General features: G+C 60.5%; 51 protein-coding genes (1 of these 51 only partly in view). 21 read left to right on the top strand and 30 right to left on the bottom strand.

Annotated elements, in window-relative coordinates; translation table 11 throughout:
• Positions 1 to 578 carry the 5' portion of an FAD binding domain-containing protein gene (locus tag C1J04_RS17230; RefSeq protein ID WP_009824285.1) on the bottom strand. Its footprint begins 259 nt before the window's first position, so the window shows 578 of its 837 coding nt (coding positions 1-578); it begins with the start codon at positions 576 to 578; its stop codon lies off the left edge, out of view.
• A gap of 89 nt (positions 579 to 667) precedes the next feature.
• Positions 668 to 1,474: a ferredoxin--NADP reductase gene (locus C1J04_RS17225; protein WP_009824286.1), complete on the bottom strand. Its 807-nt coding sequence runs from the start codon at positions 1,472 to 1,474 to the stop codon at positions 668 to 670.
• A 133-nt stretch (positions 1,475 to 1,607) separates the two neighbouring features.
• Here C1J04_RS17225 and C1J04_RS17220 point away from each other — a divergent pair, with 133 nt between their 5' ends.
• From C1J04_RS17220 to C1J04_RS17185, 8 genes are all read left to right on the top strand, one after another.
• Positions 1,608 to 2,798 carry an amidohydrolase family protein gene (locus tag C1J04_RS17220; protein ID WP_009824287.1) on the top strand — a complete coding sequence of 397 codons (1,191 nt, stop codon included), beginning with the start codon at positions 1,608 to 1,610 and terminating at the stop codon, positions 2,796 to 2,798.
• Between the two features lie 377 nt (positions 2,799 to 3,175).
• Positions 3,176 to 4,867 (top strand): class I adenylate-forming enzyme family protein, encoded by a 1,692-nt coding sequence (locus tag C1J04_RS17215; RefSeq protein ID WP_009824288.1) that lies wholly within the window; start codon positions 3,176 to 3,178, stop codon positions 4,865 to 4,867.
• A 33-nt stretch (positions 4,868 to 4,900) separates the two neighbouring features.
• Positions 4,901 to 6,193 carry a 3-hydroxyacyl-CoA dehydrogenase gene (locus C1J04_RS17210; protein WP_009824289.1) on the top strand — a complete coding sequence of 431 codons (1,293 nt, stop codon included), beginning with the start codon at positions 4,901 to 4,903 and terminating at the stop codon, positions 6,191 to 6,193.
• Positions 6,190 to 6,969: an enoyl-CoA hydratase-related protein gene (locus C1J04_RS17205; protein WP_009824290.1), complete on the top strand. Its 780-nt coding sequence runs from the start codon at positions 6,190 to 6,192 to the stop codon at positions 6,967 to 6,969. The genes C1J04_RS17210 and C1J04_RS17205 overlap by 4 nt, the downstream gene beginning before the upstream one ends.
• 53 nt (positions 6,970 to 7,022) lie before the next feature.
• Entirely contained in the window at positions 7,023 to 8,309 is a 1,287-nt protein-coding gene (locus C1J04_RS17200; RefSeq protein WP_009824291.1) for an acyl-CoA dehydrogenase family protein, read from the top strand.
• The gene (locus tag C1J04_RS17195) at positions 8,306 to 9,073 is read left to right on the top strand and encodes an SDR family NAD(P)-dependent oxidoreductase (RefSeq protein ID WP_005848869.1); all 768 of its coding nucleotides are present in this window, start codon (positions 8,306 to 8,308) and stop codon (positions 9,071 to 9,073) included. Before C1J04_RS17200 ends, C1J04_RS17195 begins: the two co-directional genes overlap by 4 nt.
• Positions 9,074 to 9,082: 9 nt before the next feature.
• Positions 9,083 to 9,874: an SDR family oxidoreductase gene (locus tag C1J04_RS17190; RefSeq protein WP_009824292.1), complete on the top strand. Its 792-nt coding sequence runs from the start codon at positions 9,083 to 9,085 to the stop codon at positions 9,872 to 9,874.
• Positions 9,871 to 10,242, top strand: coding sequence for a VOC family protein (locus C1J04_RS17185; protein ID WP_009824293.1), 372 nt, complete (start codon positions 9,871 to 9,873; stop codon positions 10,240 to 10,242). The genes C1J04_RS17190 and C1J04_RS17185 overlap by 4 nt, the downstream gene beginning before the upstream one ends.
• A gap of 21 nt (positions 10,243 to 10,263) precedes the next feature.
• Here C1J04_RS17185 and C1J04_RS17180 read toward each other — a convergent pair whose 3' ends face one another.
• The 17 genes from C1J04_RS17180 to C1J04_RS17100 all read right to left on the bottom strand — a co-directional run bounded on the left by C1J04_RS17180 (position 10,264) and on the right by C1J04_RS17100 (position 28,783).
• The gene (locus C1J04_RS17180; protein WP_114865669.1) at positions 10,264 to 11,319 is read right to left on the bottom strand and encodes an amidohydrolase family protein; all 1,056 of its coding nucleotides are present in this window, start codon (positions 11,317 to 11,319) and stop codon (positions 10,264 to 10,266) included.
• Positions 11,316 to 12,194, bottom strand: coding sequence for an acyl-CoA thioesterase (locus C1J04_RS17175; RefSeq protein WP_005848859.1), 879 nt, complete (start codon positions 12,192 to 12,194; stop codon positions 11,316 to 11,318). The genes C1J04_RS17180 and C1J04_RS17175 overlap by 4 nt, the downstream gene beginning before the upstream one ends.
• A 6-nt stretch (positions 12,195 to 12,200) precedes the next feature.
• Complete coding sequence (locus C1J04_RS17170) at positions 12,201 to 14,159, bottom strand: acetoacetate--CoA ligase (RefSeq protein WP_009824295.1); 1,959 nt, start codon at positions 14,157 to 14,159, stop codon at positions 12,201 to 12,203.
• Positions 14,156 to 15,358 (bottom strand): serine hydrolase domain-containing protein, encoded by a 1,203-nt coding sequence (locus C1J04_RS17165; protein WP_037953457.1) that lies wholly within the window; start codon positions 15,356 to 15,358, stop codon positions 14,156 to 14,158. Before C1J04_RS17165 ends, C1J04_RS17170 begins: the two co-directional genes overlap by 4 nt.
• Before the next feature lie 101 nt (positions 15,359 to 15,459).
• On the bottom strand, positions 15,460 to 16,161 hold the full coding sequence (locus tag C1J04_RS17160; RefSeq protein WP_174226639.1) for an ABC transporter ATP-binding protein: 702 nt from the start codon (positions 16,159 to 16,161) through the stop codon (positions 15,460 to 15,462).
• A 2-nt stretch (positions 16,162 to 16,163) separates the two neighbouring features.
• The gene (locus tag C1J04_RS17155; RefSeq protein WP_009824297.1) at positions 16,164 to 16,925 is read right to left on the bottom strand and encodes an ABC transporter ATP-binding protein; all 762 of its coding nucleotides are present in this window, start codon (positions 16,923 to 16,925) and stop codon (positions 16,164 to 16,166) included.
• A complete protein-coding gene (locus C1J04_RS17150) occupies positions 16,922 to 18,262 on the bottom strand; it encodes a branched-chain amino acid ABC transporter permease (RefSeq protein WP_009824298.1) in 1,341 nt (446 codons plus the stop codon). Before C1J04_RS17150 ends, C1J04_RS17155 begins: the two co-directional genes overlap by 4 nt.
• Positions 18,259 to 19,215, bottom strand: a complete 957-nt coding sequence (locus C1J04_RS17145; protein ID WP_005848848.1) for a branched-chain amino acid ABC transporter permease — start codon at positions 19,213 to 19,215, stop codon at positions 18,259 to 18,261. Before C1J04_RS17145 ends, C1J04_RS17150 begins: the two co-directional genes overlap by 4 nt.
• Before the next feature lie 78 nt (positions 19,216 to 19,293).
• On the bottom strand, positions 19,294 to 20,541 hold the full coding sequence (locus tag C1J04_RS17140) for a branched-chain amino acid ABC transporter substrate-binding protein (protein ID WP_009824299.1): 1,248 nt from the start codon (positions 20,539 to 20,541) through the stop codon (positions 19,294 to 19,296).
• 464 nt (positions 20,542 to 21,005) lie between these two features.
• A complete protein-coding gene (locus C1J04_RS17135; RefSeq protein WP_009824300.1) occupies positions 21,006 to 21,803 on the bottom strand; it encodes an IclR family transcriptional regulator in 798 nt (265 codons plus the stop codon).
• A 1-nt stretch (position 21,804) separates the two neighbouring features.
• On the bottom strand, positions 21,805 to 22,836 hold the full coding sequence (locus C1J04_RS17130) for a phosphotransferase family protein (RefSeq protein WP_009824301.1): 1,032 nt from the start codon (positions 22,834 to 22,836) through the stop codon (positions 21,805 to 21,807).
• Positions 22,837 to 22,848: 12 nt separating this feature from the next.
• Complete coding sequence (locus C1J04_RS17125) at positions 22,849 to 23,496, bottom strand: histidine phosphatase family protein (RefSeq protein WP_009824302.1); 648 nt, start codon at positions 23,494 to 23,496, stop codon at positions 22,849 to 22,851.
• A gap of 6 nt (positions 23,497 to 23,502) precedes the next feature.
• Entirely contained in the window at positions 23,503 to 24,699 is a 1,197-nt protein-coding gene (locus C1J04_RS17120; protein WP_005848837.1) for an acetyl-CoA C-acyltransferase, read from the bottom strand.
• A 27-nt stretch (positions 24,700 to 24,726) separates the two neighbouring features.
• Positions 24,727 to 25,653, bottom strand: coding sequence for an SDR family NAD(P)-dependent oxidoreductase (locus tag C1J04_RS17115; protein WP_009824303.1), 927 nt, complete (start codon positions 25,651 to 25,653; stop codon positions 24,727 to 24,729).
• 9 nt (positions 25,654 to 25,662) lie between these two features.
• Positions 25,663 to 26,484, bottom strand: a complete 822-nt coding sequence (locus C1J04_RS17110) for an SDR family oxidoreductase (protein ID WP_009824304.1) — start codon at positions 26,482 to 26,484, stop codon at positions 25,663 to 25,665.
• Between the two features lie 3 nt (positions 26,485 to 26,487).
• Complete coding sequence (locus C1J04_RS17105) at positions 26,488 to 27,603, bottom strand: acyl-CoA dehydrogenase family protein (RefSeq protein ID WP_254655091.1); 1,116 nt, start codon at positions 27,601 to 27,603, stop codon at positions 26,488 to 26,490.
• A 4-nt stretch (positions 27,604 to 27,607) separates the two neighbouring features.
• Complete coding sequence (locus C1J04_RS17100) at positions 27,608 to 28,783, bottom strand: acyl-CoA dehydrogenase family protein (RefSeq protein ID WP_005849108.1); 1,176 nt, start codon at positions 28,781 to 28,783, stop codon at positions 27,608 to 27,610.
• 124 nt (positions 28,784 to 28,907) lie between these two features.
• Here C1J04_RS17100 and C1J04_RS17095 point away from each other — a divergent pair, with 124 nt between their 5' ends.
• Genes C1J04_RS17095 through C1J04_RS17085 form a run of 3 tightly spaced genes read left to right on the top strand, consistent with a single transcriptional unit; the run spans position 28,908 to position 31,411 of the window.
• Positions 28,908 to 29,906 (top strand): NADPH:quinone oxidoreductase family protein, encoded by a 999-nt coding sequence (locus C1J04_RS17095; RefSeq protein WP_009824306.1) that lies wholly within the window; start codon positions 28,908 to 28,910, stop codon positions 29,904 to 29,906.
• Positions 29,907 to 29,924: 18 nt separating this feature from the next.
• Positions 29,925 to 30,929 (top strand): NADP-dependent oxidoreductase, encoded by a 1,005-nt coding sequence (locus C1J04_RS17090; protein WP_009824307.1) that lies wholly within the window; start codon positions 29,925 to 29,927, stop codon positions 30,927 to 30,929.
• Between the two features lie 11 nt (positions 30,930 to 30,940).
• Positions 30,941 to 31,411: a MaoC family dehydratase gene (locus C1J04_RS17085; RefSeq protein WP_005849103.1), complete on the top strand. Its 471-nt coding sequence runs from the start codon at positions 30,941 to 30,943 to the stop codon at positions 31,409 to 31,411.
• A gap of 75 nt (positions 31,412 to 31,486) precedes the next feature.
• Here the strand turns inward: C1J04_RS17085 and C1J04_RS17080 are convergent, their stop codons facing one another.
• From C1J04_RS17080 to C1J04_RS17045, 8 genes are all read right to left on the bottom strand, one after another.
• The gene (locus C1J04_RS17080) at positions 31,487 to 32,092 is read right to left on the bottom strand and encodes a hypothetical protein (protein ID WP_005849102.1); all 606 of its coding nucleotides are present in this window, start codon (positions 32,090 to 32,092) and stop codon (positions 31,487 to 31,489) included.
• 3 nt (positions 32,093 to 32,095) lie between these two features.
• Positions 32,096 to 34,273, bottom strand: a complete 2,178-nt coding sequence (locus C1J04_RS17075; RefSeq protein WP_037953459.1) for a xanthine dehydrogenase family protein molybdopterin-binding subunit — start codon at positions 34,271 to 34,273, stop codon at positions 32,096 to 32,098.
• Positions 34,274 to 34,276: 3 nt separating this feature from the next.
• The gene (locus tag C1J04_RS17070) at positions 34,277 to 34,735 is read right to left on the bottom strand and encodes a (2Fe-2S)-binding protein (RefSeq protein WP_009824309.1); all 459 of its coding nucleotides are present in this window, start codon (positions 34,733 to 34,735) and stop codon (positions 34,277 to 34,279) included.
• Between the two features lie 163 nt (positions 34,736 to 34,898).
• A complete protein-coding gene (locus C1J04_RS17065; protein ID WP_009824310.1) occupies positions 34,899 to 38,012 on the bottom strand; it encodes an efflux RND transporter permease subunit in 3,114 nt (1,037 codons plus the stop codon).
• A gap of 21 nt (positions 38,013 to 38,033) precedes the next feature.
• Positions 38,034 to 39,200 carry an efflux RND transporter periplasmic adaptor subunit gene (locus C1J04_RS17060; protein WP_009824311.1) on the bottom strand — a complete coding sequence of 389 codons (1,167 nt, stop codon included), beginning with the start codon at positions 39,198 to 39,200 and terminating at the stop codon, positions 38,034 to 38,036.
• 74 nt (positions 39,201 to 39,274) lie between these two features.
• A complete protein-coding gene (locus tag C1J04_RS17055) occupies positions 39,275 to 40,543 on the bottom strand; it encodes a multidrug effflux MFS transporter (RefSeq protein ID WP_009824312.1) in 1,269 nt (422 codons plus the stop codon).
• Positions 40,540 to 41,013: a MarR family winged helix-turn-helix transcriptional regulator gene (locus C1J04_RS17050; protein ID WP_009824313.1), complete on the bottom strand. Its 474-nt coding sequence runs from the start codon at positions 41,011 to 41,013 to the stop codon at positions 40,540 to 40,542. Before C1J04_RS17050 ends, C1J04_RS17055 begins: the two co-directional genes overlap by 4 nt.
• 113 nt (positions 41,014 to 41,126) lie before the next feature.
• Positions 41,127 to 42,143, bottom strand: a complete 1,017-nt coding sequence (locus tag C1J04_RS17045; RefSeq protein WP_009824314.1) for an aldose epimerase family protein — start codon at positions 42,141 to 42,143, stop codon at positions 41,127 to 41,129.
• 166 nt (positions 42,144 to 42,309) lie between these two features.
• On the opposite strand from C1J04_RS17045, the gene C1J04_RS17040 reads away from it, so the two are divergent.
• From C1J04_RS17040 to C1J04_RS17005, 9 genes are all read left to right on the top strand, one after another.
• Entirely contained in the window at positions 42,310 to 43,293 is a 984-nt protein-coding gene (locus C1J04_RS17040) for a response regulator (RefSeq protein WP_009824315.1), read from the top strand.
• Positions 43,293 to 43,664, top strand: coding sequence for an Hpt domain-containing protein (locus C1J04_RS17035; RefSeq protein WP_005849092.1), 372 nt, complete (start codon positions 43,293 to 43,295; stop codon positions 43,662 to 43,664). Before C1J04_RS17040 ends, C1J04_RS17035 begins: the two co-directional genes overlap by 1 nt.
• A gap of 169 nt (positions 43,665 to 43,833) precedes the next feature.
• A complete protein-coding gene (locus C1J04_RS17030) occupies positions 43,834 to 45,111 on the top strand; it encodes a flavin-dependent oxidoreductase (protein ID WP_009824316.1) in 1,278 nt (425 codons plus the stop codon).
• A 204-nt stretch (positions 45,112 to 45,315) separates the two neighbouring features.
• Complete coding sequence (locus tag C1J04_RS17025) at positions 45,316 to 46,575, top strand: imelysin family protein (RefSeq protein WP_009824317.1); 1,260 nt, start codon at positions 45,316 to 45,318, stop codon at positions 46,573 to 46,575.
• Positions 46,576 to 46,620: 45 nt separating this feature from the next.
• Complete coding sequence (locus C1J04_RS19630) at positions 46,621 to 47,202, top strand: hypothetical protein (RefSeq protein ID WP_254655092.1); 582 nt, start codon at positions 46,621 to 46,623, stop codon at positions 47,200 to 47,202.
• Positions 47,203 to 47,207: 5 nt separating this feature from the next.
• A complete protein-coding gene (locus C1J04_RS19625; protein ID WP_009824319.1) occupies positions 47,208 to 47,624 on the top strand; it encodes a porin in 417 nt (138 codons plus the stop codon).
• A gap of 58 nt (positions 47,625 to 47,682) precedes the next feature.
• Positions 47,683 to 49,179, top strand: coding sequence for a di-heme oxidoreductase family protein (locus C1J04_RS17015; RefSeq protein WP_009824320.1), 1,497 nt, complete (start codon positions 47,683 to 47,685; stop codon positions 49,177 to 49,179).
• A gap of 1 nt (position 49,180) precedes the next feature.
• Entirely contained in the window at positions 49,181 to 50,197 is a 1,017-nt protein-coding gene (locus tag C1J04_RS17010; RefSeq protein ID WP_009824321.1) for an imelysin family protein, read from the top strand.
• A gap of 4 nt (positions 50,198 to 50,201) precedes the next feature.
• Positions 50,202 to 51,251: a DUF1513 domain-containing protein gene (locus C1J04_RS17005; protein ID WP_009824322.1), complete on the top strand. Its 1,050-nt coding sequence runs from the start codon at positions 50,202 to 50,204 to the stop codon at positions 51,249 to 51,251.
• Positions 51,252 to 51,553: 302 nt separating this feature from the next.
• Here the strand turns inward: C1J04_RS17005 and C1J04_RS16995 are convergent, their stop codons facing one another.
• Positions 51,554 to 52,519 (bottom strand): hypothetical protein, encoded by a 966-nt coding sequence (locus tag C1J04_RS16995; RefSeq protein WP_037953462.1) that lies wholly within the window; start codon positions 52,517 to 52,519, stop codon positions 51,554 to 51,556.
• 458 nt (positions 52,520 to 52,977) lie between these two features.
• On the opposite strand from C1J04_RS16995, the gene C1J04_RS16990 reads away from it, so the two are divergent.
• Complete coding sequence (locus tag C1J04_RS16990; protein ID WP_009824324.1) at positions 52,978 to 56,244, top strand: ATP-binding protein; 3,267 nt, start codon at positions 52,978 to 52,980, stop codon at positions 56,242 to 56,244.
• Between the two features lie 11 nt (positions 56,245 to 56,255).
• Here the strand turns inward: C1J04_RS16990 and C1J04_RS16985 are convergent, their stop codons facing one another.
• Both C1J04_RS16985 and motA read right to left on the bottom strand, forming a co-directional pair.
• Complete coding sequence (locus tag C1J04_RS16985; protein ID WP_009824325.1) at positions 56,256 to 56,684, bottom strand: flagellar motor protein; 429 nt, start codon at positions 56,682 to 56,684, stop codon at positions 56,256 to 56,258.
• Between the two features lie 3 nt (positions 56,685 to 56,687).
• Positions 56,688 to 57,557 carry a flagellar motor stator protein MotA gene (motA, locus tag C1J04_RS16980; RefSeq protein ID WP_005849072.1) on the bottom strand — a complete coding sequence of 290 codons (870 nt, stop codon included), beginning with the start codon at positions 57,555 to 57,557 and terminating at the stop codon, positions 56,688 to 56,690.
• Between the last annotated feature and the right edge of the window lie 114 nt (positions 57,558 to 57,671).

Genomic DNA, 57,671 nt, shown 5'->3' with positions numbered 1-57,671 from the left:
AGCACCGCGACCATGCAGATCGAGATCACCAGATACTTCCGCGCACCGAGTTTGACAAAGCTGCTGTGACTATCAGCCGGGGGTGCGGGGATATGGATGGCGGTGACAAGCTCGTTCTGGGCGCGGACGGTCTGGCGCACGCCTTGCAGGAACTGCGACAAGGGCAGCACCCGCGACCCGTTTGCGCTGCAAAGCTCTACCTCGGCATTCAGGGTCAGTAGCGGCGGCACCCCGTCGGCGGCAGGAGAAGCGTTGCACAGATTACCCGCGATGGTGCCTGCGTTCTGGATCTGGATCGACCCGACCTCGCGCGCCGCCAGCTTGAGCCCGTCGAAAGCGGCGGGCAGATCAGCGCGGATGATGTCTGTCCATGTGGTGGCCGCCCCGATACGCCAGCCTTGGTCTGTTTGGCTGATGCCGCGCAGCTCTGGCAAGCGGGTGATATCCAACAGGTCGCCCGTCACAGGACGGTCGCCGCGTGCGGGGAACCAATCGGTCCCCCCCGCGATGATCGACACCGGCCCCGCGGCCAATGTGGTTAGCGCTTGATCCAATGTCGTCGCGGTCAGGTAGCTCATCCGGTCACCTTTTGCTGCGGGCGTAAAACTTGTTGGTATACGAATAGAAGTGCGTCGGGTGCCTTCGTGTCAAATCAATTCGCATGTCGTCAGCCGACAAAGGCTTTTTCGACCACAAAACTGGCAGGGCGATTATTTGCCCCCTCCACCAGCCCAAAGGATTCGAGCGCGGCTTTGGTGTCGTTCAACATGGCCATCGACCCGCAGATCATCGCACGGTCGCGATCAGGAGAGATCGGCGGCACGTCCAAATCGCGGAACATCTTGCCCGACGCCATCAGGTCGGTTTGCCGCCCTTCGCGTGGCCACGGCGCGCGGGTCAGCGTGTCGTATAGGGACAGCCTTTGCGCCAATTCCCCCACCAGCGGATCGGCCTTGAGGCTGGCGACCAGATCACGGCCATAGGTCAGCTCTTTGGCGGTGCGACAGGTGTGGCACAGAATCAGATCATCGAACTTCTCATACGTCTCGGGGTCACGGATGACCGACGCGAAAGGCGCGATGCCGGTCCCCGTGGCGAACATCCACAACCGTTTTCCGGGCAGCAAGGCGTCATTCACCAACGTCCCCGTCGGCTTGCGGCGCATCAGCACGGTATCACCGACCTTGAGCTTTTGCAGGTGCTGCGTCAGCGGCCCGTCCGGCACCTTGATAGAATAGAACTCGACCCCCTCGTCCCACGACGGCGACGCGATGGAATAGGCACGAAACACCGGCTTTTCGGCATTGGGCAGCCCGATCATCACGAACTCCCCCGACCGGAAGCGGAAGGACGGGTCGCGGGTGATGCGGAAGCGGAACAGACTGTCGGTATAATGCTGCACCTCCGTCACCGTTTCGGCAAAGACACCTGCGGGGATCGGGAAGCTGGGGCGAGAGAGAGAAGCGGCGTCCATGGAAAGTCCTTATCGACTGCGGATGTATTATTGTTTGTACGCGAATGATTATCTGTCAAGTGTTTCATCTTGATTGGCCGCATTTTTCTGTTAGCGTTCAAATGAAACTGATGCTGCTTGAAAGGCGTGCCCCATGTCAGACACCTCTGCAAAACTCGTGATCCGGAACATCGGGATGATCCTGACCGGAAAGATGGAAGACCCCATTGCCGACGGGGATTGCCTGATCGCGATGGACGGAAAGATAACGGAATGGGGCTATGCCAAGGATATGGATTGCGACGGGGCCACGACAGAAGTCGACGCCCATGGCGCGACGCTGGCACCGGGGTTGATCGACAGCCATGTGCACCCGGTGGTGGGCGACTATACCCCGCGCCAGCAGCAGTTGGGGTGGATCGATTCAACGCTGCACGGCGGGGTGACCACACTGATCTCTGCCGGTGAAGTGCATATGCCGGGCCGCCCGAAGGATATCGTCGGCCTCAAGGCGATGGCGATCGCGTCGCAGCGGTGGTACGAGAACTTCCGCCCCTCGGGCGTCAAGGTTCACGCGGGTGCGCCGGTGATCGAACAGGGCATGGTCGAAGAAGACTTTGCCGAGATGGCCAAGGCCGGCGTGACTCTGCTGGGCGAGGTCGGACTGGGCACGGTCAAGGACGGCAAGACCGCCGCGCAGATGGTCGGATGGGCACGCAAATACGGCATGCAAAGCACGATCCACACCGGCGGCCCGTCGATCCCCGGATCAGGGCTGATCGATGCGGATATGGTGCTTGAGACAGGAACGGATGTGGTCGGGCATATCAACGGCGGGCACTCTGCCCTGCCCGACGATCAGATCATCTGCCTCTGCGAGGGCTGCAAGGCCGCGCTTGAGATCGTGCACAACGGGAACGAACGCGCCGCCTTGCTGACGCTGAACACAGCGCGCGAGTTGGGCAAGCTTGATCAGTTGATCCTGGGCACCGACGGTCCGGCTGGGTCCGGCGTGCAGCCTTTGGGGATCATGCGCATGGTTGCGATGCTGTCATCGCTTGGCGATGTACCTGCCGAGATCGCCTTTTGCTTTGCCAACGGCAACACCGCGCGGCAACGCAAGCTGGACACCGGATTGATCGAGGTCGGCAAATGCGCGGACTTCGTCCTGATGGATCAGGCACAGCATGCGCCCGGCAAAAATATGCTTGAATCGGTGCAACTGGGAAATCTGCCCGGTGTTGGCATGACGGTGATTGATGGCGTGGTACGCAGCCTGCGCAGCCGGAATACGCCCCCTGCCACGCGGCTTCCCGAGCTGATTTGCGGCACCGTCGGCGCCTGAACGCCGACATAAGCGGCAGCGGCGGGGGATCTGCCGCCCCCCAAGTGACGCGATGTTTCAATGACATCGCAGGTGCCATTGGCCGCTTTCCCCGGTTTCGGGGAAAGTAGGGCTTTCCTTACCTTTATATTCATGGTCAATTTTCGCCGAGATATGGGGCCGCAGGTGCGGAGGGCCTTGGTGCGCGTAAAATCCTGTCAAACGTCAGCTTGCGGAACATCGTTCCATCATGCGGTATTGGCAGTTTGAATTTTAGCGCTTAGGCTGCAGAAATCAGAGTCGCGGACAATCGTGGAGGAGTGTCCGGCAACAGGCTCGATAAGGGAGGACGAAATGGCCACACTATCTGTATCTATGCTGTCTGCGGGCGGGTGCATATGACCGCAATGACCCCCGAAGAAGCCATTCGCCACGTGGTTTCAACGAACCCGACGTTCGAAGTAACCGAAAGTAATATCCGTGGCGTCACCTATAAAACATTCAAGAATATCCCGAAAACCCTGGGCGGGCTGATCCAGGCGAGCCGCGAAATCCAGGGCAATGGCGCGGCAGAGTTTCTGGTCTATCAGGATGAACGCTGGACCTATGATGCGTTCACCGCCGATGTGAACCGCATCGCCAACGGGCTGCGCGACACGCTGGGGATCAAGACCGGCGACCGTGTCGGCATCGCGATGCGCAACTATCCCGAACTGCTGATGCTCACGCTGGCGGTCGCGTCAGCGGGTGCTGTGGTGGTGTTCGTCAATGCGTGGTGGACCACCGAAGAGCTTGACTATGCGTTGCAAGACAGCGGGGCCAAGACGGTCTTTGCCGATGGTCCCCGTTTTGAACGGATGAAACCGCTCAAGGATGATCTGGGCCTGCGTCTCATCGGCGTGCGCGATGCAGAGGAAATGGGCCCGCACAAGCTGTCGGACCTGATGCAGGGCATGGCCGAAACGCCGCCCGAAGGCGTCGATCTGGACACGGACGATGACTTTGCGGTGATGTATTCGTCGGGCACGACGGGCAAGCCGAAAGGGGTGGTGCAGACCCACCGTGGCGCGCTTAGCGCGGTGTTCAGCTGGCTGTTACAGGCCGTCGCCGCGCCGCTGGTCACCCCCCCTGAACCCGGCGCACCGCCCGCGCCGCGCCCGTCGGGGTTGATCGTCACACCGCTGTTCCACGTCACCGCGACGCATCCGCTGTTTCTGCTTAGCCTGCCCGCAGGTGCCAAGATCTCCTTGTTACACAAGTGGGACGCCGAAGAAGCGGTGCGCGTGATCAACCGCGAAGGCGTGACCCGTTTTCTCGGCGTGCCGACGCAATCTGCCGACCTGCTGGAAGCCGCAAAGCGTATGGGAGAGACCCTGCCGACGCTCACCTGGCTTGGCGCAGGCGGGGCGAAACGTCCTGCGGCGCAGGTGGCGCAGTTGAAAAACCAGTTCCCCGCCGCGGATATCGCGACAGGCTGGGGAATGACCGAGACGAACGCGCTTGGCATCGGCATGGTGGGCGAGGAATACAACAAACGCCCCGACGCCGCGGGCAAGCTGCATCCGCCGCTGCAAGACATCCGGTTTCTGGACGACAAGGGCAACGATGTCCCGCAGGGCGAATTGGGCGAGATTACCGTCAAAAGCCCCGCCAATATGCGCTGCTACCTCAACAAGCCGGAAGCCACAGAAGAGACGATGCAAGACGGCTGGCTGCGCACCGGTGATCTGGGTGTGATCGACGCCGAAGGCTATATCACCATCCTTGATCGCAAGAAGAACATCATCATCCGGGGCGGCGAAAACATCGCTTGTCTGGATGTCGAGGGCGCGCTGCACACGCATCCCGATGTGATCGAGGCTTGCGCATTTTCCGTGCCGGACCCGCGCTTGGGCGAAGTCGTCGGGGCCTCTGTGCAGACCCGCGATGGCAAGCCTTTGACGCAAGCCGACATGGCGGCGCATCTCGACGGGCGGCTGGCCAAATTCAAGATACCCGAAAAACTGTGGTGCCAGGACGGTCCTTTGACCCGTGGTGCCACCGACAAGATTGACCGCCGTGCGATCCGCGCGGCCTGTCTGGACACATAAGGCCCACCAACCGGGCCGGAAGAAAGGAAGACTATGAACACCCCAACCGACGCAGAAATTGGTGCCTATATCGGTGCTGCCGGCAAAGCCGCATGGGAGGTCCCGGACCTGCCCGCCAACACCAAACAGCGCGAGATCAAATCCGTAGGCATCATCGGCGCGGGTACGATGGGCGGCGGCATCGCGATGAACTTTGCCACCGCGGGCATCCCCGTCACCATCGTCGAAACCACGCAAGAGGCGCTAGACCGCGGGTTGAAGGTCGTGCGCGGCAACTACCAGCGCAGCGCCGATAAGGGCCGTTTCCCGCAAGAAGAAGTCGAAGCGCGGATGGATCGCTTTGACGGCAAGCTGGAACTGGCAGCCTTGGCCGATTGTGATCTGGTGATCGAAGCCGTGTTCGAAGACATGGAGCTGAAGCGCAAGATTTTCACCGAGCTGGACCGCGTGATGAAACCGGGCGCGATCCTTGCGACGAACACCTCGGCGTTGAACATCGACGAAATCGCGGCGATGACCAAGCGCCCCGAAGACGTGATCGGGCTGCACTTTTTCTCGCCCGCCAACGTGATGAAACTGCTCGAAATCGTGCGCGCGAAACATACTGCTGATGATGTGGTCGCGACCTCGATGGATCTGGCGGCCAAGATCAACAAGATCGCTGTGCTCGTCGGCGTTTGCCCCGGTTTTGTCGGCAACCGTATTTTGTTCGCACGCCAGAAACAGGCCAACAAGCTGCTGCAACAGGGCTTGATGCCCTGGGATGTGGACGCCGCGCTGAACGCCTTTGGCTTCAAGATGGGGCCGTTCCAGATGTCCGATCTGGCCGGTCTGGATATCGGCTGGTCCAAAGGGGCCAAGACCGAAAACCCGATCCGCGATGCGCTGTGTGAAATGGACCGTCGCGGCCAGAAGACCCAAGCGGGTTTCTACGACTATGATGAATCCCGCCGCCCGATCCCGTCGGATGTGGTTGCCGGTGTGATCAAGGACATCACAGGCGCCGAAGCCAACCAGATGTCGCAGGAACAGATCATCGAGATCTGCATCTATCCGATGATCAACGAAGCGGTCAAAATCCTCGAGGAAAACAAGGCGCAGCGCCCCTCTGACATCGATGTGGTCTGGCTGAACGGCTATGGCTGGCCCGCCGATAAGGGCGGCCCGATGTTCTATGGCGATATGGTCGGTGCGCAGGCCGTGCTGGACGTGATGGAAAAGCTGGGCGCCGAAGACCCCGAATTCGCGCCCGCCGAGCTGCTGCGCGATCTGGCCAAGAATGGCGGGAAATTCACTGAAATCGACACCGGAGGGCTGAAGGTATGAGCTATCAATATATCACCACCGAAAAGAAGGGTCACATCCTTGTTGTGACCATGAACCGCCCCGAGGTGTACAATGCCGTGCACGTCGACATGCATAATGAAATGGCCGATTGCTGGGACGCTTTTGCCGCGGATCAGGATCTTTGGGTCGCGGTTCTGACCGGCGCGGGGGACAAGGCGTTTTCCGCGGGGAACGACCTTAAAGCCACGGCTGCGGGCGGGTCGAAGGCGACGATGCCCGCCAGCGGCTTTGCCGGTCTGTCCTCGCGTTTTGATCTGGAAAAGCCCATCGTCGCAGCCGTCAACGGTTTCGCCATGGGCGGCGGATTTGAAACCGCGCTGTCATGCGACATTATCCTCGCCTCTGATCAGGCAAAATTCGCTCTGCCAGAGGTCAAGGTCGGCTTCTTTGCCGCGGCTTCCGGCGTGCAGCGCCTGTCGCGCTATATCGGGCGGCTTGCCGCGCAAGAGATGATGTTCACCGGCCGCACCATCATGGCCGATGAGGCGCTGTCGATGGGCTGCGTCAACGCGGTCTACCCTGCCGACCAGCTGATGGCGAAAGCGATGGAAAAGGCCGAAGAGCTGTGTGCCGTGTCGCCCTCGGCGGTCAAGGCCACGAAACGCGTCCTGAACGACATGTACAAACGCGACGGGATGCAAGACAGCATCGCCTATTCACGCGAGGTGATCGCGGACCTCAGCAAAACCGAAGATTTCAAGGAAGGCGTGAACGCCTTTGTCGAAAAACGCAAACCCAACTGGGTCAATAAATAATCGAACCAACTGCCAGGAGGCACTCTATGTCACATAACGAAGCTATGGCCGGAATGAATAATCTCGAGATGTCCGAGAAGGCCAAGCCGCTGTTGGCCGCCGTCATCAAACACATCCGCGAAAATGTCGATCCGATCACCGACGAGTATTTCCGCCTTGGCGAAGGTCGTGCCGACCGCTGGTCACACGCGCCCGGCCAGTTGGAGCTGCTGGAAACCGCCAAGAAAAAGGCCCGTGAAAATGGGCTGTGGAATTTCTTTTTGCCGAATGCCGAAACCGGTGAAGGTCTGTCGAACCTCGATTACGCCTATATCGCGGCCGAGCTTGGCAAAAGCCCGCTGGCATCTGAATCGCTGAACTGTTCCGCGCCTGACACCGGCAACATGGAAGTGCTGGAACGGATCGGGACAGCGGAGCAGAAAGAAAAGTGGCTCAAGCCGCTGCTTGCCGGTGAAATCCGGTCGGCCTTCGCGATGACCGAACCCGATATGGCGTCCTCGGATGCCAAGAATATCTCTACCTCTGCCGTGCTGGAAAACGGTGAATGGGTCATCAACGGCGAGAAATACTATATCTCCGGTGCCGGTGATCCGCGCTGCAAGATCATGATTACCATGGTCAAGACGTCGCCAGATGCCGAACCCTTCCGCCAGCAGTCCCAGATCCTTGTGCCGATCGACACACCCGGTGTTGAAATCGTCGGCCCGATGCATGTCTTCGGTCACGACGACGCGCCGCACGGTCACATGCACATCAAGTTCACCAATGTGCGCGTGCCCGAGGAAAACATCCTCTGGGGCGAAGGCAAGGGCTTTGAAATCTCCCAAGTGCGTCTTGGGCCAGGCCGTATCCACCACTGCATGCGCTCTATCGGGGCGGCGGAAAAGGCGCTGGACCTGATGATCGAGCGCGGGCTGAGCCGTGAAGCCTTTGGCAAGAAGATCATCGATCTGGGCAAGAACATGGAAACGATCTCTCGCGCCAAGATCGAGATTGAAGCCATGCGCCTGATGGTGCTGAAAGCCGCCAAGGCGATGGACGTTCTGGGCAACAAAGAGGCTCGCATCTGGGTCAGCATGATCAAGGCGATGGTGCCGGAAAAAGTCTGCAACATCATCGATCAGGCGATGCAGGTGCATGGTGCGACAGGTATTTCGCAGTGGTCGCCGCTGTCGGGCATGTACACCTCGCAGCGCACGCTGCGCTATGCGGATGGCCCTGATGAGGTCCACCACCACGTGATCGCCCGCGCCGAGGTCAAGGATTATCAGGAATCCAACCTGCGCACATCGCGCGCCCGTGAAGAGATCGCCACAGGCCGTACGCGAGGTGGCGTATGACCCTGTTTGATCTGACCGGAAAGGTGGCGCTGTTGACCGGCGCCTCCAAGGGCATGGGGCTGGCGATGGCCAAGGGTCTGGCCGAGCATGGCGCGACCGTCGTCATCTCGGCCCGCAAGCAAGACCAGCTGGACGCCGCCGCCGCCGAGATCAACGCGCTTGGCAAGGGCAAGGCGTTCGGCGTCGCCTGCAACGTTGGTTATAAAGAGCAGCTGCAAGCGCTGGTGGACGAGACCCACAAGCTGGCAGGCAAGATCGACATCGTGATCGGTAACGCGGGCGTGAACCCCTACTATGGGCCAACGTCCGAGATCCCCGATGATGCCTATGAAAAGACGATGAACGCCAATGTGCTGTCCAATCTTTGGCTGGCACAGATGGTGGCCCCCGACATGATCGAGAAAGGCGCCGGGTCGATGGCGTTTACCTCGTCCATCGGGGCGTTCAAACCGTCGGTCATGCTTGGCACCTATGGCATGTCCAAGCTGGCGCTGATCGGCCTTGTGCGCAACCTTGCCGCCGAATTCGGGCCCAAGGGTCTGCGGTTCAACGCGATCTGTCCGGGTCTGGTGAAAACCGAATTCGCGCGCGAGCTGTGGGACAATCCCGATGTCGAGAAACGCATCAAGAACGAGATCCCGCTGCGCCGTCTTGGCGAGGCAGAGGATTTTGCGGGGCTTGCCGTGTTCCTCGCCTCTGATGCAAGCCGCTACATGACCGGTCAGGCGTTGACCGTTTGTGGCGGGTCGAACATGTGGACGTAGGGGGCTGCTATGGAACTGAAGGATAAAATCATCGTCATCACCGGTGCCGCAAGCGGCATCGGCAAGGCGATGGCCATCCGCTTTGCCGCGGAAGGGGCCAAGAAAGTCGTCTGTGTCGACCTCAACAAAGAGGGCGCGCAGGCGGTTGCCGATGAAATCGACGGCGTGGCTTTCGGTGTGAATGTCGGTGTCGAGCAAGAGATCGCGGATATGATCGATGCCGTTGAAAACGACATCGGCCCGATTGATCTGTTCTGCTCTAACGCGGGCATATTGATCGCGGGCGGCATGGAAGTGCCGAACGAAGACTGGCAGCGCATCTGGGACATCAATGTGATGGCCCATGTCTGGGCCGCCCGTCATCTGGTGCCGCGCATGACCGAACGCGGGGGCGGCTATCTGCTGAACACCGCGTCGGCGGCGGGACTGCTGAACCAGGTCGGCTGCGCGCCTTACGGCGTGACCAAACACGCGGCTGTTGCTGTGGCCGAATGGCTGGCGATGTCTCATGGTGATGACGGGATCAAGGTGTCGGTGCTTTGCCCTCAGGCTGTCCGCAGCGAGATGACCCGCGGTCACGAGGATTCTGTCGCCGCACTCGACGGTCTGCTTGAAGCGGAACCCGTGGCCGAAGCCTGTCTGGAAACCATCCGCAACGAGACGTTCCTTGTGCTGCCCCACCCGCAAGTGCTGGAGTATATGCGCAAGAAAACCGAGAACTACGATCGCTGGATCGGGGGCATGCGCAAGCTGCACCGGATGTATGGCGACCGCAGAAAGCCGCAGGGGAATGTATCATGATCGGCTATACCACCGTGGGCACCAGCGACATGGCGCGCGCCAAGCAGTTCTATTGCGACCTGTTCGAAAGCAAGGGTGCCAAGGTGCTGATCGACAGCGGCCGGATCGCCATGATCGGCACCGGCGGCGGCACGCCCATGATTTCGGTCTGCGAACCCTACAACAAAGAGGCCCCCACCCCCGGCAACGGGGTGATGGTCGCTTTTACCGCTGACAGCAAAGAGGAAGTGGACGAGATCTACGCCAAGGCGATCTCGCTTGGTGCGACGGACGAGGGCGCGCCAGGACAACGGATACCGGACCGGTTCTACGGGGCCTATGTCCGCGACCTTGATGGCAACAAACTGTGCTTTTTCAAATTCGGTTAAAGTGAAAATCTGCCGTCCGCGTCACGCGGGCGGCAGCCCATAGACGCGCCGCGCTGTGTCGGAGAAAAGTGCCGCTTGTGCTGCGCCGTCCAGATGCGCTGACATCTTCTTGAACGCATTCCAGATCACCACATAGCTGACCGCCGTGCGATCCACGGGAAAGTTGCTTTCGAACATGCAGCGTTCGGGGCCGAAGACATCCAGCATATGCGCGTACCATTTGCCCTGCGTCTCTACGATCTCGTCCGAGGACGGTGGCAGGTCGCGGTGCATATAGCCATACCCATTGTCGGGCATGCAAAGCCCGCCCAGCTTGGCCATCACATTGGGGCATTCCGCCAGCTCTGACATATGGTCTTTCCACGCGGCAAAGATATCGTCGCGTTTGCCTTCGAACCGGCCAACGCCCAAGGGTGTGCCGAAGTGGTCAAGGATCAGCGTGGTCTGTGGCACCGCGCGGGCAAGGTCCAGAAACTCTTGGTGTTGATGGTGGTAATGCCAGCTGTCCAGCGTCAGTCCGCGGTCTCCCAGTATCGCGGCACCGCGGATGAAGTCAGGATCGCCGTATTGGTTTTCGATCCCGCGTCCGGGGACCGCCAGATGCTGCGGTTCCGCATCGCGCGCGCCGGAGTTGCGGATACCCTTGAACAACCCGTTCCCTGCGGCCTCATGCGCGTCGAGCGCGGCATGCAGCTGGTCGGGGGGCAGCACCAGTTCGGTCTGCGCGATAATGCCAGCGATCTGCGCCTTACCGCGCGGGGTCTGTGCCGCCATCTGCGCCACGGTGCGGGTCTCGCCCACCGATTGCAGATGCGCGGGCGCGTCGCGATCCCAATAGGACCGACATTCGATATAGACCGTCTGCACCACGTTATGCCCGGCGCCGGTGTCGCGCCAAAGCGCGTCCATCTCGTAGACGGCGGGGGCGTCGGGCGTGCCGTGACGCCAGAGGTGGTGGTGGGGGTCCACAATCTCGCGGTGCGGGTCGATTGCGGTCTCGGGGACCAGCCCCAGCCAGTCGTCCCGCAGTTCGATCCCCGGTCGCCAACCCGGATAGCGGCCCCCCGTCTGTGTCATGAAGCAGCTTCTTTCTTTTTATAGGGGCGCATCAGCCCTTCCTGCGCCGTTGTCGCGGCAAGTTGGCCGTTCTGATTGTAGATCAGACCGCGATTGAACCCGCGCGCGCCACCAGTGAAGGGGGCGTCGAGTTCGTATAAGTGCCAGTCAGAGAAATCGATCGGCGCGTGAAACCACATAGCGTGGTCAAGGCTGGCGGTCATGACCTGCCCCTGGAACCACGTCAGCCCGTGGGGCCGCAGCGACGAGCCGAGCAGGTTCATATCGGACGCATAGGCAAGCAAGCAGTGCTGCATGATCGGGGACTGCCCCTTTGCCGCCTCCATCCGGAACCAAAGGTAATTCTTGTCCGAGGTCTTCTCAGGTTCGAACAGATCGCGCGGGTCAACCTCGCGGATCTCGATAGGGCGTTCGCGCAGGAAATCGTCGCGGTGTTTGGGCGAGATTTTCTCGATATAGGGTTCACGCAGATCGGGGCGGTCAAGCCAGTGTTCCGGTCCTTTCACGTCGGGCATCTTGTGCTGGTAATCCCAGCCCTCTTCCTGCACGTGGAAGGACGCCGAGAGGTTGAAGATCTGCTTGCCGTGCTGGATCGCAACGACCCGCCGCGTGGTAAAGCTGCCCCCGTCACGGGCGCGGTCCACCTGATAGATCACCGGGATCGACGGGTCACCGGGACGGATGAAATAGGCATGCAGCGAATGGCACATCCGGTCCGGCACCGTGCGATAGGCGGCCATCAGCGCCTGCGCGATAACATGGCCGCCAAAAATGCGCGTGGTGGTTTCCCCGCCCGACCCGATGCCGCGGAACAGGTCGATCTCAAGCTGTTCGATATCCAGCAATTCAAGGAGTTGGCGGGCCACATCGGTCATCTGGGTTCAGTCCTTCCGGGTCGCACGCGCATTGGCGTAGGCGACATAAAAATCAAAGCTGTCCGGATTGGCCATTGAATCCCTGTTCACCACCTTTTCCGGATCCTGACCAAGCAATAGCTTTTTCACAGGAACCTCAAGCTTTTTGCCAGATAGGGTGCGGGGGATCTCGGCGACCTCGATGATCTCGTTCGGGATGAACCGGGCCGAGACGTTCTTTCGGATTGCCGCGTTGATCTTGTCCTTGAAGGCGTCATCAAAGGCGACGCCTTGGGCCGGCACCACAAAGAGCGGCATAAAGCTTTCGCGGCCCAGAAATTCGAGGTCGACAACAAGGCTGTCCATCACCTCGTCCAGCCCTTCGACGGCCTGATAGATTTCCGCACTGCCAAGGCGCAGACCCTTGCGGTTGATCGTGGCGTCAGAGCGGCCATAGATCACCGACCCGCCATTATCGTTGATCTCGATCCAGTCGCCGTGGCGCCAGATGCCGGGGTAGGTGTCGAAATAGCTGTCGTGTAGGCGGCTGCCATCATCGTCGCCCCAAAAGTATAGCGGCATTGACGGCAGCGGCTCGGTACAGACCAATTCGCCCACAACGCCGGTCAGGTCATTGCCATCCTCGTCGAAGGCACGCACCGCGTTGCCAAGCGCGCGGCACTGCATTTCACCAGCGCGCACCGGCATGCCGGGATGGCCCAGCACAAAGGCCCCCGCCAGATCGGTTCCGCCCGAGATGGGCGCCAGCCAGACGTCTTCTTTCACCTTGGAATATATCCAGTCATACGCGTCCGAGCTGAGCGGTGATCCGGTCGAGCCGAGCGAGCGCAACGCAGAAAGGTCAACCTCGTCACGCGGGGTCAGCCCTGCCTTCATGCAACCGCTAAAGAAGGCCGCGCCTGCCCCAAAGAAATCAAGCTTTTCATCCGCGACAAAGCGCCAGATCACGCCCATGTCAGGATAATTCGGCGCCCCGTCGAACATCGCGACCGTGGTGCCCTGCCCCAGTGCGGTGAATTGCGAGTTCCACATGATCCAGCCCGAGGATGTCAGCCAGCAATAGCGTCCGCCGCGCCGAAGATCATGGTGCAGGGATTGTTTTGCGGATTCCAGAATGATCCCGCCATGCCCGTGCACGATCGGCTTGGGGTTGCCGGTGGTGCCGGAGGAATAGACGATCCACAGCGGATGATCGAAGGGGACTTGCGTGCTTTCATAGGGTGCGTCGCGGTCCAGCAGGCTGTCCCACGCCATATGCCCCTTGGGCAGATCCCCGACAAAAGGCACCGTGACGCATTGCACCAGACTTGGCAGCGCCGCCTCTAGCCCTGCGAGGATCTCGCGACGGTCCACGGTTTTGCCCGCGTGGACATAGCCGTCTTGCGCGATCAGCACCTTGGGTTCGATCTGCTTGAACCGGTCCAGAATGGCGACATGCCCCATATCGGGGGCGCAAAGCGACCAGATCGCGCCGATGCTCGCGGTGGCCAGAAAGGCGATCATCGCGGTTTCGGTATTGGGCAACACGGCGACAACGCGATCGCCTTTGGTCACGCCCATATCCCGCAGATGCGCGGCGACGCTTGCCACTTGTGCGCGCAGCTCGGACCACGACAGACGTTTGCGGCCAAAGGTTTCGGACTGCACGATCAGCGCATCGCCGTCAGGCTGGCTGTCCACATGCTTCATGATCTGGTCGGTGTAGTTCAGCATCGCGCCGGGGCACCATTCGGCACCGGGCATCTGACGCTTTGCCATCACGGTCGTGTAGGGCGCGCTGGCCTGTACGTCGAAATAGTCCCAGATCGCGGACCAGAACCCGTCAAGATCGGTCACGCTCCACTCCCACATGGCGTTGTAGTCGTCGAACGTCAGCCCGCGGTGGTCTTTCAGGAACCGTTCAAATTCCGCCATGGTCGAGGCATCGGCGCGCTCTTTTGTCGGGGTCCAAAGGATATCGTTCATGTCATCGCTCCGTGGATGAGGGCCTTGAGTTGGGGGCGCGCGGGGTACGAGCTGGACGGCGCAAGCTGCGTGAAGAATACGACAGACAGATCCAGCACCGGATCAACCCAGAAGAAGGTAGAGGCCATGCCGCCCCAGCTGAAATCGCCTAGGCTGCTGGGAACGCGGACGCGACCGGGGTTCAGCACCACGGCACCGCCAAGGCCAAAGCCCATCCCTTCCATCGGTTGTTCGGCAAAGCTGGCAGGCCCCATCGATGCGATGTCGCCGGGCAGATGGTTGCGCATCATAAAGTCGAGCGTCTTGGGCGAGATCAGCCCCGCCCCACCGGTGCGCAGCATCTCGGCGAACTTGAGGTAATCATCAATGGTACCCACCAGCCCGCCGCCGCCAGAATGCATCTCGGCGTTCAGGAAGGGGGAGGTGTCGGGCTTGTCCACGCAGCGCAGCACGGGCGTCTCTGGTTTGGCCGCGTTCATGCCATAGGCGCTGCCTGCCAGCGGGGTGTAAAGCGAGGCAAAGCGGTCAATGCCACCTGCGGGGACGGAAAACCGCGTCTCCTCCATGCCAAGGGGGCCAAGGATTTCATCAACCAAAAACGCCTCTAGCGACTTGCCCGAAACGACCTCTATCACGCGGCCAAGCACGTCGATGCCCACGGAATATTCCCAACGGGTGCCGGGGTGAAACGCCAGCGGCAATGCGGCCACGCGGTCGGTCATCTCTGCCAGCGATCCCTGATCGGCGCGGAACAGGATGTCGGCCTCGTCCATCGCCTTCGCCGTGATGCCGGGGTTGAATGGATAGCTCAGCCCCGAGGTATGGGTCAGCAGCTGGTGCAGTGTCGGCGTCTGGCAGGGTTCGGCCTGATCCGCCGCGGTGGCACCGTCGATCAGGCAGCGCATATCCGCGAAAGCAGGGATGAAATCGGACACCGGCGCATCAAGGTGGAACAGCCCGCGTTCCGCCAACATCATGATGCCGACCGAGGTGACGGGCTTGGTCATCGAATAGATGCGGGCGATCGTGTCGCGTGTGAACGGCTGGCCGGTATCCGTGTCGCGCTGGCCCTTGGCATCAAAGTAGACCTCTTGCCCGCCCTGCGCCACCAGCACCGAACACCCGGCAAACCGTTTGCGGTCCACATAGGTCTGCATCCAGTCCCCGATGCGCCCCAGCTTATTTGTGTCGAACGCCAAAAAACTTTCCTCCCGAGCCGCGACCGCGCCTCAGGAGGATGAGGCCGCGGAACGCGACGATTTCAATAGATGATTTACTGGTAATGGTCCGGCTTAGGTCATCAGACCTCAAGCCATTCCTTGCGCACATCATCACGCTGGCGCAATTCAGCCGGCGTGCCCTCATAGACCACCTGACCATGCCCCATGACATAGACCCGATCCGCGATGTCCATCGCGATCGACAGTTTCTGTTCCACCAGTAGGGTAGAGATCCCGCGGTTGGCGATCTCTTTGAGCACCTCGGCGACCTTCTGTACCATCTGCGGGGACAGACCTTCGGTGGGTTCGTCGATCATGACCAGATCGGGGTCGCCCATCAGCGTGCGACACATGGTCAACATCTGCTGTTCCCCCCCCGACAGAACCGAGGCTTCGACGTCGGCGCGGCGGTCGAGGTTTTCGAACATGTCAAACATCGACTGCATTGACCAACGGCCCGCGCCATCCTTCTGCCCCGGCTTCAGACCCAGCGTCAGGTTCTGCCGCGTCGTGAGACCGGGAAAGATATCGCGGTTCTCGGGCACATAGCCGATCCCCATATTGGCGATCTGGAACGCTTTCTTGCCGCTGATCTCCTGCCCCTGAAACTTGACCGATCCTTTCGGTTCGACCTCGCCCATGATGGCCTTGCAAGTGGTGGACCGTCCCACCCCGTTGCGCCCCAGAAGCGCGACGATCTCGCCTTCTTTGACGTTCAGGTTCACCCCTTGAAGGATGTGGGACTTGCCGTAGAAGGCGTGCATATCCGTGACTTCGAGCATCATTAGTGTTCTGCCTCCAATGCGGCGCCCAGATAGGCTTCTTGTACGCGGGCGTCTGCACGCACCTCTTCGGGTTTTCCGGTGGCGATGATTTCGCCATAGACCAGCACCGAAATCCGGTCGGCGAGACCGAAGACCACGCTCATGTCATGTTCCACCATGATCAGCGTCTTGCCCGCGGTCACCTTGAGGATCAGGTCGGTGATATAGTCGGTTTCCGTGTTGCTCATCCCCGCCGTCGGTTCGTCCAGCATGATGACATCGGCACCGCCCGCGATGGTGATCCCGATTTCAAGCGCGCGCTGTTCGGCGTAAGACAGGGTGCCCGCGGGCAGGTTGCGCCGTTCCAGCAGGTTGATCTGGTCAAGGATGCGGTCCGCACCCTCGGTCAGTTCACGGGACCGGTTCACCAGATTCCAGAAGCTGTATTTATAGCCCTGCGACCACAAAAGCGCACAGCGCACGTTTTCAAACACGCTCATCGCCGGAAAGATGTTGGTGATCTGGAACGAGCGGCTTAGCCCCTTGCGGTTGATCTGGAAGGGTTCGAGCCCCGCCAGATCCTCTCCGTGCAGTTTTACCGTTCCAGCCGAAGGCGCAAACCGTGCGGTGATCAGGTTGAACAGCGTCGATTTCCCCGCGCCGTTCGGCCCGATCACGGCGTGACGTTCCGCCTTGCCGATGCTCAGGTCGATGCCGCGGATGATCTCGGCCTTGCCAAAGCTTTTCTTGAGGCCAGTCAGTTCAAGTGCGGGTGTGCTCATGACGCGCCTCCTGCTGTGTTTGCTTCACTCCATGCTTCTTTCAGCGCGGGTGCTGTGGCCTTGGCAATGCCAAGCCCGATCAGCGTTATCGCGCCCGCCACCAGCCACGGCATCAGCGTGTGGCTGTCGAAGGTGGTCCAGAAGACGGTCATTTCATTGTCACCCGTAGCGCCATGACGGTAGTGGAAAGTCATCTCGACCAAGGCGGCCAGCCCCATCAAACCGATTGCCGCGGGCAGCAACGTTTTGAGATAGGGCATGATCAACGTCGATGCCTTGCCCAGTTTGAACACAGGCACATGCATCATCAGCAGACCTGCCAGACCACCGGGGAAGAACATCACCGTGGATAGGAACAGGACGCCCGCATAAAAGGCCCAAAGCTCGGTCGACAGGCTCAGAACGGTTTGCAGCAGGGTAAAGGCGATGGCCCCGATGATCGGGCCAAAGAAGAACCCGACGCCGCCAAGGAAGGTCACCAGCAGGATGATCCCTGACGAGGCGGTGTTCAGGTTTTCCTCGGTCAGGATTTCGTAGTTGATCGCGAAAAGCCCACCGGACACGCCTGCAAAGAAGCCAGAGGCGACAAAGCTGTAGAAGCGGACCCACCGCGAGGAATAGCCCAGAAACTCTGCCCGTTCGGGATTGTCGCGCACGGCGTTTGCCATGCGACCCACAGGGGTACGGCTCCAGAGGTACATCAGCGCGGCAGAGATCACGACCCAGCCAGCGGTCAGGTAATAGACCTCGATCTGTTGCAGGAATTCGACGCCAAAGAAGGGCTGTGCGTAGGTCCGGTCGCCGCTGATGCCTTCCTCGCCACCAAAGAACGCAACGATGATGACGGAACAGGCCGCGATTAATTCGCCCACACCCAGCGAGATCATGGCGAATACCGTGCCCGCGTTACGGGTCGAAAACGCGCCGACGATCATCGCCAGACCCATGCCGAAGAGACCACCAAACACCGGCAGGATCACCAGGGGAATGGTCGAGAAGAAATCGGACATGTTCATGATGTGCATACAGGCAAAGCCCCCCACACCTGCATAGACCGCATGGCCAAAGGACAGCATACCCCCCTGCCCGAGCAGCATGTTATAGGCCAGCGCGAAGACGATCGTGATCGACATCTGGTTCATGATCGTCAGTGCCGAATTATTGGTAAACACCATCGGCAGGATGGCCAGCACGACAGAGGCAATGACCCAGGGGGCCAATGTCAGCACCAGCGACCCTGACCGCATACGCTGCGCGGGTTTGGACGGGTCCGTGGTGATCTGCTCTTTCGGGCGGGCGCCTTTGGGAATGTCGGTTCTTGGATCTGAAACTGTCATGAGCTGCGCTTTCCGAAAAGACCTGCCGGGCGGAAGATGAGGATCAGCACCATCAGGATATAGGGCAAGATGTCGGCGATCTGCGGGCTCGTGAGGCTCCAGAAGTCGCGGAATATGCTGTCATCCAGGCTCTCGGGTTTAGAGATGCCAAGGCCGGTCAGGATGTTCTCCATCTCGATGTTGTAGGATTTGGCGAAAGTGGTGATCCAGCCGATCAAAAGCGACGCGATCAGCGCCCCCCAGAGCGACCCGAGGCCGCCGATCACGATGGTCACGAACACGATCGACCCCAGCACAAAGGCCATACCGGGGAATGTGCCAAGCACCGGTCCGGCAATCACACCGGCCACACCGGCCAGCGCCGTGCCGACCCCGAAGACCCCCATAAAGATCAGCGGCACATTGTGGCCCAAGGCTTCGACCGTGCGCGGATAGCTGAGCGCGGCCTGAATGATCATGCCGACGCGGGTCTTGGTCAGCACGTAAAGCAACCCGATAAAGATGCTGATCGAGATGAAGATCATGAATATCTTATAAGCGGGGATCGAATTCCCCGAGATCGCAAACGCGGTAAAGTTCAACGCGTCAGGAATGGCGTAGGGCAGTTGGTTCTTGCCCCAGATGAATTGCACCAGTTCTTCGATCAACAGCGCCAGACCAAAGGTAAAGATCAGTTCGGGCACGTGTCCGTATTGGTGAACCCGGCGCAGGCCGTAGCGTTCAACCCCTGCCCCCATCACACCCACGACGAGCGGCGCGATCAGCAGCCCCATCCAGAAGCCGAGCGCAAGACTGATCTGGTAGGCGAAATAGGCACCAAGCATGTAAAAGCTGGCGTGAGCGAAGTTCAAAACACCCATCATCGAGAAAATTAGGGTCAGACCGGCGGAGAGCATGAACAACAGCAATCCAGTAACCAGCCCGTCGATGAGGTTGACGAGAATGAGGTCCATGAGGCCCCTCCAGTAGTGTGGTGGCAAGGTGCAAGAGGGGCCCGCCCGCCAGCGCAGGCGGACCCGAGAGAAATCGCCTTATTCGGGGCGCTTCATCTCGCAGGTTGTCGGGCTGTCCATCGACGCCATTTCGACGGTCGATTCAGTCACGACACCATATCCGGACTGGTCATAGTCAAAGTCCAGGTTGTCGTTTGTGTGGACGCCCACATGCATGTCCTGAATGATCTGGTGATCTTGCGGACGCATGAACAGTTTACCACCCCACATGCTGTCGTATTCCATGCCTTCCAGCTTGCTGGCCACGGCGACCACATCGGTGGCGGAGCCCGCTTCGGTGATGGCCTGGGCCAGCATACCGATGGTGTTGAAGATACGACTTTGGTCGATGTTGCCGTCTGGATACTTCTCAAGGAAGGCGTTGTAGGTGTCGCGCGCTTCTTCGGTGGCGATCGGGTTGATGCTGCCTTGCGAAATTAGGCGAATCTTGTCTTTACCGCTTTCACCAAAGGCGGCCGTGATGCCGGAACCCGCAGCGTAATAGGTATAGATCGGCCCTTCGAACCCGTTGTCGATGATCGCCTTACCGATGCCCAGCATGTCAGCGCCCCAGTTCCCGGTAATCACGGCATCCGCACCAGAGGATACAACCTTGCGCGCGTAGGGGGTAAAGTCTTTCACCTTGCCGATGGGGTGCAGCTCGTCACCGACGATCTCGATGCCGTCACCTTTCGCGCCCAGCATTTCGTTGGCGGCGGCAGACACAGCCTTACCAAAGGAATAGTCCTGCCCGATGATATAGACTTTCTTGATGTCCTCGTCCTGAACGATCACATCGGTCAGCGCGTCCATCTTGATGTCAGAGTTGGCGTCGAAACGGAAATGCCAGAAGTTGCATTTGTCGTTGGTCAGCGCAGGGTCCACAGCGGCATAGTTCAGGAACAGAACACGGCTGTCGGGGTTGCGGCGGTTGTGCTTGTCGATCGCTTCGGTCAATGCGTTCGCAACGCCAGAGGAGTTCCCCTGAACGATATAGCGCGCGCCTTGGTCAATCGCGACCTGAAGCTGAATAAGGGATTCTTTGGGGCTGATCTTGTTATCAAAAGGCAGCACTTCCATTTTTTGGCCGTCCAGCAGACCGCCTTTGTCGTTTACCATGTAATCAGCCGCGAATTCGAACTGATGCAGGCCGTTGGTGCCAGTGCTTGCGAATGGACCGGACAGCGGGTCAATGAACGCGATCTTGATGTTTTCGGCAAAGGCTGCGCTCGCGCCAATGACCAAAGAAAGCGCGGAAACCGCGCCGTACTTAGCGATATTTTTCATTTTAATCCTCCCAAGGACGGCCCGGCGCTTTTAATGCGTTTTTTGGATTGCCAGACCTTGGGAAGAGCCTTGCATAATGCGATTTATTGTCAAGCGCCTCTATTCATAAGTTGCGAGCCTGCACCGTCGGTTATGCCATATATTGCGTGACGGTACGGGCGAAAACACCTGCGTGAAATTTTGCCCGATGCCGTTTTTTGACGCAGGGTCAGAAATAAGCATTTGAAAATAAATATATTAATGAATTGCACAAGATTGTGACGGCTGATCAGTTTTTACGCGGTGCCTGACAGATGTCCGCTGGACACTATTCAAAAAAAATTTGCGGCGGCGGGTGCGATCCTGACAATTGTCATGGCACCGCAGATTTGCCAATTCCAGCCACTGGAACGAAGCTGTTGGCCGCAGTGGCTGAAATCTATACGACCGGCCAAGTTGATTCTCCCGCCCCGCGGGTCCACACCCTAAAACCGGATGCTGATGGCTTGCGCCGCTGCCGACAAAAGCTGTGCATAGGTCGTTTCAAGTTGCCGTTTCTTCACGTGGAAAGCGGGACCGCCCACATTCAGCCCGTAAACCTGCGATCCGTTGGGCGAAAACACGGGCACCGCGATGCCGTTCACATCGGGACGCCAATCGCCATAGCTTGAACAAAATCCCTTATCTGCAAACTCTGTCATCGCGGCGGCATAGCTGTCGCGCGCGCGGGCTTCGAACTCGGGCCCTTCGGCTGCAGCATAGCGGAACGCGCGGTCGCGGCTTTCGTCGGACATGCCGGTCAGGATGGCGCGACCAATGGCAGAATCAAACAGCGGCAGCCGTGACCCGACGCGAATTTGCAACGCCACATCCTCGCGCGAGCGTTTGGTCGCGATATAGACAACGTCCAGGCGGTGGACCTCTCCGATCGCGATGGTGACATAGGAATTGGGCCCGTCGCGCAGCTTGCGCATCTCTTCCTGCGCGCGGTCCCCGATCTCCATACTCGACAGCACGCCAAAGCCAAGCTGCAGCACCCCTGCGCCCAGCCGATAGGTGCCGGTGCGGGCGTCGGCGACAAGATAGTCCAGTTCCACCAGCGTATGGGTCAAGCGCGACACCGTCGCCTTGGGCAGCCCTGTCCGTTCGGAGAAATCCGTGTTGGTCAGGGCTGTCTCGTTTTCCCGAAAGCAGCGCAACATATCCAGCCCGCGGGCAAGCGCCGTGACAAAGTTTCTGTCCTTCGTCTCTGCCGGATCTGTTGCGAACTCGTTGGAGGCCATCTTACTTGCCTTCCAGCGCTTTTAGCCCGTTTTCCGCAAACACAGGGACATAGGCCCCGACCTTCATCGCCCGCTCGGGGTTGGAGGCATTGCCGTCCAGCGCGCGTTTCAACACGCCCTGAATGATCCCCGCCATGCGGAAGAAGCAAAAGGCGAGGTAGAAGCCAAAGTTGTCGATCCCGTCCAGCCCGCGGCGTTCGCAGTATTTGGCGATGAATTCGGCATCACTCGGCACGCCAAGCGCTGCGCGGTCCACACCGCCAAAACCGCGCCCTTCGGTGCCCGCCGGCATTTGCCACTGCATGATAACGGCCGCAAGGTCAGCGTAAGGGTGCCCGATGGTCGACAGTTCCCAGTCCAGAATGGCCAGACATTTGGTGCCGTCTTTCTCGAACATCATATTGTCGATGCGGTAGTCGCCATGCACCAGCGTGCGCTGCCCGTCATCCGCGGGGATGCTGGCGGTCAGCTTTTCGATCAGCTGGTTCATCGCGGGCAGGTCTTCGGTTTCGGACGCGCGGTATTGCTTGGTCCAGCGGGCGACCTGACGTTCATAATAGTTACCGGGAGGGCCGTAATCCGACAGATCCACCGCGTCGATGTCCACCTCGTGCAGGGCGGCAAGCACGCGGTTCATCTCGTCAATCACGCCAGCGCGGCCTGCCTTGTCCATGTCGGGCATGCGCGGGTCCATGAAGTTGCGCCCGTCGATATGATCCATGATGTAGAAGGCCGACCCGATCACGTCGTCGTCTTCGCACAGCAGGTGCATTTTCGACACCGGCACATCGGTATCCTGCAACGCCTTTTGCACGCGGAACTCACGATCAACCGCGTGGGCGGATTTCAACAGAACCCCCGGCGGTTTGCGACGCAGCACATAGTTACGCGACGGGGTTTTCAGCAAGAACGTCGGGTTGGACTGACCGGCCTGGAACTTGGAGACCTCAAGCGGGCCTTCAAAGCCCTCAAGGTGTTTTTCCAGATAGGCGCTGACCTTCGGAATATCGAGTGTCTGGGTGTCTGTGCTCATGGCTACCGTTCCTTAACTATAGGTCAGCATGTCAGCAGTCTCGGCTGACATCAGATGCGGGGTCACGTTGAATTCATGAAGGAAAAACGCGGATTTGGTGAAGACGAATTTGGTGATCGATGTGTTCTTGATCTGCAGGTTCAAGGTCATCATCATTTTATGCGGTGCGCCGAGTGACGCCGCCGTAAGCTGCCCGATCACCCCACCGGAGCTTACGGCAAGCACGCGCTCCGCCCCTTCGGCACAGGCGATCAGACGGGCGGCTTCCACGCGGTCGGTGAAATTGGCCCAAGTCTCGGCGGGGCCTTCGATCTCGTCTGCCTGCCACTGAAAGACGGTTTCGCGCAGGGTACGGAAATGCACCTTGCGGTCGCCCTTGACCAGTTCCGGAACCGCCCCTTTATAGCGCGCGTCCAGCAGGTTCTGAAAATCATATTCATTTAGGCCGGGGTGGGTGTCGCCTGCCTCGAATCCCATCGAGGCAAGCGTTTCTTTCTGGCGGGTCAGGGTGCCGGTGATTGTCCGGTCCGGCACCCAGCCGGTATCGCGTAGCAACTGGCCGACGGCCTCGGATTGCCGGTGCCCGAGGTCCGACAACTTGTCATAGTTGTCAGCCCCGAAAGACGCCTGACCGTGGCGGATGACCAGTAGCTCTCCCATGATGGTTTACAGAACCTCAAAGAGGCCAGCAGCACCCATGCCGCCGCCAACACACATGGTGCAGACAACGTATTTGGCACCGCGACGCTTGCCTTCGATCAGCGCGTGGCCAACCATGCGTGCGCCGGACATGCCGTAGGGGTGACCGATAGAGATCGCGCCGCCGTCGACGTTCAACAGCTCGTCCGGGATGCCCAGTTTGTCGCGCGATGCGATCACCTGGCAGGCAAAGGCTTCATTCAGTTCCCACAGACCGATGTCTTCGATCTTCAGGCCATGCGCTTCCAGCAGCTTTGGCACGGCATAGATCGGACCGATGCCCATTTCGTCGGGCTCGCAGCCTGCGGCCATCACACCGACGTAGCGACCCAGTGGCTGAAGACCGCGACGTTCGGCTTCCTTGGCTTCCATGACCACAGCGGCAGAGGCACCATCGGACAGCTGCGAGGCGTTGCCCGCAGTGATGAACTTGCCTTCGGGCAGGTGGATGCCGTCTTTGAACACGGGCTTCAGACCGGCAAGGCTTTCCGCCGTGGTGCCGGGGCGGTTGCCCTCGTCTTTTTCCAAGGTGACTTCGTGCTTGGAAATCTCTTTGGTCTCTTTGTCCTGAACCATCATCGTGGTGGTCATCGCGACGATCTCGTCGTCAAAGCGGCCGGCCTGTTGCGCTTGGTGCGTCAGCTCTTGGCTGCGCGCCGCGTACTCGTCCTGCGCTTCGCGGCTCACGTTATAGCGTTCTGCAACGTTTTCGGCTGTCTCCAGCATGGTCATGTAGATTTCGGGCTTGTTCTGCTTGAGCCATGGGTCGGCACTGACGCGCATCTCTGGCGTTTGCACGAGGGAAATGCTGTCGACACCGCCGCCGATGACAATGTCCATCCCGTCGGTGATCACTTGTTTGGCCGCGGTGGCGATTGCCATCATGCCGGATGCACACTGACGGTCCAGCGACATGCCTGCAACGGTCACGGGCAGACCTGCGCGGATAGCGGCCTGACGCGCGATGTTGCCGGCCTGATGCCCCTGCTGCAAGGCGGAACCGATGACACAGTCAGAGATTTCCGACCCGTCAAGACCCGCGCGCTTCACGGCGTTCTCGATGGCGTGGGCGGCAAGCGCCTGTGGTGTGGTGGCGTTGAACGCACCGCGATAGGCTTTGCCGATCGGGGTACGGGCGGTGGATACGATTACTGCGTCACGCATGGTGATCTCCCTTTGAAAGTTCGTCTGTTAGCCCCAATCCAGATCAAGACCCTGGGCCTTGGCTGCATTGAGCGCGTATTTCTTCGTTTGACTAAAGGCATCGGTCAGCTCTTGCTGGCCGCCTGCGTCGGTGATTTTGTCGAAAGCGGATGCGACACCTTCAGGGGTATTCTCGTCGCCGGTCAAGGTCACGCCTTCCGTTTCGTAAATACGGGTCTGGGCAAAGCCGCCCGCCCCTGCCCCAAGGATCACACGGCTGGGGCCGTCCTCGCTGACAAGGTACAGCAGGCCGGGGGTGATCGTTTCGGGGGCCAGCAGGGCCTGGGCCTGTTCAGGCAGCAGATCGGCGGTCATCCGCGTGGCCGCTGTGGGGGCCAGCGTGTTGACGCGGATATTGTCACGCGCGCCTTCCAGATGCAGCACGTTCATCAGCCCCATCATCGCCGCTTTGGCCGCACCGTAGTTGGATTGACCAAAGTTGCCATACAGCCCCGAGGCCGAGGATGTCAGCACAATGCGCCCGTATTTCTGTTCGCGCATGATCGGCCAGCAGGCGTGGGTCACATTCGCCGACCCGATCAGATGCACGTCGACGACCTTGCGGAAATCCGACATCTCCATCTTGGAAAACGTCTTATCCCGCAGGATGCCCGCGTTGTTCACCAGAATGTCGATGCGGCCCCAGGCGTCCATGACCTGAGCGACCATATCCTTCACACCGGCTTCATCCGAAACATCACAGCCATGCGCCATCGCCTCGCCGCCCGCGTCGCGGATTTCCTGCGCGACAGCCTCGGCAGCCGCCGACGAAGACCCCTGCCCATCGGTTGTCACGCCCAGATCATTGACCATAACGCGTGCACCGCGCGCCGCGAGGCCAAGCGCATGGCTGCGCCCTAGGCCCGTGCCCGCGCCGGTGACAATAGCGACGCGGTTGTCAAAACGAATATCCATCATCGCCCCTTAGTGCAGTGCTTGTTCAAAGATGTTCGGCCCGCTCATCACATTGATGCCGCCGCTGACGGGGACAATCGCGCCGGTGATATAGGCACCACCCTTGCCGCAAAGGAACAACATGCAGCCCGCGATATCCGTATCGGTTCCGACGCGGCGCAGGGGGACGTCTTCGCCCACCTTGTTGCGCATATCCTCGTCGTGGGTCGCAAAGGCGGTCATCCGCGACACGAAGGGTCCGGGGGCCAATGCGTTCACGGTGATCGCGTCACCTGCCAGTTCCTTGGCGAGGATCTTGCTCAGGTGGATCACCGCGGCTTTCGAGGCTGAGTAGCTGTAGGCGCCATCGCCCATCTCGCGTTCGCCCATCACCGATCCGACGTTCACCACCCGCGCTGGATCGTCGATTGTCGCGTTCGCCTTGAGCAGCGGCAGCAGTTTTTGCGTCAGATCGAACAGTCCCGCGACGTTCACGTCCATGACCTTGCCCCAGGCCTTGAACGGGAAATCACCCAAAGGCGCGCCCCAGGTGATGCCCGCGTTGTTCATCAGGATATCAAGGCTCTCGGTCCGGTCCTTCACCGCTGCGACCATTGCGTCGACACCTTCCTCGGTGCCGACATCGCCCGCGAACCCCTCGGCAGAGCCAGAGGCCCCGAGCGCATTCAGCTCTTTCGCCACGGCCTCGCAGGCCTCGCCCTTGCGGCTGGCGATCAACACGCGGGCACCGGCACGCACCAGCGCCTCGGCGGCCATACGGCCAATCCCGGTCGCCCCGCCTGTGACCAGCGCGGTTTTACCCTCTAGCCCGAAAAGTGTTTGAATATCCATGCCTTAGAATCCTCTGTGCTTGGCGACCTGGGCAGCGTGATAGCCGTAGTCCCCCAGCCATTCGGCACCCACACGGGCGCGCTTCATGTAAAAACCGATGTCGAAAGCGTCTGTCATGCCGATCCCGCCGTGCATCTGTACCCCTTCGATCACCGCCAGCTTGGCGGTCGATGTCGCACGGGCCTTGGCGAGCGACACGGCCATCGTCGCATTGTCGGGGTCTTCGTCCAGCTTGCGCCCTGCATGCAACACGGCAGAGGCGGTGACTTCCGTCTCGCACCACAGATGGGCGGCGCGGTGTTGCAAGGCCTGGAAGGTGCCGATCAACGTGCCGAACTGCTTGCGTTCTTTCAGATAGCCCACGGTCATGCCAAAAGCTCCCGCAGCAACGCCCGCCATCTCGGCGGCGAGGGCGGCCTGCCCTGCCTCGATCGCGGGTTTCAGCACGGTCATGGCATCATCGACCTGACCCAAGACATCGTCGCCCGTCGCTTCGACGTTATCAAAATCGATCCGCGCGGAATCGCGTGCGTCGATCATGTTCTGCGCGTTGCGTGTGATGCCTGCGCGGTCAGCGGGAATGTCGAACAGGGTCAGCCCGTTGTCTGTCTTGGCCAGCACCAGCAAACGGTCCGCCAAGGCGCCATCGACGACAAAGGTCTTCTTGCCCGTCAGGCGAAAACCGTTGCCTTCCGCCGTGGCGGTCATTGCCGTGGCATCGGGGTTGAACTTCGATGTTTCATCCACCGCCAACGCATAGGTCGCATCGCCGCTGGCAATCTTGGCCAGCGCGGCCTCGGCGCGCGCATCGCTGACGTGGCGCAGGGCTGTCGCCGCGATCACTGCCGTCGAAAGGAACGGGCTGACGGCCAGCCTCTTGCCCATTTCCTGCGCCAGAATACCCGCAGCCGCATGACCCATATCAACGCCACCCGCGCTTTCAGGGACCAGCACACCGGCCCATCCCATCGCGGCCATCTCTTTCCACATCTTCGCGTCATGGGTCTGCCCGGCATCGCGCAAGTCGCGGAACGCTTTGACGGGGGCGGATTTGTCAAGGAAACCGCGCGCCGAGTCGGCCAGCATGGTTTCGTCTTCTGTTAATACTAGTTTTACCATGATTTTACCCCGGAAGCCCAAGCACGCGGCGGGAGATAATGCTCAGCATCACCTCGCTCGTGCCGCCTTCGATTGAATTGGCCTTTGTACGCAGCCAGTCCGCGGGACGGTTGCCCAAAGGCCCGTCCCATTCCAGCGCGTCGCTGCCACCAGCGGCCATCAGTAATTCGTGGCGCTGCATGTTCAGCTCTGTGCCCATGTATTTCAGCATCGCCGAGGCATCCCCCGCGCCGGTACCGGCCTCGGCCTGATCCTTGTAGCGTTCCAGCGTGAGGCCAATGGCAAGCGCGTCCACCTCGCAGCGCATCGCATCGGCGCGCAACACGGTGTCCATCTCTTGCCCCTCGGCCAGAGATTCATTCAGCACTGCCCCAAGCGCACGACCGCCCGACAGGCCCTGCCCCCCGCCCGAGATCATCTCGCGCTCGTGGGTCAGCAGGTATTTCGCCACGTCCCAACCGCGGTTCTCTTCGCCGACGATCCGGTCCTTGGGCACCTTCACGTTGGTAAAGAACGTCTCGCAGAAGACCGACGCGCCAGAGATCAGCTTGATCGGGCGGGTCTCGACGCCTGCGTCTTCCATGTCGATCAGCAGAAAGGAGATACCCTTGTGCTTGGGCGCGTCACGATCCGTACGGATCAGCGCGAAAATCCAGTCGGCTTTATCGGCGTAGGAGGTCCAGATCTTCTGACCGTTTACCAGCCAATGATCGCCCTTGTCCTCGCCTTTGGTCTGGACACTGGCCAGATCCGACCCGGCCCCCGGCTCGGAATAGCCCTGACACCAGCGGATTTCACCGCGGGCGATCGGGGGCAAATAATGCAGTTTCTGTTCATGCGTGCCAAAGTGCAGCAAGGCGGGCCCAAGCATCCAGATGCCAAAGCTTTGCAACGGGTTGCGCGCCTCGATCCGGTCCATCTCTTCTTTAAAGATCTTTTCCTGCGCGCGGTTCATCCCCGCCCCGCCGTATTCGACGGGCCATGTGGGCACGGTATAGCCCTTGGACGCGGCGCGCTCCATCCAGACGCGCTGCGCGTCGGATTCGAACTCAAAATTCTTGCCACCCCAGCATATCGATGCTTCACTCGGCTCACCGCCGCGCATTTCGGCCGGGCAGTTTGCCTCCAGCCAATCGCGCAGCTCCGCGCGGAAACCCTCCAGTTCCTGTTCGGACTGCATCTTTTCTCCCCCCTCGTTTTGCGAACTCCAATTCCGCACTGCAAAATTGCATTTCGAAATTCGATTGACAAGACAGTTTCTGAACGCGCCTATTGCTTTGCAAATCTAGAGGAGGAATGACCCGATGAAAGCCATGCTTAGCACTGCCCCCGGCGGCCCCGAAACGCTGGAACTGACAGAGATGCCACAGCCTGAACCGAAGAAAGGTCAGGTGCGTATTCGCATCCGCGCAGCGGGGCTGAACTTCCCTGACACCTTGATTATCAAGGATCTTTACCAGATGAAGCCGCCCCGCCCCTTCGCGCCGGGTGGCGAGGTTTCAGGCGATGTGGACGCCGTGGGAGAGGGCGTTTCCAACGTTGCTGTGGGCGACCGGGTGCTGGCGATGACCGGCTTTGGCGGCTTTGCGACAGACATCATTGTGGACGCGGAACGGGTGCAGAAGATCCCCGATGCGATGCCATATGACGAAGCGTCATGTCTGGTGCTGACCTATGGCACCTCCCATCACGCGCTGAAAAACCGCGCCGAAATCCAGCCCGGCGAATCCTTGCTGATCATGGGCGCTGCGGGCGGCGTTGGCGTGGCCGCGATCGAACTGGCGAAAGCCGCCGGTGCCCGTGTGATCGCTGCCGTATCGTCGGAAGACAAGGCGCAGTTCTGCCGTGATCTGGGCGCGGACGAGACGATCATCTACAGCCGCGACATGGATGACCGTGCGACGCAGAAAGCCTTCTCGGACGAGATCAAGAAGCTGTCGGGCGGTGAGGGTGTCGATGTGGTTTATGACGCCGTAGGCGGTGCCTATGCCGAACCCGCCGTACGCGCGCTGGCGTGGAAAGGCCGCTATCTGGTCGTGGGCTTCCCTGCCGGTATCCCCAAGATCCCGTTGAACCTGACGCTGCTTAAGGGCTCGCAGATCATGGGTGTTTTCTGGGGCGCGCATACGGCCCGTGAACCCAAGGTACATGCCGAAAACATGGCCGATCTGTTCCGTATGTATGCGGGTGGCCAGATCAAGCCCCGCATCTCTGCCCGCTATCCGCTGGAAAAAGCCGCCGACGCTCTCAACCTGATGCAGGACCGTAAGGTGCAGGGCAAAGTGGTGTTGGATGTTCAATAAGCAGATAGGACGTTCAAAATGACCAACACACAGATTGTCATCGCAGAACTGCCCAGCGATTCGTTGACGCCTGCGCATTTCAAACAGACCACCACTGATATGCCCGTGGCAGCCGACGGTCAGGTGCTGCTCAAGGTGATCCTGATGTCCATCGACGCGGCCAACCGGTCATGGATGAAAGGCGCGACCTACCGCGTGGCGGTCAACGCCGGTGATGCCATGCCCACCTATGCCATCTGCGAGGTCGTCGAGAGCAGCAGCGACCGTCTGGCCGTTGGCGATATCGTCGCGTCAGAGGCAACGTGGTCGAACTTTGTCGTCGCCGATGCGCGCAAGTGCGAGAAGTTGCCAAAGGTGCCGCAGCTGTCGAACCTGATGTCTGTTTACGGCATCGCGGGCAAAACCGCCTATCACGGGCTGATCTCGGTCGGGCAACCGGTTGCGGGTGAAACCGTGCTGGTGTCGGCCGCCGCAGGGTCGGTCGGTGGCTATGTCGGCCAGATCGCCAAGGCGCTTGGCTGTCGGGTCGTGGGCATCGCGGGCGGAGCGGAGAAATGCAAATGGGTGACGGAGGAATTGGGCTTTGACGCCTGCATCGACTACCGCGCCCCCGGCATGTCCAAAGCCCTGCGTGCTGCCTGCCCCGACGGGGTGGATGTCTATTTCGACAACGTCGGCGGCACCGTACTTGAGGCCGCGTTGTTCGCGATGAACGAAAAGGGCCGCATCGTCTGCTGTGGTGCTGTCAGCCAATATGACACCGAAACCCCCACCGGTCCGCGCAACCTGCCCGGTCTGGTCGTGGTCAAACGTCTGCGGATGGAAGGCTTTATCGTGATGGACTGGACCCAGAACGACGCCAAGGCGCTGCGCGCGTTGCAAACCTGGGTCGAGGCGGGGCAGATCAAGGTGACCGAGGACATCGTCGACGGATTGGAAAACGCGCCACAGGCGCTGATCGGCCTGCTGGCCGGTGAGAACAAGGGCAAGCGCATGGTGCGTGTTGCCGCGGACCCATCCTGAAGGAGTATCCCATGTCTGCATTGAAAGAGGCACTAGCCCATAGTGAAACGCTGATCGGGACCGAGGTCGGGGTCTCTGACTGGATCACGGTGGATCAAGAGATGATCGACCAATTTGCCAAAACCACCCACGACATGCAGTGGATTCACATCGACCCCGAACGCGCCGCTGCGGAAACGCCCTTTGGCGGAACGATTGCGCATGGGTTCCTGACCTTGTCGCTGGCGAGCCGCTTTGCCTATGATTGCTTTAATATGATGCCCGGACAGGTGATGGGCATTAACTATGGCATGAACAAGCTGCGGTTCCTGACTCCGGTCAAGGCGGGGTCGCGGCTGCGCGGGCGGTTCACGCTGCAAAAGGTCACGGCGCGCAACGCCACCGATATGCTGCGCGAGAACCTGCTAACTATCGAGATCGAAGGCGTCGAGACACCCGCGATGGTCGCCGAATGGTTGGGGCTGGCGGTGTTCAAAGACTAACCTAACCCCCCACACCAGCGCAAAGACAACGGGCCGCGCATCGCCGCGCGGCCCGTTGCTGTTATGTAAAAGCATTTACCCCGCGGGGCACGCAGCACCCGTCTCGATCCAGGCCTTGGTCAACTCGCCAAAAATCTCCTGACTGCCGGGTGCGGGCTCGCGCCCCTCGCCCGGATGCCACCCCCAGCCGACCAGACCGTCTTCGGCGTTATGCTCGTGCAGCTCTTCCAGCGTCTTACCGCCATTGCGTTCCTCGTCCTTGATCTGGGCACAGATTTCGGCAGCGGATTTGCCGATCCAGCCCATTTCAATCGGGGCCAGTTGCCAGGGGGTATGCCCTGGAATCGACCCGCCGCCCGCGGCAAAGGTAAAGTTCTGTTCGCCATGACAGGTGTTGCAGCGCATACCGGGCGCGCCAAAGTCCGCCTCTCCACGTACCACGGGGGGTTCATGCATCTGCATATCCATCCCTTGGCGCGGGGAGTTATCGACGGGGTGGCAATTCAAGCAGCGTGGATGCCCGATCACCACCATCATTTCCTCGAACAGCGCGGTGGAGCGTTCTGCCTCCCCCTCGATCGCGTCAAATTCGTCAACCGTGCGCAGACCGTTGACGGTTTCTGCCATGACAGGGCCCGCCATCAGCGCAGTGATGGCCATGATGTTCAGCGTATTTTTCATGACTTACACTCCTACGGATTTGGTAAAGGGCAGTTTGGTAACAGCTTGCCCCGTCAGGGCACGCCACGCGTTTGCAACGGCGGGACCGACAGGCGGCAAGCCGGGTTCGCCGATACCGGTGGGGTCGTTATCGCTTTGTACGATAGCGACCTCTACCTGGGGCATCTCGTTGATGCGCAGCATGCGGTAGGTGTCAAAGTTGCGTTCCATGATGGTGCCGCCTTCGCCAAGGGTGACCTCGTCAAACAGCACCGATCCCAGTCCATAGCCCGCCCCGCCTTCGATCTGGGCGCGGATGACATTGGGGTTCACGGCGACGCCACAGTCAACGGCGCACCAGATTTTATGCACCTTGGGAAAGCCGCCCTGATCCGAAACCTCGACGATCTGTGCCACATAGGTGTTAAAGCTTTCGTGCACAGCGACGCCGTAGGCACGATCCCCTTTCACCTTGGTGCCGTCCCAACCCGCCAGCGCGGACACTTTCTCCAACACGCCACGGTCGCGACCGGCGTCGCCTTTCATCAGGTCCAGACGCCCCTGAACGGGGTCTTTGCCCCCTGCCTCAAGCAGTTGATCCAGAAACACCTCGGTCGCGTAACCGGTGTGCGAATGGCCAACCGACCGCCACCAGAGCACGGAAACGGGGCTGTCCTGCCGGACCCAGTCCACCTTGAGCGCGGGCAGATCGTAGGGCATCTTGGTGGCCCCCTCGTAGGACGTGGGGTCCATGCCGTCTTTCATCATGCCTTCCATCGGACCACCGGCCATGATGGATTGGTTCACCACCACGTCATGCCACCCGACGATATTGCCGTCGGCGTCCAGACCACCCTTCATCTTATGCACGGTCAGCGGGCGATAATAGCCGCCGATCATGTCGTCCTCGCGCGTCCAAAGCAGTTTCCAGGAGCCGTTGCCACCCGCGGCTTTCGCGATCTCGGCGACTTCGGCGGCGACATGGGCCGTGGGCTGCGCGCGGCGGCCAAAGCTGCCGCCCGCGAACATCACGTTGATCTGCACATCCGATGGATCGATCCCCAAGGTGGCGGCCAGCGTCGGCTTGTCGAGCGACGGGAATTGCGAGCCCATCCAAAGCTCCGCCTTGCCGTCCGTGACCTCAAGCACGGCGTCAAGCGGTTCAAGCGCGGCATGGGCAAGATAGGGAAAGTGGAACTCTGCCTCGATCACCTGCGCGGCCCCGTCGATGCCCGCCATGGCATCGCCAACCTCTTCCGCGGCGCGACCGCCTTCGGCAGCGGCACGCGAGAAATCCGCATAGATCTGCGCGCTCGACCGGGTTTCGGCTTTGCTGTCGTCCCATGTCACCTGCAATGCTTCGCGCCCCTTGAGCGCGGCACCGGTGGTCTTGGCATAGACCGCGACCCCTTGCGGGATTTCACGTACCGCGATGACACCCGGCACCTTCAGCGCGTCGGTATCGTCAAAGCTGGCGACAACGGCGCCCATCTTATCGGGGTGCGCCACGACGACCGTTTCCATCCCCTCGCGGTAGACATCCATCGTGTATTCGGCCTGACCGGTTGTCTTGGCATGGGTGTCCAGCTTTGGCACATCGGTGCCGATCAGGGTAAAATCCTTGGCCTCTTTCAACTTGGGTTCGGCGGGAGCGGTCATGGTTGCGGCTTTTTCAGCGAAGGCGCCAAAGCCTGCTTCGGTCCCGTTGGGGTGGGATATCCGCCCTTTCGAGATCGTGATCTCGGACGCGGGCACGCCCCATTCGGCGGCGGCGGCATCAACCAGCATCGCGCGGGCGGCGGCACCGGCCTTGCGCATCTGCATATAACTGTTCGCCATCGCGGTGGACCCGCCTGTGCCCTGCAACCCGAACAGCGTATTGGCGTAAAGTTCATCATTGGCAGGCGCGCTTTCGGCACGCATCTGCGACCAGTCGGCATCCAGTTCCTCGGCCACGAGGGTCGCAAGGCCGGTGTTCGGCCCTTGTCCGAATTCGATATGTTTGATCAGCACCGTCACCGTGTCATCGGGGGCGACACGCACAAAGGCGTTCGGCGCGAATGTGGCCGGATCGGCCACCGGATCAAAGGCGGTCGCGGCACCGGACTGGGCGCGCGATTTTTCGGGTAGAACAACGCCGATCACCAGTCCGGCAGAAGCGGTAGACAGAAAACCGCGGCGAGAGAGATTAAGATTGGTCATGCCTTACCCCTCCAGCTCTTTGGCGGCGTTCTTGATCGCCTCGCGGATACGGACATAGGTGGCGCAGCGGCAGATGTTGCCGGCCATTGCATTGTCGATATCCTCGTCCGTGGGGTTCGGGATCTCGCGCAGCAGGGCCGTGGCACTCATCACCTGACCGGATTGGCACCAGCCGCATTGGGGCACGTCGATCGCCTCCCACGCCGCTTGAACCGCTTTGGCCTCTGGCCCGTCGACACCCTCGATTGTGGTCACATAGGAGCCTTCAACCATAGAAAGCGGGGTGACACAGCTGCGGCGGGTCATGCCGTTCAATTCGACCGTGCAGGCACCGCATTGCGCGATACCGCAGCCGAATTTCGTGCCGGTCAGCCGCAGGTCGTCGCGCAGCACCCACAAGAGGGGCGTATCATCGGGCGCGTCGACGCTCACCTCTTTGCCGTTCAGGGTAAAGTTTATCATGCTGGCTCCTCCTATCGGATGTTGGCTGCTGGCGTGAAATGTTGGGGCTTCCCTCGCAGAGGCGAACTAGCCCGCAACAGCAGCGCGTCAATGTGCCACAATACAAAAGACGGAGGCGACGCGCGGTTGCCTCCGTCCTGACTTCATCAAAGCAGGAAGGTGCCTAGCCGGTGGTGTCCTTGACCGGATCCCTGCCGGTGACACGCGCCACCATCGCAAAGAAATACGGCACAAAAAGAACCCCCAGAACGGTTGCGGCAATTGTACCGGCCAGCACACCGGCCCCAATCGCCGTACGTCCACCGGACCCCGCACCGGTGCTGAGCACCAGCGGCAGAACCCCCAGCGAGAACGCCATAGAGGTCATGATGATAGGGCGGAACCGTTGCCGCGCGGCGTCGACAGCGGCGCCAAAGATGCTTTCGCCCTCTTGCCGTCTGTCGCGGGCAAACTCGACAATCAGGATCGCGTTTTTCCCCGTCAGACCTACCACGGTCAGCAGCCCGACCTGAAAGAAAACCCCGTTTTCGAACCCGCCCAGATAGGCACCGGTCAAGGTTCCCAAAATGCCGATTGGCATGGCGAGCATCACGGCAAAGGGGATCGACCAGCTTTCATAAAGCGCCGCCAGCGCCAAGAAGATCGCCGCCAGGGACAGACCGTACAGCAAGGGGGCTTGGTTGCCGGATTCCTGTTCCTCCAAGGACAACCCGGTCCAGGCGATCTGGAAGCCGGGGGGCAACTGGGTGACCAGACGTTCAAGCTCTGCAATCGCCTCGCCTGTGCTGACCCCTTCGGCGGGGGAACCCTGGATCTGCATCGCGGGGATACCGTTATAGCGGTTCACCCCCTGCGGCCCGTACGCCCAGCTTCCTTCGGCAAAGTTAGAGAAGGGCACCAGCCCCCCGCTGTCATTGCGCACGCGCCATTTCTCAAGATCCGAGGGGGTCGCGCGGGCAGCGGCCTCGCCTTGCACATAGACCCGTTTGATCCGCCCCTCATCGACAAAGTCGTTCACATAGCGACCCGCCCAGGCGACGGTCAGCAGGTTGCCCACATCCGTGGCACTGACCCCCATCGCACCGGCGCGGCGCCAGTCGATATCCAGATTGAACTGCGCCGCATCTTCCAACCCGCTGGGGCGGGCAGAGGCGATCAGCGGGCTTTGCGCCGCCATCCCCAACAGCTGATTGCGGGCCTCCAGCAGCTGTTCGTGGCTTTGACCGCCGCGGCCTTGCAGGTAGAAATCAAAGCCCGACACGTTGCCAAGCTGGCTGACCGAGGGCGGCACGATGGGGAAGACCATCGCGTCCTGTATCTGGCTGAAGGCACCAAAGGCCCGCCCCGCCACCGCCTGCACGCTTTGCGCCGCCTCTGTGCGTTGCTCCCAGTCTTTCAGTCGTACGAAGACCAGACCAAGGTTCTGCCCTTGGCCCGCAAAGCTGAAACCCACCACGCCGAAGACGGATTCGACGACGTCGCCCTCGTTTTCCAGATAGTAGTTCTCGACCTGTTTGATGACCTCGAGCGTGCGTTCCGCCGTCGCCCCCGTGGGGGCCTGCACCAGCGTGAACAGCGTGCCCTGATCCTCGGCCGGCAGGAAGCCTGCGGGCGTGCGCATGAACAAGAACACCATCGCCGCGATGATCGCCAGATAGACCAGCCCGACCCGCAGCGGACGCCGTACGAGCCAGCCGACCGTGCCGGTATACCCACCAAGTGTCTTGTCAAAACCGCGGTTGAACAGGCCAAAGAACCCGCGCCGCTTCTCGTGGCTGCCTTGCTTAAGCAGGGACGCACAAAGCGCGGGCGTCAGGGTCAACGCGACCACCACCGACAGCGTCATCGCCGAGATGATGGTGATCGAGAACTGTTTATAGATCACCCCCGTGGAGCCGGGGAAAAACGCCATCGGCACAAAGACCGCCGACAGAACCACCGCGATCCCGATCAGGGCGCCGGTGATCTGGTCCATCGACTTGCGCGTCGCCTCAAGCGGGCCGATGTGTTCCTGCTCCATGATCCGTTCGACATTCTCGACGACCACAATCGCGTCATCGACGAGCAGACCAATCGCCAGCACCATGCCCAGCATCGTCAGCGTGTTGATCGAAAAGCCAAAGGCCGCGAGCACGCCAAAGGTGCCCAGCAAGACGACCGGCACCGCCAGCGTCGGGATCAAGGTGGCACGGATGTTCTGCAAGAACAGATACATCACGATGAAGACCAGCACGATCGCCTCGATCAGGGTCTTGATCACCTCTTCGATAGAGATTTTCACGAAGGGCGTCGTATCGAAGGGCACGACATAGCTCACCCCTTCGGGGAAGAACGCCGACAGTTCCTCGATCCGCTGTTCGACGGCGGCGGCTGTATCCAGCGCGTTGGCACCGGGGGCAAGGCTGACCGCCATGCCGGTCGCCGCATTGCGGTTGTAGCGCGAGATCGTGGCATAGCTTTCCGACCCGATCTCGACCCGCGCGACATCGTTCAGCAGCACCAGCCCGCCGTCGGTTTCCGCGCGCAGTACGATCTGGCGGAAATCCTCGGGGCTGGTCAGCAGAGATTGCGCGGTGATCGTGGCGTTCAGCGCCTGCCCTTCGACGGCAGGACGGCTGCCAAAGGATCCCGCTGAAATCTGCGCGTTCTCGGCCGAAACCGCTGCCACGATGTCGGACGGGGTCAATTCAAACGCGGCGAGCTTCACCGGATCAAGCCAGATGCGCATCGCGTATTGCGCCCCGAACACTTGTACGCTGCCCACGCCTTCGACGCGGCTGATCTCGTTCACCAGATTGGATTGCATGTAATCGCCAAGATCGGTGGCGTCATACTTCCCGTTCTCGCCAATCAGCCCGATCACCATCAAGAAGCCGGCAGAGGATTTTTGCACCGTGATCCCCTGCCGCTGCACCGGTTCCGGCAACAAGGCAGAGGCTTGCGACAGTTTGTTCTGCACCTGCACCTGCGCGATATCGACATCTGTGCCGGTCTCGAACGTCAGCGTAATGCTCGCCCCGCCTTCGCTGGTGGACGACGACGAGATATAGCGCAGCCCGTCCAGACCGGTCATCTGCTGTTCGATCACCTGCGTCACCGTATTGGCCACCGTCTGCGCCGAGGCACCGGGATAGGACGCGCGCACAGCCACAGAGGGCGGCGCGATCTGCGGGTATTGCGCCACGGGTAGGTTGAGGATCGACAGGACGCCGATACCCATGATGAAAATCGAAATCACCCATGCGAAGATGGGGCGGTCAATAAAGAAACGGGCCATGCAAAACGCTCCGGCTTTTGGTTATTCGGCGGGTGCCGGTGCGGCGTCCTCGGAGGGCGCGTCTGGGGCGGCTTGCTCTTGTGGGGTAACGGTCGCACCGGGCGCGGCCTTTTGCAGCCCCATCACGATCACACGGTCGCCCGCCGATAACCCCTCGCTTACGATCCAGTCCGATCCGCGGTCCTGCAGCACGGTCAACTGGCGCTGTTCGACGACGTTGTCGCCGTTCACCACCATCGCCAGCGGCTGCCCGCGACGGTCGCGGCTTACGGCTTCTTGCGGGACAAGGAAGGCACCTTTCGCGATCCCCGTGGGCATTTCAACGCGCACATACATGCCCGGCAGCAGCAGACGGTCGGGGTTGTCAAAGGCCATCCGCAGCACGACGACACCGGTTTGCTGGTCCACATCCGGTTCGGCGGCGGTCAGCGTACCGGTCTGGTCATAGATACTGCCATCGGCCAGCGTCAGCTTGACCTCGCGCGGGGTATCGCCAAGGCGCTTTTCCGCATTGCCGCGCCGCCAATCCAGCAGCTCGGCAGCTGATTGCGTGACATCGACATAGACCGGATCAATGTTGCGGATCACGGCCAGCGGGCTGGCCTGACTGTTTGTCACCAAGGCACCGGGGCTGGTCAGGGACCGCCCGATCTCGCCCGATAGACGGGCGCGGACCTGTGTGTGATCCAGCTCGATCTGGGCAGAGCGCAGCCCCGCCTGCGCCGCCTGAAGCGAAGCCGCCGCGCTGTCGCGTGCCGCTACCGCCGCGTCCAGCGCCTGATCGCTGGCAACATTGCGCGAGGATAGTTCCTCGAGCCGCTTGGCCTCCCGTTCGGCAGAGCGGGCTTGCGCCTGTGCCTGCGCGACCGATGCCTGCGCCTGCGCGACAGCGGCCTCGTAAACGATGGGATCAATTTTAAACAGCACATCGCCTTCCGCCACGGGCTCACCCTCGGCAAACAGACGCTCTGTGATGATGCCGGCCACCTGCGGGCGTACCTCTGCCTCGGCAGAAGCGACAACGCGTCCGGGCAAGGTTGTGGCAAGCTGCACATCCTGCGGCTGCATCGTCATCACGGTGACGGCAGCAGGCGGGCGATCGCCCTGCTGCGCCGTTGCGGGGACAGACACCACACAAATAGCCGTTGCAAGGGCGGCGCAGCGCAGCCCGGAGATCAAGGAGTACATTCTGACGATCCTGTCTTTTAGTTCAAATCGAAAGCACCACCGCGGGGTGCTGTGGATGGGGCAGACAAATTGCCCTATTTTTCCGGTGCCGACACGGGCGACGGCGCCGTCACCTTGGGCCCGCAGGTGGCACGGGTTTCTGCCGGTGCAGCGGCTGCGGGCCGAGGCTGGATCTTGCGATAAACCAAAAACGACACGCAAGCTACCGCGCCCATCATCGGGATTAGGGTTGCCATAGCCAAAAGCGCATTGCCCATCAAGGCACCAAGCGACCCGACCAACAAACCGGACCCCATCTGGATAAAGCCCAGCATCGACGCCGCCGCCCCCGCAGCCCGCCCAAAGGGGGCAAGTGCCGCGGTGGACATGGCAGGCATCACAAAGGCAATCCCGAAAGAATAGGTCGCGACCGGCACCATCACATGCAGAAAGCTCGGCGGCCAAAGCAGCAGGGTTAACGTCCCCATACTGCCCAAGGCCACAAACACCAGCCCCGGCCCGACCAGCCGCTCTGCCGAAAACCGGCCCATCAGCTGGCGCACCAATAAAGACGCGGTAAAGAAGCTGCCCGATTGCGCCAACATCGACGCCCCGAATTGCGCAGGCGTCAGCCCGACCTCGTCCATCAGGATAAACGGCAGGAACGTCGCCTGCGCATAGAGCGCCCCAAGTGCACCGCCCATCACCAAAGCGGCGGATAGGAACTGCGGATTGCTGAGCAAAGCCTTGTAGGTCCGGCCAAGCGCCTTGAAATTCAGGCGCGAGGGGTCTGCGGTCACGGTTTCTTTCATGGAAAAAAGCGCGACCCAGATCACGAGGAAACCGATCACGGTCATCAGCAAGAAAATCGACTGCCAACCAAACACCGGCAGCATCAGCCCCCCGATGGTCGGGGCCAGCGCCGGACCAAGGGCAAGAATAATCCCGATCAGGTTCATGATCCGCGACGACCGGTCATCGGTGAACAGATCCCGCACCAATGCCCGCGAGATCGCGATCCCCGCGGAGGCCCCGATGCCTTGCAGGAAACGCGCGCCCATCAGAACCTCTACCGTGGGCGACAGGGTCGCAGCGACACTGGCCACGCAATAAAGCGCCATGAAGGCAATCGTGATCGGCCGCCGTCCAAGCGCATCCGACAGCGGCCCCGCAATCAGCTGCGCACAGGCGAAGCCCCCGAAATAAAGCGTCAGCGTCAGCTTGATCGCGGATTCCGTGGTGTCAAAGACGCGCACCAGCTCTGTCATCGCGGGCGTATACAAGGCCATCGACACAGGTCCGATGGCCACCAGAAGCGCACCGATCAGACTGACCCGCCGTTCTGACATAATGGGCGTTGTCATTCGGCAGCCTCGGATTTGCACGTCGCGCCACGGGACGCTGACAGGTTCTGTCGCAGGGTCAGGGCCGTGGCGCGGAAGGTCTGCCACTGCTCTGGCGTCAATCCTTCCGAAATGATCGTCTCTACCCGTGCACCGGCCTGTGCAATCTGCGACAGGATGTCATTGGCCCGCGGGGTCAGGGACGCGATCTTGGCGCGGCGGTCATTCGGGTCAGCTGTGCGGGCGATCAGCTCTGCCGCTTCCAGACGATCCAGAAACCCCGTGAGGCTCATCGGCGTCATGCCAAGACTTTCAGCCAGCCGATGCTGGCGCGTCGCCCCGCAGCGCGCCATATGCGCCAGCACCCTTGCCTCTGCCGCCGTCACAGGAAGCTCGGCGGCTTCGATCTCGCGCTCGAACACGCCACGGCTGAGCCTGCCGATGTCGCTGATAAGGAAACCAAAGCTGTCGGGGTTGATCTTGGTACGCATGTCTTGTCCGCTTTTAATATGTTTACCTTATTATATAGCGCACTGATACATCTTGGACCAAGTGTCAATTCGACCCTGCCCCAAAAAAACGTGAGGTCACCACGGTAAAGCTGTCAAATGCGGCGCAGCTCGAAACGGGACCGGTAGCGCACGGGCTTTTCCGGCAGCAGCAAACAATCGGGATACTCGGGGTGGTGCGGGGTATCGGGCCAGAACTGCGGCTCGATCGCAAGCCCGGCCTGTGGCCCATAGGTGCCCCCGTCCACGCCCAGATCCGCACCTGTATCAATATGCGCGCCGTTATAGAGCTGCACCCCAGGTTGATCTGTCAACACATCCAACTGTAGCCGCTGAGTGCATAACCGGCACGCAAGCACCATCTGGTCCCCGCCTTGGGAAAGGCAAAAGTTGTGATCCAGCACCGGTCCGATTGCGCGCGCATGGCGATAGTCGAAATCGCCGCCCGCTACCGCGACGGGCGCGCCCAACGGGAGTTGAGCGTCATCCACAGGAAGGTAGCTGGTCGCGGGCACCATCAGGCGGTGATCCGACAGATCCGCAGATCCCGACAGGTTCCAATAGCCATGAAAGGCGGGATTGAAATAGGTCGGCTGATCCGCCGCGCCCGTCATCTCGATCTCTAGATGTCCTGCAGTATCAATCGTGTATGTAACAGAGGCGTCAATATTCCCGGGAATCCCACCCAACCCGTCGGGGTGGTGCAGCTCAAGCCGGCAGCGCGTGGGGGTGACATTGGTAAAGCGCCAGTTCCGGCCGGAATACCCCGCAACGCCACTGTGCAATGTGGTCCGTCCTGCTTCGTTTTTATCAAGCTGATGCCGGACGCCCGCAATTTCCATCTCTGCCCCCGCGATGCGATTGGCGACCGGACCGACCACCGCGCCAAAGTACTGCATGCTGCCAAGATAGGCAGCCACGTCGCGCCCGCCCAGTAGCAGCGAATGCGATTCCCCCATGACGCGAAGCTCTTGAATCGTTGCCCCCCACGACAAAACGGAAATCGACGTACCGCCGTTGCTGATCTGATGCCGGACAATCTTTTCACCCTCTGGCGTTGTGCCGAAAATCGTTGAATCGGCTTTATTTTTCTTGCTCTGCGCCGGCGTCATCGAATGGTCCCTTTCGTCTATTCAACTGCTCAAACGAACATCTAATTAGCCTAAATGCCTAAGTATTTAACCGAGATCGCCCCAATTATGACAAGTTTCGCCATCAGATAGAAAGCAACAGAAACAGCCATACCGAGCTGTTACGGACAAGTAGTAAGGCAAACAAATGAAAATTCTTGCGGTAGATGACGACCCAATCATCCTAGAGCTTTTGTCGCATTTCATTGAAGGCATGACAGACCACACACTGGTCACTGCCGAATGCGCTGCCGATGCACTTGAGGCGATCAAGGACAACGCCCGCGCCCCGTTCGACAGCTTCCTTCTGGATATCCAGATGCCGGTCACCGACGGTATCCAGCTGGCCAGCCAGATCCGCGCGATGAAGCAATATATGGACGCGCCGATCCTGATGCTGACCGCGATGTCCGAAAAATCCTATATCGATGCCGCCTTCTCTGCCGGTGCGACCGACTATGTGACCAAGCCGTTCGAAATGACCGAGCTTAAGGCGCGGCTGGCGCTGGTTGAACGCGCGGTTGAAGGCTTGGCAACCCGCACGAGCAAAGTGTTCGCGGCCAAGGCGGTTACCCATCACGACGGTCGGCCCGAACGCGCCGTGCAATTGCACGAGCCGATGGCGATCCATGATGTGAACAACCTGATCGAGTTCATGGCGCTTGAGAACTATGTACAGCAATTGTCGCGCAGCGACCTGTTCGGGTCGATCTGCTTTGCCTTCAACATCCGCGATGTCGAAATCTTCCACGAAAACATGTCGAACTTTGAATTCTGCAGCATGCTCAGCGATGTCGGAGAGATCATTTCGGATACGCTGGAAGGCTGCCAGTTCCTCATGTCTTACGCAGGCGGCGGCACGTTTGTATGCATCACAGAAAGCGGCTGGCGCCCTGATCCCAAGCTTTTGGCGAATAATATCAACATTTCGCTGGCAAAAACCGAATTGTTCGATAACCGTGGTCAACACATCAACCCACGTATTTGCGCCGGCAAGGCGGTGCGGTTGATGTGGAAGACAAATTCCTCGGTCATGGATGCGCTGTCAGAGGCGCATGCCTCTGCCGAAGAAGCGACAGCCAACTACCAGAAGGTCCAGAACGACTTCTGGAATGTGGGGAGAACAGCGTGATGCACAAGAAGCTGGAGTTACCGGGGATCGAGCGTATTCGCGCGCGGTTCCTCGATATGCTAGAGCAGCGCCAGCGTGCGCTGGCCGAGCACGCGCTTGCCGCCTGGGAAGGCAGCACGCTGCAAGAGATCAACGATAACCTCGCCGAAGCGCGTACCATTCTGCACCAGATCGCGGGCACGGCCGGTTCTTTGGGGTTCGACGATCTGGGTACCGTGGCGCGCGACAACGAGCTTGCGATTGACGCGCATCTGGATGGCCCCAAGGGCAAGATCGCCAACTGCCCGACCGAGATTATCTTTGGTCTGGACGACTTCCTGAAATCCTCCGAAGCGTTGATTGCCGAACAATCCGCGTTGGAATCCGCCTAAACGGTCTTTTGCGCTTCCGGCCCCCACGAGCCATCTGCCGTTGCAGCGCCTCGCGCTCCGGCGATCCGGGATGTGCCCCGCTTTCCCAGACATCCCATTGATTTCCGCACCATGATGTAGGACGTTCGTCGCGCAACGAAATGCCCCTAGTCGAAAGCGGAACTGCACTATGACCCAACCCCATATCCTGATCGCAGGCGGCGGTATCGGCGGCCTAGCACTGGCGCTTTCGCTGCACCAGCTTGGCCTGCGCTGCACCGTTTATGAGCAGGTGCGCAGCTTGAAACCGCTGGGTGTGGGGATCAACATCCAGCCCAATGCCGTGCGCGAGCTGTTTGATCTGGGGTTGACCCAAGCGCAGCTTGACGAAATCGGCGTGCCCGCAATGGAATGGGCGCTGGTCGGGCAGAAGGGGCAAGAGATTTACGCAGAGCCGCGCGGCACCGACGCAGGCTATCGCTGGCCGCAATATGCCGCGCATCGGGGCCAGCTGCATATGCTGCTGTATCAAACGCTGGTGGATCGCGCTGGTGCCGAGGCCGTGCAGCTTGGTGCCAAGATCACCGGATACACCCACGGGCCAGCGGGTGGCGTCACCGCGCATGTCGCCCGTGCCGACGGGTCACAGACACGTGCCGAGGGCACCCTGCTGATCGGTGCCGACGGGATACATTCCGCCGTGCGTGCGCAGATGCATCCCGATCAGCCGCCGATCCACTGGGGTGGTGCTTTGATGTGGCGCGGCACCTCGCGGGCAAAACCGGTGCGCACGGGGTCTTCGTTTGTCGGGCTTGGCGACCACCGCCAGCGCATGGTGATCTATCCGATTTCAGCCCCCGATGCCGACGGCTATGCCACCATCAACTGGATCGCCGAAGTCACGCTGGACGAGACCGAGGATCGCAAAAGCGGTTGGTACCGTCCGGCGGAGCTGTCGGACTTTGCGCATCACTTTGACGGTTGGACTTACGATTGGCTGGATGTCCCCGCCCTGCTGCGCGGCGCGACAGAGATTTACGAGAACCCGATGATCGACCGAGATCCGATCCCCACGTGGGTCGACGGCCCTGTTGCCCTGATCGGCGACGCGGCCCATGCCATGTATCCCACAGGATCGAACGGCGCGAGCCAGGCGATCATGGACGCCCGCCATCTGTGCGCGCGCTTCCTGCAAGACGGGGTCACCCCTGCGGCGCTGCGCAGTTTTGACGACGCTTATTGCGGACCGATATCAGAGCTGATCCTGCGCAATCGCGGGGCCGGTCCTTTCGGGTTGCTGAACATGGTAAACGACCGCTGTGGCGGTGCCTTCGACCAGATCGACGACGTGATCCCTCCTCAGGAACGGGCCGAGTATATGGCGCAGTACAAGACCGCAGCAGGATTTGCCGTTGATCGGTTGAATGCCTCTGACCCCACTTTGCCGCAAGGCGCACGCCTTACATAGTAAGTCCCTAGGATCACCGCGTATTTTTTGGGCGGTGCCAAAAACGTGAGCGGCAAAAAAGTTATCTTACTAAAATTGTCGGGTTGACCTTCCCCGCGATACTGTTCAGGTATTGCGCATGATTTCCATGCCTCCGGCGCGGCCCGTCGATCCGCAATTGTCGACAGCATCCGCAGGCGCGATCCGTCGAAAGGAACTGAACGTATGACCCGCAGCTTGATGACCTCTGTGCTTGCATTGACCTTGGCCTCCCCCGCTTTGGCGGTAGAGAAGTCCGAGGTGATCGACACATACGCCGACATCGCCGAAGCCGCCTATGGCGACAGCCTGATCACAGCCCAAGCGCTGGTCGACGCTGTGGATGCCCTGATCGCAGAGCCCTCCGCCGACACGATGCAAGCCGCCCGCACCGCGTGGCTGGCAGCGCGCGTCCCCTACCAGCAGACCGAAGCCTACCGTTTCGGCAACCCCATCGTTGACGACTGGGAAGGCAAGCTGAACGCTTGGCCGCTGGACGAAGGTCTGATCGACTATGTTGACGCCTCCTATGGCGGGGCCACCGATGAAAACGCCGCCGCCGCGTTGAACGTTATCGCGAACCCGACCTTCACACTGTCGGGCACCGAAGTTGACGCCAGCACAATCACCCCCGACTTCCTTGCCGAAACCTTGCACGAAGCCGACGGGAACGAAGCCAATGTGGCGTCGGGCTACCACGCGGTTGAATTCATGCTCTGGGGGCAGGATCTGAACGGCACGAAACACGGGGCCGGTGCGCGCGACTGGACAGACTACGCCACGGGCGACGACTGCACCAATGACAATTGTGACCGCCGCGGTCAGTACCTCAAGGCTGCTGCCGATCTGATCGTGACCGATCTGGAGTATATGGTTGCACAATGGGCCGAAGGCGGTGCCGCGCGCACCAACCTGACCGACAACGAAGACGGCGCGATTTCGGCGATGCTAACCGGCATGGGGTCGCTGTCTTACGGCGAGCTCGCGGGCGAACGCATGCGCCTTGGTCTGATGCTGAACGACCCCGAAGAAGAGCAAGACTGCTTCTCGGACAACACCCACAACAGCCACTATTACGACGGTCTGGGCATCCAGAACGTGTACCTCGGCGCCTATGCGCGTACCGACGGCACGCTGGTCACCGGCCCATCCCTGTCCGATCTGGTCGCTGCCGAAAACGCTGATCTGGATGCGGAAATGCAGCTGAACCTGTCGACCACCATGCGCAAGCTTGGCCAGATCAAGACCGCTGCCGAAGCGGGCATGTCCTATGACCAGATGATGGCGCGCGGCAACAAGGGCGGCGAAGCCTTGGTCATGGGGGGGGTGAACGCCCTGATCGCACAGACCAAGACCATCGAACGCGTCGTCGCCACCCTGGGCGTGGATGACGTGGCGATTGAAGGCTCCGACAGCCTCGATAGCCCCGGCGCCGTGTTCGAGTAATACCCCGTCTTCACGCGTTTCTCCTCCCACTGAAAGTAAACAAGAATGAAGAAACTAGCTCTCGCCGGTTGCGCTTTGGCGCTGACCGGTGCCACTCCCCTTATGGCTCAAGAACAGGCATTTGTCTGGGGCGGAGAGTTTGAGATCGGCGTCGACAGCACCGTCACATCCGATGATCCTGCCGACGAGTTGACCGATAACTACGCCAGCCTGTCGCTCGCCTTCGAAGCTGGTGTCGCGACCAGCATCACGCTGTTTGGTGAAGTGAGCCTGGAAAGCGTCACAGACCCGGCCGAAACCCGTCATTTCGACGATCTGGGTCTTTATGTGGACGAACTTGGCCTGCGCTTTGATCTGGCCGCAGGCGAGCTGAGCGTCGGTAAAGTAAGCCCGACCTTCGCTGTTGCATTGGACGCAGCCCCCGGTTTCTACGGCACATCGCTGGCCGAAGACTATGAGTTGCCCGAAGTGATCGGTGCGACATTCGACATGCCTGTCGCCGCCTCCGGCGGGGTTCTGTCCTTTGCGCTGTTCTATGTGGATGACACGGCGTTCAGCGACCGCTGGGGACAAAGCGCGGCCGCAACACCACCGCGGACGGCGGCGCGGGCAACACCGGCAAGCTGAACAACGTGGCGCTACAGTACACGCAAGAAGTTGGCGACACGATCTATTGGGTTGGCGGGCGTTTCCTGACCGCAGGTGACAGCGATGTATCCGACGAAAAAGGGGCCGTCATCGGGATGGCGCATGACTTTGGCAACGGTTTCGACCTGATCGCCGAAGTGGCCTATTTCGACGGGTTCGCAGGCACGGGCGAGGATTCCACCTATGCGACATTGGGCGGTTCCTACGTTCAGGGGCCGTGGGCCTACTCTGCCAGCTACACCGGCATCGACAACACTGCGAACGGTTACGACGATTTGATCACCGTGGGTGTAGACTACACGTTCGAGAATGATATGTCGCTGAGTGGTGGCGTCGGCTTCTACGATGTAGACGGCAATGACTTTACCGCTGTCGGGGCATCGTTGGTCATCCCCTTCTAATATCGAAATAGGGCAGAATATGCGTTTCCTCCGGTCTTTTATCCCTCAGGCCCTGGTGATGTCCCTGCCCCTATTGAGCGGTCCGGTCTACGCCGGGCCGCTTGATGAACCCCATCTGGATATCATCCCGCGTACCGCCGATGAAACGGCCCGTATCGCCGATGTGACCGCCCCACCCGACAGTTTTGACGCCCCCAGCCCGTTCGAGGTGAACAGCGGCGGCGCGGCTACCGTACGCCCGCGTATGAACGCCGATGCGTTTTCGCAGGCCTCGGGCAATATGTCGTTCGAGGACGAGCTGACCTTCAAGCTGGGCAATGGGCTGTTTCGCAAGCTCTGGGTGTCGTCGCCTTCCTCGACGCTGGCCTCTGACGGGTTGGGTCCCTTGTTCAACGCGCGGTCGTGCCAAAGCTGCCACATCAAGGACGGGCGCGGCCACCCGCCCGAAGGCCCCGACGACAGCGCGATTTCCATGTTTCTGCGCGTGTCAATTCCGGGCAATGAAGACGCCGGCATTATCAAAGAGATCGAAGGGTATCTGGCCACGCTCGCCGAACCCACATACGGCACGCAAATGCAGGATTTCGCCGTCTCGGGGCATCGTGCCGAGTACCGCTTGCAGATCGATTATACCGAAGTCCCCGTGACCCTGTCGGGCGGGCAGGTCGTGTCCTTGCGGCACCCGACATACACCGCGGCTGATCTTGGCTATGGTCCGCTGCACCCCGACGCAATGCTGTCGCCCCGTGTGACGCCGCAGATGATCGGGCTTGGGCTTCTCGAAGCGATCCCTGCCGCGGATATTCTGGCACTGACAGACCCTAATGACGCGGATAGTGACGGTATTTCGGGCCGCGCCAATATCGTCTGGTCGCAGGAATACAACATGCCGATGCTGGGCCGTTTCGGGCTCAAGGCCGGGATGCCCACGATCCGCGAACAATCAGCTGGGGCCTTTGCGGGCGATATCGGCATCTCTAACCCGATCTTCGGCGATCCGTTTGGCGATTGTTCGACCATTCAGGATGCCTGCGTAAACGCGCCTCATGGGGCCGGTGACGTGCGCGGGTTCGAGATTGACGCCGAAGGGCTGGATCTGGTCACCTTTTACAGCCGCAACCTTGCCGTGCCCGCCCGTCGTGACGCGGACGCCCCCGAGGTGCTGCGCGGCAAACAGGTGTTCCATGAAACGGGCTGCGCCGACTGCCACCAGCCCAGCTTTGTCACCCATCGCCTGAAGGATCAGCCAGAGCAAAGCTTTCAGCTGATCTGGCCCTATACCGATATGCTGCTGCATGACATGGGCGAAGGCTTGGCCGATCACCGCCCCGAGGCTCGCGCCACCGGCACCGAATGGCGCACTGCGCCGCTGTGGGGGATTGGGATGACCGAAACCGTATCGGGACACACGCAATTCCTGCACGACGGGCGCGCGCGGTCACTGCTGGAAGCCGTGCTTTGGCATGGCGGAGAGGCCGAGCCCGCCAAGAATCGCGTCATTGACATGCCGCCCGCAGACCGTGATGCTTTAATCCACTATCTGGAAAGTTTGTAACATGAAAAAACTGGTCCTCGCCCTTGGTCTTTTCTGCGCACCATTGGGTGCTGCGGCCGAGGTAGGCTCCGCCGTTTTGCGCGATGTGGTCGATCATCACATCCTGCCCCGCTATACCACACTGGCAGAGCGTACGGATGCACTGGCCGCCGTGGCCCAGCAGAATTGCGCCCCCGATGACGCCGCGTTGCGCGATGCCTACCACGAAGCCTTTGACGCGTGGATCGCGGTGAGCCATCTGCGTTTTGGCCCGTCCGAGACCGACAACCGCGCCTTTGCGCTGGCCTTCTGGCCCGACAGCCGTGGGGCCACACCCAAAACGCTCGCGGGGCTGATCACGGATGCCGATCCCGTGGGCCGTGACCCGCAGGCTTATGCCGATGTCTCCATCGCGGGGCGCGGTTTTTATGCGCTCGAATTCCTGCTGTATGACGATCAGATCAGCACGATGGGCGATGCCGGCTATCGCTGCGCCTTGGTGCAGACGGTAACTGCCGATATCGCCACGCAGTCCCAAGCCATTCTGGACGGCTGGACCTCTGGCTATGCCGAGGCCGTTGCCACCCCCGCCGAAGGTGGCCCCTACCGCAGCACCGAGGAAGCCGCGCAAGAGCTTTTCAAGGCGCTGAACCTCGGGCTGGAGTTTACCGCCGACACCCGCATCGGCCGCCCCATGGGCAGCTTTGACCGCCCGCGCCCCAATCGGGCAGAGACGCGGCGATCGGGGCGGTCTTTGCGCAATGTCGTGGTCGCGCTCACCTCTCTGCAGGATCTGGCGGAGCGGTTGGCGGCGTATGACATGGCCGTGGTGGCCGCCTTTGACGACCGGTTTGACGAGGCGCTGGCAATCGCTGCCGACTTGGACGACCCTGTGTTCGCTGGAACGGCCAAGCCGCAATCCCGTCTGCGTGTAGAGGTGTTGCAGCAATCTGTTGCCGCGATCCGCGATGTGGCCCGCGGTGATCTGGGCCCGCATTTGGGCGTCGCTTCGGGCTTTAACGCATTGGACGGAGATTGATCCCATGACCAACCGCCGCCATTTCATTGCAGGGATGCTGGCATCAGGATTGGTGCCCGCGCCGACTTGGGCCGATGCGGGTGGGCCGGCCTATCTTGCCGCTGCCGGTCTGCGCGACGGCAGCTTTGTGCTCTGCGGTATCGACGCGGCGCTTGAGGTGGTGTTCGAAATCCCCCTGCCCGGTCGCGGCCACGCGGCGGCGGCGCATCCGTCCAAGCCACAAGCTGTCGCCTTTGCACGGCGCCCCGGCAATTTCGCACTGGTGATCGACTGCATGTCGGGGCGGGTCAAGGCCACGCTGCACGCGCCCGAGGGGCGGCACTTCTACGGGCACGGGGCTTTTTCCGCCGACGGGAGCCTGCTTTACACGACCGAAAATGACTATGCCAACGGCATCGGGCGCATTGGTGTCTGGGACGTGGCGCTTGGATATGTACGCGTCGATGAATTTGCCAGCGGCGGGGTAGGCCCCCATGATATCAAACGTCTGCCCGGTGGCGACACGCTGGTCGTGGCGAACGGCGGGATTGATACGCATCCCGATTCAGGGCGCGCCAAGTTGAATATCCCCACCATGCGGCCCAACCTCACCTACATCAACGACCGCCGTATTCTAGAGCAGATAGAACTGCCCCATGACATGCACCGCAACTCGATCCGGCATCTGGCCGTAGGGTCCGACGGGCGTGTCGCGTTCGGGATGCAATGGCAAGGCGACGGCGATGCCCCCGCGCTTGTCGGGCTGCATCAGCAAGGGGAAACACCGCTCTTGCTGGACGGTGCCGAAGATATGCACGGGTACATCGGCAGTATTGCCCTGTCGGATGACGGGTCCGAGATTGCCGTAACCTCGCCCCGTGCCGGTTTGGTGCAGGTATTTGACGCGGCAACCGCGTCATACACCCGTAGTATCGCGCTTACCGATGTCTGCGGTGTTGCCGCGGCGCCGGAAGATTTTGTTGTGACCAGCGGTACCGGTATCGTTCAGCGTCTCTCTGGCAGGTTGAACCCGGAAAAACCGCTGATGTGGGATAATCACCTCGTCCGGCTTTAAGCCCTAGCGGGTTGGCTTGATGTCAACGGCTTACATCTTCGAAAACGCAAAAAGCCCCCGTGGCCGGCACCTACGCCGGTCCACAGGGCAAAGTAGTAAGGGCCGGAGCAGGCCCGAAAATCGATTAAGCTGATGAACTCTGCCCCGCGAAAAGTCGCGCGTATGAGGGTTCACGAAAAAGGGAAAGCGCCGCATTCGATTCCCGTCTGCTGTTAAATCCTTTCAAATCATATCGGGTCGAACACGGTGCTTTCTCGGGCCCTGGCTGCGGCGAGGCATGCCGCTTTGACAGGGCAAACCAGTTAACTTTGACGCATACCTCCTTTCGTTGCCGGGCTTTTGCCCCACAAGAGGGCATCTATTGTTGTGGCTCCCATGTGGTCTGCCATCGCGCCGACCACAGTCTCGTTCACGCCGCTCAGGAAGTTCACAAGTTCCGTCAGCGTCAGCTCTTCGAGCAGCAGCTTGAGCGTGCCGGCACCGACATTGTGCAACAGCTCGTCCAGTTCTTCGGCCTCGAGCACATTCAACAGACGCGTCGCGGCAGGGGTGTCGAGGTTTGCAAGCAACACCGCAGCGCTACCGACACCAAAGGCGCGGTCGAATTCATCGGTGCCGAGGGCGGTCACAAAGGCGTCGATCTCGGCCGAGGTCGCGTTGTTCAGCGCGTCGGCCAGTTTGAAGGCTGTCTGCCCTTCGGCAGAGAAATCAAACACAGCGTCGATCAGATCTTCGGCCTGGGCAGCGGCACCAACGAAGACCGCGCGGGCCCCGTTTTCCATCGTGATGATGACGTCACCGTCGCGCAAATCGCGGGCCCCGGTCAGGCACATGGCAGCGCGCAGATCGGCGCGGGAAGAAAACTGACCCAGGAAGGTGATCGCATCGCCGCGGGCGACGTCAAAGTTATTGACGACGATATGCGTGTCGGAGGGTACCACGATAAAGTCAGGCGTGGCGATGGTCATTGTCTCCTGGGTCAGGTCGGGATGTGCAGCCTGGGGCGAGGCCCAGACGTCCTGCACATGAGAGAAGCCAGCGTTGATCTGGATGGCCTGCGTTGGGTCCGCATCTGTCGGCATGACATAGCGAGCGCAGCGCATCCGGTCCGCCGCGAGTTTAAGCGCGGTGCTGTCGGCCGTGATGTCCAAGACGGAGTCGGTAGCGTTTCCCGACACATGGATGCCAAGTACTGCACCCAAAACCGCCTCGCGCAGGGAGGAGTTGTTGGCGATCTGGGCCAGTTCTAGGAATGTTGCGTTTGCCATCGTCTTCACCTTGGATTTGTTTCAGCCTGTGTTTGGTAGCTGTTAAGATGAAATTAACGCTAAATCCCAAGGGCGTCGCGGGCCTAGGCGGGTAGTCCAAAGCAGCTTGTGGCTATGGCGCTATTCCAAAGGATAGGTACCTGCTGCTGCAGTGGCACTATTCGCCCTGCCCTGCAGGCAGAAACGGAGTTTACCATTGCCAAAAAAGCCCGCCCCGCCTAGCCTTTTCGCAACTGCAAAAAGCGCCCGATCAACGAGGCGCAGCAAAAAACGCAGTGAGAGCAGTAGTGAAAGGACAGCACCAGACGACATCCAGCTTGCCCTGTTCCGCAGCACATGCCGCGGGGGCGTAATGGAATCGATCGCTTTGGGTGCTTTTACAAGTGGTTTGACGTTGTGATGTTTGATAGCAGGAGGCGGGCTTTGACTATGCTTTCCGGTGTCCGCAAAGCGACGAGATGAACCAGAAAGAGAATATGGCGGGCGCTAAAATCGTGAAACAGGCATGGGGCAAGCTGCGTCAAACGCTTTTGGGTGCCGCTATCGCCCTGATCGGTGCACTGCAACCGGCGGCTGGTCAGCAGGCCGACACGATGGATGCGCCCCGTGACATCACCATCGGTATTCTCGCCTCCGAAGGGATCACCCGCGCGCTGGACAGCTGGTTGCCAATGGCCGCCGCGCTGAACACCGCCGCACAGGGCGCAGAACTGAACTACCGTTTCAAGATCGCGCCTTACACCGACGCCACAATGATCAATAAAATCTCGCAAGGCGCGCTGGATTTCTTCCTTGTCGATCCCGCGGCCTTTGTCGTGGCAGAGGTCGAAAGCAACGCCCGCCCGCTGCTCTCTGTCGCACAGATGTGGGAAGGACAGGTTTATGATAAAACCAGCGTCGTCGTCTTTACCACCGCTGACAGCGATATTCGCGCCATCCCGGATATCGCGGGTCGCAGCATCATGGGGGTGTCGGCCGACGAAATGACCGGCTGGAAGCTCGCGCTGCAAGAGTTTCGCAAGTACCGGCTGGATATCAACGATATCGCGTCCCGCGCGCTGTTTTCGGGCGGGAACCAACGCGAGGTCGTCTATGCCGTGCAAGCCGGTCTGGTGGATGTGGGCGTCGTGCGCGCCGGTGTGCTCGAAGCGCTGGCACGCGACGGCGTGATTGATATGAACGATTTCCGCCCCGTGTCCCCTGTCGATCATCCAGGCTATCCGTTCTGGGCCAGTACCATGTTGTATCCTGATTGGGTGTTGGGGACGATCCCCGGCGTGCCGCAGGCGGCGTTAACCATTCTTGTCGACACCCTGCTGGGTCAGGATACCGGCAGCCCAGAGGCGATTGCCGCCGGTGGCACCGTCTGGCTGCCCCCGCAAAATTATCAATCCGTACACGAGCTGCTGATCTCTTTGCGCGCACGCCCCTACGAGAATTACCTGCAACGTTCCGCCTTGCGCATTGCATCAACCTACAAGTGGCTGGTGTTGGGCACGCTGCTGTTGATCGTATTCTCGCTGTTGTTCCTGATTTTCCAGCTGCGCGAAAACGCGCGACAGGCCCACGCCCGCAAGGATGTGCTGAAGTCGGAGGTTCGATCCAAGCAATTTTATCGCAACGCGGTAGAGGCCCATACCGTGTTCTGCATGCTGAACCAGAACGGCGCGATCACCCATGTGAACGACCAGTTTGTCCAAGCCAGCGGCCGGTCCCGCGAGGCGCTGATCAGCACGCCGTTGGTTGATGTCATGGATGCCGGCAATCGCGGTGTGCTGACGGGCGATGTCTTGCCCGCCATGATGTCGGGCACCCCGTGGAAAGGCACCATCGTTCTGCATAAAACCGACGGCAAGGCGGTCTGGCTGCAATGTAGCTTTATTCCGATCACCGACGGCGAAAAACAGCTGCGCGAGATCGCGATTGTCGCCTCGGATATGACCAAGACCCGCGAAGGCGTGTCAGAGGCGCGGTTCAACAACACGTTGGAACTGTTGCAGGATCATGTCGTTGTCTTCCAGCCGCAAACCTATGCGGTAATGTATGCCAATGCATCGGTCGCACGACACCTGATGCGACATGATGAAAGCGACGACTGGCGCGGCAAGAGCCTGTCCGACCTGATTGGCAAACGGGATTATGACAGTCTGCGCGAACGCTGCGCCGGCCTTATCAAGGGGCCAGAGCGGCGCGTCACCTGGGAGGTCGAGGCGAAATCAGGCATCACCTACGACATCAGCCTTGAATATGTCTGCCCCGCCCAGGACGAACCGCGCTTCATCGCGATCTACCGCGATGTGTCGCAGCGCAAGGTGGCCGAAAAAGCAAAGACCGAATTCCTGTCCACTGTCAGCCATGAATTGCGCACGCCGCTGACCTCTATCAAAGGGGCCTTGGGGCTTGTGCTGTCAGGTGCGACGGGGCAGTTGCCTGACAAGATGAAGGGGCTGATCACCATCGCCGCCTCAAGCTGTGACCGGCTGATCCTGCTAATCAACAGTATTCTGGATATGGAGAAAATCGAAACCGGCACGCTTGATTTCCGGATGAAGACGCTGAACCTGTCCGAGACGCTGAATACGGCGCTGGTGCCGAACCAGCTTTACGCCGAACGCGCAGGTGTATCGTTGCGCCGTGTCGATACCCCCGATGACGATGTAATGCTGACCTATGGCGACTCTAAACGGTTGGTGCAGGTGCTGGATAACCTCTTGTCCAACGCGGTGAAGTTTTCGGAACACGGCGGGGAGATCCTGATCGCCCTGCACGCGGTCGGGGATCAGCTGCGCATTTCGATCCGCGACTTCGGCACCGGTATCCAGGCTGCCGCGCAGGCGTCGGTGTTTGAAAAATTCACCCAAGGCGACAGTTCTGACAGCCGATCCAAGGGGGGCACAGGGCTGGGGCTGACCATCGCCAAAGTCATCATCGATCACCATCAGGGGCAGATCACGTTCTTCAGCCGCGAAGACGTGGGGACAGAAATTATCATCTCCCTCCCCCGTCTCGCGCAAGAGGACGCGCCGGCACCCGACACGCCCGTGCAAGTCGCCCCGCCAACGGCCTTTTCTGCCGCATTGGAACAGCAGGCCCGCAAGACGCCGTCTGTCATCAAAAAGACCGCCGCGGAACATCTGGTGCAACAGATCACGCGCGCGGGATACGGACCGGAGTTCGAGCTTGGCAAAGCCGACGTTGGACGTCTGGCCGCAGGTGTCGAAATCGTCGGCGCGCCGTTGCTGAATAAATGGATCACCCAGAACGAACGCGACACGCTCTCGCAGTTGATCGGCGCGGGCGCGATTGCGGATGCGGCGGTCTGTGTGATCGAAGCCGCCTCGGATACGGATCACAGCGCGGCGGGCAGCGCATCCACCGCTGTGGCTCAGCTGCGGGCATGGTTCGCCACCTGTGCCGAACCCATCGGCAATCCCGCGCAACCGCTGACCATCGCGGCGGTCGATCACCCGGATGTTGCCAGCTGGCTTGAAACCGAAAGCATCGTGACCTTTGACGATACTGCGGATCTCGCAAAATCAGTCGCGACGTCGCAGGCGGATGTCGTGCTGACCTTTGCCATCAACGACGGGTCGGCCAGCGTCATGGCGGTGCCAACCTCGCAAGGTTTGATGCCCTCGGGCTGGCCGGTCTGCGTGCTGGTCATCCGGAATGTAGAGAACAAGAATTCGCTGGGTGTGGTGTCAAAATTCAGCAGCGGGCGCTAAGGTAAAAAGCGTTACCGGCGCTGCAACGCAAACAGCGCGCGCGACGCGTCGTCTAGTGCGGCCTGTTCTGCCCTGTCAGCATCGGCTTTCGCCTCGGTTTGCGCTTTTGACAGCACTGTTTGCGTGGTCTTAAGCGCGCGGAACTGCGCAAAAAGCGCATCCTCTAGCGTGTCGATCTGCCCTGTCAGCGCATCCCCCTCCGCCGCCAAGCCACGTTGTTGCCGGTCAACCGAGGATAGGTAGGCGGGCAAATAGGCCTGTGTTTCCAAGGTGCTGCCCGTCTGTTCAGCAATCGCCCGCTGGGTCAGCGCCGCACTTTGTTCCGTCAGCGATGTTTGCTGTGCCCGCAGGCCCGAAAGCTGTGCCCCGATGGCATCCAGCTCGTGTTGCCGGATGGTGTTGATCAGCTTGAGCGCAGCAATCTGACGGCGTCCGGCCATGGGTTATGCGGCCTCTGGCATCTGTTTGCGGGCCTCTTCCATCTCGTAAAAGCTGGGCTGCAGGCTGGTGGGAATGTTGCCGCGCCCGATCTCGGTGCAGATCGCGGGCGAATGGCCATGCAGGATCGCGATAAAGATGTCGCGGATCACGGCGTAGTAAATGCCGTCCTGCTCTTCGATGGCTTGCAGACGGTTGGCGACCGGGGAGACGAAAAGATAGGCAAGGAAAACCCCAAGGAATGTCCCGACCAACGCGCCGCCGATCATCGCCCCCAGAACCGCAGGCGGCTTGTCGATCGACGACATCGTCTTGATCACGCCCAAAACCGCCGCAACAATCCCGATGGCGGGTAGCGCGTCGGAGACGGTGGTCAGCCCGTGCGGGGCCACCAACGCTTCGTGGTGGTGCTTTTTCAGCTTGCGGTTAATGACATCTTCCGCCTGATAGGGGTCATCGAACTGCATCGCCAGCATACGGAAACTATCGGTGATCAGATCAATGGCAAAGTGGTCTTTCTGCAGCTTGGGGTACTGCGAAAAGATCGAACTTTCTTGCGGGTTTTCAATATGTTCATCCAGCGCGAGCATGCCATTTTGCTGGTACTTGCGGGCCAGCGTATACATGAGATTCAGTAGGTCCACATAGTCGCCCGAATTCCACTTGGGCCCCTTAAATGCCTTGACCAACGCACGCCCTGCCCCCGCGATATTAGCAAAGGAATTCGCCGCAATAAACGAGCCAAGCGCGGCACCGCCGATCATCATACCTTCGAACGGTAGCGCGTGGGTGATGATGCCCATGTCCCCGCCAGAGAGCATATATCCCCCAAAGACCATGCCCATCACGACCACGAAGCCCAGAATAATCGTCATTTGTTTTCCACTTGCAAGTTTCCAAGCACTTTAGGCATTTTCATTGGAATCTCAAGAACAGTTCATGTTCCTCCAAGTTTAAAAATTTGTCGCTCAAGACCAATTGCTATCTTT

Origin of the sequence: Sulfitobacter sp. SK025 (assembly GCF_003352105.1) — a bacterium.
Lineage (GTDB): Bacteria > Pseudomonadota > Alphaproteobacteria > Rhodobacterales > Rhodobacteraceae > Sulfitobacter > Sulfitobacter pontiacus.
The sequence above is the reverse complement of the archived record's forward strand: the minus strand, read 5'-3'. Positions and strand labels throughout refer to the sequence as shown.

Excerpts from the sequence above, each read along its gene's own strand:
- C1J04_RS17125 (WP_009824302.1), bottom strand. The coding sequence starts at position 23,496 with ATGGGAGAGCTACTGGTCATCCGCCACGGTCAGGCGTCTTTCGGGGCT.
- C1J04_RS17190 (WP_009824292.1), top strand. The coding sequence starts at position 9,083 with ATGGAACTGAAGGATAAAATCATCGTCATCACCGGTGCCGCAAGCGGC.
- C1J04_RS17205 (WP_009824290.1), top strand. The coding sequence starts at position 6,190 with ATGAGCTATCAATATATCACCACCGAAAAGAAGGGTCACATCCTTGTT.
- C1J04_RS17130 (WP_009824301.1), bottom strand. The coding sequence starts at position 22,836 with ATGAGCACAGACACCCAGACACTCGATATTCCGAAGGTCAGCGCCTAT.
- C1J04_RS17080 (WP_005849102.1), bottom strand. The coding sequence starts at position 32,092 with ATGAAAAATACGCTGAACATCATGGCCATCACTGCGCTGATGGCGGGC.
- C1J04_RS17040 (WP_009824315.1), top strand. The coding sequence starts at position 42,310 with ATGAAAATTCTTGCGGTAGATGACGACCCAATCATCCTAGAGCTTTTG.
- C1J04_RS17065 (WP_009824310.1), bottom strand. The coding sequence starts at position 38,012 with ATGGCCCGTTTCTTTATTGACCGCCCCATCTTCGCATGGGTGATTTCG.
- C1J04_RS17105 (WP_254655091.1), bottom strand. The coding sequence starts at position 27,603 with ATGGTAAAACTAGTATTAACAGAAGACGAAACCATGCTGGCCGACTCG.
- C1J04_RS17045 (WP_009824314.1), bottom strand. The coding sequence starts at position 42,143 with ATGACGCCGGCGCAGAGCAAGAAAAATAAAGCCGATTCAACGATTTTC.
- C1J04_RS17155 (WP_009824297.1), bottom strand. The coding sequence starts at position 16,925 with ATGAGCACACCCGCACTTGAACTGACTGGCCTCAAGAAAAGCTTTGGC.
- C1J04_RS17085 (WP_005849103.1), top strand. The coding sequence starts at position 30,941 with ATGTCTGCATTGAAAGAGGCACTAGCCCATAGTGAAACGCTGATCGGG.
- C1J04_RS17210 (WP_009824289.1), top strand. The coding sequence starts at position 4,901 with ATGAACACCCCAACCGACGCAGAAATTGGTGCCTATATCGGTGCTGCC.
- C1J04_RS16995 (WP_037953462.1), bottom strand. The coding sequence starts at position 52,519 with ATGGCAAACGCAACATTCCTAGAACTGGCCCAGATCGCCAACAACTCC.
- C1J04_RS17160 (WP_174226639.1), bottom strand. The coding sequence starts at position 16,161 with ATGCTCGAAGTCACGGATATGCACGCCTTCTACGGCAAGTCCCACATC.
- C1J04_RS17050 (WP_009824313.1), bottom strand. The coding sequence starts at position 41,013 with ATGCGTACCAAGATCAACCCCGACAGCTTTGGTTTCCTTATCAGCGAC.
- C1J04_RS17150 (WP_009824298.1), bottom strand. The coding sequence starts at position 18,262 with ATGACAGTTTCAGATCCAAGAACCGACATTCCCAAAGGCGCCCGCCCG.
- C1J04_RS17110 (WP_009824304.1), bottom strand. The coding sequence starts at position 26,484 with ATGGATATTCAAACACTTTTCGGGCTAGAGGGTAAAACCGCGCTGGTC.
- C1J04_RS17075 (WP_037953459.1), bottom strand. The coding sequence starts at position 34,273 with ATGACCAATCTTAATCTCTCTCGCCGCGGTTTTCTGTCTACCGCTTCT.
- C1J04_RS17175 (WP_005848859.1), bottom strand. The coding sequence starts at position 12,194 with ATGACCGATGTGGCCCGCCAACTCCTTGAATTGCTGGATATCGAACAG.
- C1J04_RS17170 (WP_009824295.1), bottom strand. The coding sequence starts at position 14,159 with ATGAACGATATCCTTTGGACCCCGACAAAAGAGCGCGCCGATGCCTCG.
- C1J04_RS17010 (WP_009824321.1), top strand. The coding sequence starts at position 49,181 with ATGAAAAAACTGGTCCTCGCCCTTGGTCTTTTCTGCGCACCATTGGGT.
- C1J04_RS17015 (WP_009824320.1), top strand. The coding sequence starts at position 47,683 with ATGTCCCTGCCCCTATTGAGCGGTCCGGTCTACGCCGGGCCGCTTGAT.
- C1J04_RS17140 (WP_009824299.1), bottom strand. The coding sequence starts at position 20,541 with ATGAAAAATATCGCTAAGTACGGCGCGGTTTCCGCGCTTTCTTTGGTC.
- C1J04_RS17220 (WP_009824287.1), top strand. The coding sequence starts at position 1,608 with ATGTCAGACACCTCTGCAAAACTCGTGATCCGGAACATCGGGATGATC.
- C1J04_RS17070 (WP_009824309.1), bottom strand. The coding sequence starts at position 34,735 with ATGATAAACTTTACCCTGAACGGCAAAGAGGTGAGCGTCGACGCGCCC.
- C1J04_RS17115 (WP_009824303.1), bottom strand. The coding sequence starts at position 25,653 with ATGGATATTCGTTTTGACAACCGCGTCGCTATTGTCACCGGCGCGGGC.
- C1J04_RS17055 (WP_009824312.1), bottom strand. The coding sequence starts at position 40,543 with ATGACAACGCCCATTATGTCAGAACGGCGGGTCAGTCTGATCGGTGCG.
- C1J04_RS17100 (WP_005849108.1), bottom strand. The coding sequence starts at position 28,783 with ATGCAGTCCGAACAGGAACTGGAGGGTTTCCGCGCGGAGCTGCGCGAT.
- C1J04_RS16985 (WP_009824325.1), bottom strand. The coding sequence starts at position 56,684 with ATGGCCGGACGCCGTCAGATTGCTGCGCTCAAGCTGATCAACACCATC.
- C1J04_RS17225 (WP_009824286.1), bottom strand. The coding sequence starts at position 1,474 with ATGGACGCCGCTTCTCTCTCTCGCCCCAGCTTCCCGATCCCCGCAGGT.
- C1J04_RS17215 (WP_009824288.1), top strand. The coding sequence starts at position 3,176 with ATGACCGCAATGACCCCCGAAGAAGCCATTCGCCACGTGGTTTCAACG.
- C1J04_RS17030 (WP_009824316.1), top strand. The coding sequence starts at position 43,834 with ATGACCCAACCCCATATCCTGATCGCAGGCGGCGGTATCGGCGGCCTA.
- motA (WP_005849072.1), bottom strand. The coding sequence starts at position 57,557 with ATGACGATTATTCTGGGCTTCGTGGTCGTGATGGGCATGGTCTTTGGG.
- C1J04_RS17180 (WP_114865669.1), bottom strand. The coding sequence starts at position 11,319 with ATGACACAGACGGGGGGCCGCTATCCGGGTTGGCGACCGGGGATCGAA.
- C1J04_RS17035 (WP_005849092.1), top strand. The coding sequence starts at position 43,293 with ATGCACAAGAAGCTGGAGTTACCGGGGATCGAGCGTATTCGCGCGCGG.
- C1J04_RS19630 (WP_254655092.1), top strand. The coding sequence starts at position 46,621 with ATGAAGAAACTAGCTCTCGCCGGTTGCGCTTTGGCGCTGACCGGTGCC.
- C1J04_RS17200 (WP_009824291.1), top strand. The coding sequence starts at position 7,023 with ATGAATAATCTCGAGATGTCCGAGAAGGCCAAGCCGCTGTTGGCCGCC.
- C1J04_RS17005 (WP_009824322.1), top strand. The coding sequence starts at position 50,202 with ATGACCAACCGCCGCCATTTCATTGCAGGGATGCTGGCATCAGGATTG.
- C1J04_RS16990 (WP_009824324.1), top strand. The coding sequence starts at position 52,978 with ATGAACCAGAAAGAGAATATGGCGGGCGCTAAAATCGTGAAACAGGCA.
- C1J04_RS17090 (WP_009824307.1), top strand. The coding sequence starts at position 29,925 with ATGACCAACACACAGATTGTCATCGCAGAACTGCCCAGCGATTCGTTG.
- C1J04_RS17185 (WP_009824293.1), top strand. The coding sequence starts at position 9,871 with ATGATCGGCTATACCACCGTGGGCACCAGCGACATGGCGCGCGCCAAG.
- C1J04_RS17145 (WP_005848848.1), bottom strand. The coding sequence starts at position 19,215 with ATGGACCTCATTCTCGTCAACCTCATCGACGGGCTGGTTACTGGATTG.
- C1J04_RS17025 (WP_009824317.1), top strand. The coding sequence starts at position 45,316 with ATGACCCGCAGCTTGATGACCTCTGTGCTTGCATTGACCTTGGCCTCC.
- C1J04_RS17120 (WP_005848837.1), bottom strand. The coding sequence starts at position 24,699 with ATGCGTGACGCAGTAATCGTATCCACCGCCCGTACCCCGATCGGCAAA.
- C1J04_RS17135 (WP_009824300.1), bottom strand. The coding sequence starts at position 21,803 with ATGGCCTCCAACGAGTTCGCAACAGATCCGGCAGAGACGAAGGACAGA.
- C1J04_RS17195 (WP_005848869.1), top strand. The coding sequence starts at position 8,306 with ATGACCCTGTTTGATCTGACCGGAAAGGTGGCGCTGTTGACCGGCGCC.
- C1J04_RS17095 (WP_009824306.1), top strand. The coding sequence starts at position 28,908 with ATGAAAGCCATGCTTAGCACTGCCCCCGGCGGCCCCGAAACGCTGGAA.
- C1J04_RS17060 (WP_009824311.1), bottom strand. The coding sequence starts at position 39,200 with ATGTACTCCTTGATCTCCGGGCTGCGCTGCGCCGCCCTTGCAACGGCT.